This window comes from Streptomyces sp. NPDC059740, assembly GCF_042733155.1.
Classification (GTDB): domain Bacteria; phylum Actinomycetota; class Actinomycetes; order Streptomycetales; family Streptomycetaceae; genus Streptomyces.
Genome location: NZ_JBHWGP010000041.1, coordinates 1 through 51,076 on the forward strand (window position 1 = coordinate 1; position 51,076 = coordinate 51,076).

The window sequence follows — 51,076 nt, forward strand, 5'->3', positions numbered from 1 at the left end:
CCAGCGACGAGCATCGACCTCGGATATATCCCCACCCATGAACGGTCCAACGAGTGAACCCAACAACCGTCACGGTAAGCACCGTTGCAGTACTAAGGGGTCCTTGCCATATGCCCGCCCGGGCCGCGTGGTCTGGCACCGCACCTCGCGGCGTTGCCGAAAAGCCCTGGTAGCTCCGCTACGAGACCTCTCCGGCGCCTTGCGATGCACGGCACCAGACCACGCGACCTCATCGGACGCTCATATGGCAAGGACCCCTAAGGACGATCGGGGGAGCCGGCCCGGACGAGGACGGGCAGCGCGACCAGCCCGCGGACCAGGCGGGTCGGACGCCAGGCCAGTTGCTCCGGGGGCACCGCCAGCCGGAGCTCCGGGAAGCGGGTGAGGATTGCGCGCAGGGCGATCTCGGCCTCGGCGCGGGCCAGCGGGGCGCCGAGGCAGCGGTGGATGCCGTGGCCGAAGGCGAGGTGCCCGGCGGCGTTCCGCTCCAGGTCGAGTCGTCCGGGGCAGGGGGACCACCGGTCGGGATCATGGTCGGCGGCTTTGATGGCCACCTGGACCGGAGCACCGGCGGGAATTTCGGTGCCGCCGAGGGTGAAGGTCTCGGTGGCGTACCGGAAGGTGGCGGTGCTGACGGGAGAGCTGTGGCGGAGCAACTCCTCCAACGCGCCCGGCACCCGACCCGGATCGCGCCGCAATCCGGCCATTTCCGACGGCTGTTGGAGGAGCGCGAGGAGCGCGGAGCCGATGAAGTGGGTGGTGGTCTCGTGTCCGGCGACGAGGAGCAGGACGGCGAGGGAGACCAGTTCGTCCTCGCTGAGCCGGTCCTCACCGTCGCGGACCGACACGAGCCGGTCCAGGAGCGCGTCGCCCGGCCGGCTCCGCTTGTCGGCGATGAGGTCGGTCATGTACGCGGCCATCGCGTGGGAGGCGTCGTCGATCAGCTCGGGCCGGCCTGCTGCGAACAGCTCGGCGGACCAGCGTGCGACCTCGGGCCGGTCGGCCTCGGGCACTCCGAGCAGCCCGCAGATCACGGTGACGGGAAGGGGCAGGGCCAGGTCGGCCACCACGTCGACCTGGCCCTGCGCGGGCCACCGGTCCAGCAGCGTGTCGGTCACCTGACTGATGAACGGACGCATCGCGGTGACGGCGCCCGTGGTGAACGCCCTGGTCACCAGCGCGCGAAGGCGGGTGTGGTGCGGGGGGTCGCTGGCCAGCATGGTCCGCGTCACCGCCGGGTGCAGTCGGCGCCCTGAGTCCTTGCCGGCGAAGTAGGCAGCCGTGTCCTTCGACAGGCGGGGGTCGCCGAGCGCCTGCCTGGCCGCCGCGTAACCGGTGACGAGGTAGCCGGTCCGCCCGGACGAGCCGCTGCGGACGGCGCGTACCGGGCAGGCGGTGTCCCGGGCTTCGGCGGGCAGTTCGGGCGTCGGCTCCCGCTGAGTGTCGTCCTTCACGTGCTCGGTCTCCGTTCCGCTGGGACGTCCATCATCCGTGATGTGCCCGGCTGGTGGGTCAGGGCGCCGGGGCGAGGGATGCGGCGGGCCACCGGGCAGGGCACCGCAGCGGTGGCGGGGAGCGCGCCGTGTGCGGGTCGCCGCGGACCCAGGCGTGCGTCGCGGGGGGCGCGAGGGTCCCTTGGTACTTTCTCGCCAGGAGGGCGGACCGCGAGGCGGGGGGAAGCCCGCACCGGAGGGGGAGCTGGCACATGACGAACCGCTGGGTGGGGGTGACCGTCGACTGCGTCGACGTGGAACGGGTGGCGGACTTCTGGAGTGCGGTGCTGAACCGGTCCCGGGGGCCGTCCCGCCCGGGATGGGTCTACCTCGGCCACCCGGACGACCCGCAGCCGCGCCTGGTCTTCCAGCCGGTGGCCGAGCCACAGCACGGCAAGGTGCGCCTGCACCTCGACGTCCTGGTGGAGGACATCGACCAGGGCATGGCGCAGGTCGTCGCCCTCGGCGGCCGGCCCACCGGCGAGCGGCACGACTACGACGAGGGGGTCGTCATGGTGATGGCCGACCCCGAGGACCACGAGTTCTGCCTGGTCCAGTACTACTGACCCGGGCCCGCCCCGACCGGCGTTCTCGCGCCGCCCCCGGACGTCACCGCCGCCACGACGCGCGACGGTGGCCGCCCCGGCCGGCGGGACGGCCGGGGCGCACCCGGGCCCGTGCTGGTCAGGACCGGCAGAACCCGTACGCCGCGACCGCACCACCGGCGTTCTCGTCGTCGGTCCCGAGCAGGCCCTGGCGTGAGCCCGGTGCGCAGGCGAGAGCCTCGATCTTGTGCCCGGTGAAGGCGGCGAGCACCTGCGGGGCCGAGGTGACCGACAGGTGGACGGCGCCGTGCCGGCCGGTGGTGAGGTGCCCGGCCCGGTACAGCGCGGAGGTGAACGGACCGTCGTCGCCCGGGTCGGAGGCGGCGGAGACGGTCAGGGAACCGTCGGAGGAGACCGCGAGATCCGAGACGTGCCGGACGTCCTTCGTCGGGTAGGGCGCCCTGACCTCGCGGGAGACCGGACGGCCGAAGGATCCGGAGCCGAGGTCCAGGGTGGCGGCGTTCAGTGTGCCGGGGCGCTCGTCCTGGCCGCGGTCGGCCCACACCGCGACCAGTTCTCCGTCGTGCCCGCGGGTCAGCGCGAAGCCCTCGTAGTTGGCCTTCGTCGGGTGCGCGGGAAGCGCGAAGGTGCCCCGCAGGGAGACGGTGTTGCCGGCGAGTGAGAACCAGTAGGCGTGGCCGTCGCTGCTGAGTGCGACGTACTGTCCCCGGTGGCCGGGCACGGCGGAGACCGACTCCAGGTCCACCGGCTCGGTACCGGGCCAGGACAGCGGACGCACCGAGACCCTCGCGTCGTCACCCGTCCCCGTCCGGTGCAGGAGGGCGAGCCGGTTCTGGCCGGGCTCCTTGTTGTCCCGGACGAGGAGGGCGTCCACCGCGCCGTGCCGGAGCCTGACGACGGCCATGCCGCTGACACCCGAGGTGATGCCCTCACCCACCTGCTGCCAGTGGACGGCTGGCCGGGGCGGTGCGGGGGGTGCGGCGTCAGCGGGGGACACGGCGGCGCCGAGGAGAGCCGCGCCGGTGAGGCCGGTGAGACCGGTGAGAACCAAGCTTTTGAACATCGCTCGAATGTAGACCGGCTGGTCGACGCGTTGCCAGGGCCTCACGCATGGGTGATGGCATCAAATTCTGCGCGGCTTCGGAGATTTGTGACAGGAAGGCCATCACCGATCCGTTGGAGCAGAGTACGAAGCGAGGCGCGTGCTGCACCGGGGGATGCTCCGGTCGACGACGCCCCGGCCCGAGGACGCACCCCGTGACGTGTGCGCAGGACACCGTCTCCCGAACGCTCCCGCGTGAACCACCCGCACCGTGCGCAGTGGCAGCCCAAGGAGCCGGCGGCCGGTGCACAGGGGCCCGCCGCCCGTCCGTCGCGGAAGTCGTAGCATCGGGCGATGAGCACACCTGCGGGAACTGCCGCCATTTTCCGGCTGATCGCCGAGTACGCCGAACTGGTGGACACCGGGGACTTCGCCGGCGTCGGCGCGCTGTTCGCCGACGCGGTGTTCATCGGAAGCGGGGCGCCGGTAAGAGGCCGGGAAGTCGAGCAGATGCTGCGGGACACGGTGATCCTCCACGAGGACGGCACTCCGCGCACCCACCACGCCACGACCAACCTCCACGTCGACGTCGACGAGGAGGCGGGGACCGGCACCGCACGGTCCTACGTCACCGTGTTCCAGGCCCTCCCCGGCTTTCCGCTGCAACCCGTGGCCGCAGGGCGCTACCTCGACCGCTTCGCGTGCCGCGACGGCCGGTGGCGGTTCACCGAACGGCAGGTGCGCATCCACCTCGTGGGGGATGTCAGCCGCCACCTGCGTACCTGACGAGGAGCCCGCCCCGCGCGCCGGCCTCAGCCCGTGGTCACGTGGAGAGGCCGGTACCGGGTGTCGATCGGCAGGGTGCGCACCGCAGTGCGGCCGGCCTCGGTCGGTACTCCCGCAGGGCCGCCGGGTGCATCGGCGTGCCGGTGGCGGCAGTGCCGGGGACGTCCACCGCGAGGGCTGTCGCCGCCGAGCCGGTGCGGGGGCCGGTCAGCTGCCTCAGAGGTGGTCCGCGTCCACGACGGCCTGGGCGAAGTCCGTCGGCGCCTCCTGCGGCACGTTGTGGCCGACGCCGGGCAGGGTGCGGTGCTCGTAGGCGCCGACGAACCGGTCCCGGTAGGAGGAGCCGTCGCCCGGAGCGGTGAACGGGTCGCGCTCGGGGTCGAGGGTGAGGGTCGGTACCCGGATGGCGGGCCGGGCAGCGAGCAGCTTCTCGTACCGGTCGTAGTGGCGCTCACCGTCGGCGAGGCCCAGCCGCCAGCGGTAGTTGTGGACCACGATGTCGGCGTAGTCGGGGTTCTCGAAGGCCGTGGCCGTCCGCGCGAAGGTCGCGTCGTCGAAGTCCCAGGTGGGGGAGACGGTGTCCCAGACGAGCCGGCACAACTCGGGCCGCTTGGTGCTGTCCTGCATGGCGCGCCGGCCCCGCTCGGTGGCGAAGTAGTACTGGTACCACCAGGAGTACTCGGCCTGTGGTGACAGTGGCTCCTGTTGCGCAGCGACGTCGGTGATGAGGTAGCCGCTCACCGACACCAGTGCCTTGACGCGGTGCGGCCACAGGGCAGCGATGACGTCCGCGGTCCGCGTTCCCCAGTCGAAGCCGGCCAGTACGGCCGTCTCGATCCGGAGCGCGTCCATCAGGGCGACGATGTCCAGCGCGATGGCCGACTGCTGCGCGTTGCGGAACGTCCGGGAGGAAAGGAAGCGGGTCGTGCCGTGGCCGCGCAGGTAGGGGACGATCACGCGGTACCCCTCGGCGGCCAGCAGTGGGGCGACGTCGACGAAGCTGTGGATGTCGTAGGGCCAGCCGTGCAGGCAGAGGACCACCGGACCGTGAGCGGGGCCTGCTTCGGCGTAACCGACCTCCAGCAGGCCGGCCTTGACGCGCTTCAGTTCCCCCGGGGAGGTGTGGGTGCCGGGGGTGACGACCGCCGGCAGGGCCGGAGTCGTCGTGCCGTGGCCCGGGGTGCCGGCGGCGGCTGAGGAGACGTCGAGGCCGCCCAGCGAAGAGGCGGTGATGCCTGCGATGCCCACGGTCCTGGTGAAAGTGCGCCTGTCGATCATCGAAGCCTCCGGGAGGTTCTCGGTGTGCGGCTGCACGTGCGCGACGACGAAGACCCACCCAGGCGGTATTTCCCGGGAGTTGCTGGCCCATCGATCGTGCGGGGCCGGGGCGCGCAAGGTTGCGGTGTGTCTGCGCGGTGACTTTTCCACGCCGTGCGTCACCTGTCAAACAGGTGACGCACTCCGCCCGTTCGCGTCCGGTCGTTCTCGGCCGGGAGCTGCGGAAGCCGGTGCGGCGGGGGAGGGCCGGAAGCGGCCGAGGGGCGGGGCCTTGGCGGGCGGCGGAACGGGCGGCCCGGCGGTCGCTGGAGGACGGGCTCCGTCTCTCCTGCATGGCGCCGCCCGCTGCGGTGGGCGCCGGTGCGGAGCGCCGGGACCGTGAGGGGAGGTGCGAAGGGGCCGGGGGGAACGCCGTTGCAGGGCAGGGCTGTTCCTGCGGCCGTGGTGCGAGGCTGCGGACCGTTTCTGACGGCGAGGGGCGCGGGCCGGGGCGGCTGGCGGGGGGTGGATGTGGTCGTCAGCGGGCCGCTGCGGCCGGGGAGTTCTTCTTGCGGGCGCGGTAGGCCGCTGCCTTGATCTTGTTGCCGCAGGACTCCATGCCGCACCACTGCCGCCGCATGCCCCGGGAGCGGTCGATGTAGACCCGGGTGCACTCGGGATTGCCGCACTCCTTGAGCAGTGGCACGTCCGGGCCGCTCAGCAACTCGACCGCCGTGCGGGCCACGGTGGCCAGCGCCTCCTCGGGGGTCGCCTCGGTCCTCCGCCCCGCCGGTGTGAGCTGCGGGACCGCGGACGGCCTGCGCGCCGCGTCGTTCAGGTCCCTGAGGGCCGCCTCGGTGAACTCCTCGCCGAGGCGGCGGGCCGTGATCAGGTCGTACACCGCCTCCCGTGCGGCCACCGCGCGCTCCACGTCGGCAGGCCCTCCGGGGGTGACGGCATCGAACAGCCCGCACTCCAGGTACCAGGCGTCCAGTCGGTCCGGTGTCGTGAACATCTCGAAGCGCACCGTGCGACGCGCCCGGAGCGTGGCGGCGAAGTCGAGGGCCGGATTGCCGCACACGAAGACGTGATCGGTGTTCATTGTCACCATTCTGACGGGTGACTGGGGCAGGTGCAATCCTCGGCACCTGCCCCAGTCACCGGACGCCCGCCCCCCGTGGGGGGCACCGGCGCGCCGGACTCAGAAGAGGGCGAGCGGCTTGACGGGCACCCCGGTCAGTCCGTGTATCCGGGGCGGCGCAAGGGCGAGCAGGAAGGTGTGGCGGACCAACTCGACGCAAACGGAGGCGAGTTCGCCGACCTCCGCCACGTCGACCAGCGGCATCCCCAGCATGCCGAGGCCGGCCCGGTGCAGCGGCGAAGGGCAGGAGGGGGCCAACTCCGGGTGTGTACGGACCTCGGCGGCCGCCCTGGTCCGCACCTCCCCGGTGATCAGGTTGAGCGTGCCCAGCCGGTCCTCCGGGCCCCACCGGCCCCAGTTGCTCGGCAGGCCCTCGGCGTCGGCCCTGACGCCACCGACGTCCCCTCCCTCCGGGTCGGTCGCTGCGGGCAGCGGGGTGGGTGACTTCATCATGTGTCCGCCTGCCGTCCGACGGGGGTGGTCTGCCGTGTCCGGGCTGCCGCCGGGGCGCCTCAGCCGAGGGGGACGTCCACCGGACGGGAGGGGACGGCGTCCAGCGCGGCGAGCGTCGCGTCGTCGAGCGTGATCCCACCCGAGGCGATGTTCGCCTCCAGGTGCTCGAGGCCGGCGGTGCCCGGGATGAGGAGGACGTTGGGGGCGTGCCGGAGCAGCCAGGCCAGGCCCACCTGCGCGGGGGTGCAGCCGAGGGATTCGGCCGCGGCGCGGACCGCCGGTTCGTCGGTCGCCTTCGGGAAGCCGGGGAACGCGCTGCCGAGCGGGAAGTAGGGGACCCAGGCGATGCCCTCGGCGGCGCAGAGCGCGAGCATCTCCTCGTCGTCACGGGCCACCAGGCTGTAGGCGTTCTGGACGCAGACGATGCCCGCGGGGAGCGCCTGGCGCAGCGTGTCCGGGGTCACGCTGCTCAGCCCGATCGCGCCGATCTTGCCCTCGTCGCGCATCGCGGTCATCACCGCGAGCTGGTCGTCGAGGTCCACCACCTGGTCGCCTTCGGCGCGCAGTCCCGGTCCGGTGTCCATGCGCCGCAGGTTCACCACCGGGACCTGGTCCACGCCCAGGGACCGGAGGTTGTCCTCGACGCTCGCCCGCAGCTGCTCCGGGCGCTGCGCCGCGCGGAGCGGGTGGGGGCCGCCGGAGTCGGGGTCGGCGCCGACCTTGCTCACGACGAGGACGCCGTCCTCGGGGCGGAGTGCCTCGCGGATCAGGTCGTTGACGAGGCCGTCGCCGTAGAACTGGGCGGTGTCGACGTGGTCGACACCGAGCTCGACGGCGCGGCGCAGCAGCGCGACGGCGGTGCCGCGGTCCTCGCGCAGCCGCGGGAGCTGCATCGCTCCGTAGCCGATACGGGAGACGGTGTGGACGCCGAGACGGCCGGGGCCACCGGCGCGGGAGGCGCCGGTGGCGGTGGTGTCGAGGGCGGCGGTGGTGTGAGGAGAGGGAACGTCAGCGGACATCGCGGAACACCCGTCCTGTGAGAGGATGAGGAAAGCGGAGGGACCTCCGCTCTGACCTGACTGTAGCACTACCGGAGGAGCCTCCGTTTTGAGTTCCCCGAAACCGAAGCCCGCCGGCGCCCAGCCCGCCACGCCCGCTGCCGAACGCCCGCTGCGCAAGGACGCGCTGCGCAACCGCGAGAAGCTGGTCGCCGCGGCGCGGGCCGCGTTCGCCACGGCCGTCACCGTCCCGCTGGAGGACATCGCCCGCGAGGCCGGAGTCGGCATCGGTACGCTCTACCGTCACTTCCCCACCCGCGAGGCGCTGGTGGAGACCGTCTACGCCGCCGAGCTCGACGAGGTGACCTCGTGCTCCTCCGCACTGCTCGGCCAACTCCCTCCGGACGAGGCGCTGCGCGCGTGGATGGACCGTTACGCGCAGTTCAGCGCGGCGAAGCACGGGATGATCGACAGCCTCCGTGCCGGCTGGGCCTCGGGGCGGATCACGCCACCCACCCGCGAGCGCATCACCGCCGAGATCGGGGCGTACCTCGCCGCCGGGGCGGAGGCCGGTTCGCTCCGGTCGGACGTCGACCCCGAGGACGTCACCGCGATCCTGCTCGGGGTGTTCCTGTCCACGGCGAGCAGTGGCACCCCCGAGCAGACCGGGCGTCTCCTCGACCTGGTCGTCGACGCCCTGCGCCCGAAGGCGCAGCGGTAGTCCTCCCGCCGGCGGCCTCCGGTACGGAGGGGACCCGGCGGCCGGTGCGGTCCGCCGGTGCTGAGGGGAGAGGCCGCCCGGGCCCGTCGAGGGTGCCGGCTGAGTCCTGCCGCGTGTCGCGGCTGCTCCCAGGCGCGCTCGGCGAACCGGCTGTCAGGGGCGAACGGCTGGACGGCCCCCTACCACCACCCCGTACGGTGGCCCTGTGAACGAGTCGCACCCCCACGCCGGCAGCCCCGCGGACGCCCACGCGCACACCCCGTCGAGCCCCCACTTCGAGACCCCGCCCGTCGCCGTCCCCGAGGAGGCGGCCGTTCCCGCCTCGCCCGAGGTCAGGGCCTCGGAGCGGGCCGCGACCTCCCAGGGTCGCGGCAGGGCGGTCTCCGTGGCGCTGGTGGTGGGCGGCATCGTCTCGCTCCAGTTCGGGTCGGCGGTGGCGGCGACCCTCTTCGACCGGGCCGGTGCGGCCGGTGTCGTCACCCTGCGGCTGGTGGTCGCGTCGGTGGTGCTGCTGGTGGCCTGCCGCCCACGGTTCCGCGGGTACCGGCGGGTCGACTGGGCCACGGTGGTCGGTTTCGGCGTCGCACTCGGCGGCATGAACACGCTGTTCTACCAGGCCATCGACCGCATCCCGCTGGGCGCGGCGGTCACCCTGGAGTTCCTGGGCCCGCTGGCGCTGTCCGTGATCACCTCGCGCCGGCTGGTCAGCCTGGTCTGGGCGGCGCTCGCACTGGGCGGTGTGGTGCTGCTGGGGCGCGAGGGCTTCGACGGACTCAACCCGGTCGGCGCCGGTTTCGCGCTCGCCGCCGGCGCACTGTGGGCGGCCTACATCCTGCTCTCCGCGCGGACGGGCAGCCGCTTCCCGCAGGCCGACGGGCTGGCCTTCGCCATGACGGTCGCCGCGGTGCTCAGCCTGCCGCTGGGTGTCGCCACCGCCGGCTCCGCACTGCTGGACCCGGTGACCGTGGGGCTGGGCGCCGCCGTCGCGCTGATGTCCTCGGTGCTGCCCTACACCCTGGAGCTGCTGGCGCTGAAGAAGCTGCCCGCCGCGGGCTTCGCGATCATGATGAGCCTGGAGCCCGCTGCCGCGGCGACGGCCGGGTTCCTCGTACTGCACCAGGCGCTGGGCTGGGCGGAGGTGGTCGCCATCGCGCTGGTCGTCGCGGCCAGCGTGGGGGCGGTACGCAGCGCCGGGGCCAAGTGACCGCCCCTCCCGTCGCGCTCCCGGTGTTCCGCCGCCCGCAACGCCGGCCGGGGAACACCGGGAAGCCCCCTCACCTCACGAGCTGAAGACCTCCTGGGCAGGAAGAGCGGCATGGAGTTCTCCCACTGGCTGTCGGTCAGCATCTTCTTGTCGGACCCGTCGGCGTTCATGCTGAAGATCTGGCCGTAGGGCTGGAAGGTGTCGTCGTACAGGGCCGCCTCCTGCCGGAACCCGTACATCCCGCTGTTGTAGAGGATGCGTCCGTCCCTGTTCCACACGCGTGGCCGTCGTTCGCGCCACTGCTGGTCAGGGCACGCAGGCCGGTCCCGTCGGGCCGGATCGTGCAGACGTCGAAGTTGGTCGCACTCGTTTTGCGGGTGAACAGGATGAGTTCGCCGTCGGGCGACCAGTCGGGCAGGTTGTCGAACTCCTCGGTGAGTACCCGCATCGCCCCGGTCGTGAGGTCGAGGACGCGCGGCCCCTTGTCGTCCTGGCCCCACACGCGGTACACCAGCTCGTTGCCGTCGGCGGAGTAGCTGGGGAAGCCGGCGTTGGCGGTGTCGTCCGTGAGCGCCTCCCACTGCGAGCCGTCGCTGCGCACCCGCAGCACCGCGGCCTTGCTCACCGCGCGTTCCTGGAACCAGCCGCCCAGCCCGAACGCGATCCACTGGCCGTCCGGCGACCAGGAGGGGTGGAAGTGGCCGTCGGGGCTCTCGGGATCACCCGCGACGTCCTTTCCGCCGGTCAGGTTGGTGAGCTTCCTGGTGCGCAGGTCGAGCAGCCAGGTGTGGGCGCGGTGGTCCCCACGGGTGGAGACGAAGGCCAGTCGGGTCCCGTCCGGCGAAGGGGCGGCCGCGTCGTCCATCGCGGCGCCGGTCAGGCGGGGGCAGCGGGTCGCGGCGCGGGCCAGCATGGCGCGGACCTCCTGGATGACCTGGCCGCAGCGGTGGACCGGGCCGGCGCAGGGCAGCCGGGCGTCATAGGCGCTGCGGGCGTGTTCGAGGCGGAGCGCCAGACCGTACCGGTCCACGCGCACCGGGTGGATCCGCACCGCCCCGGACAGCAGCCGAGCCGGCAGAAGGGGGGCCAGCCGGGTGGCGATGTCGGTGCGCGCGGCGCCGAGGTGCGAGAGCAGGTCCGCCTCGTGGACGGCCAGCGGGTCGGGGCGCGCGGCGGAGAGCTCGTCGAGCCCCACGGCACGGGTGAGGCCGTCCCCGGTCAGCGCGGCCCGGGTGCAACTGGTGAAGCTGCCCCGGGAGGCCGTCTCCGTGAGGTACCCCGCCAGGGTGAGGCGGGCCCGGACCCGGTCGCGGACCGGGGTGGGGGCAACGTCGGTGAACTCCAGGACGGTGGCGAGGTCTCCGCGCGCGGGGCCTCGGCGAACTCCGGGCGGTGCGCGTCCGGCAGGCCGGTGAGGGTCAGCCGGCCCGCGTGGTCGACGGTGTGCGCGTCGTGGACGGTGGTGCGCGACCCAGCCGTGGTGAGGGTGAGGGAGCCGGCGACCACCAGGATGGAGCGGGCGCGTTCGGCGGGGGTGGGCTCCGAGCGAGGAGTGTCCGTCACTGTCTCTTCCTGTCCGGGTGGGTGGTGGGGGCGGGTGTGGTCCCGGCGCTAGACATGACGGCTGACACGTCACCGAGGCGTCGGAGCGCACACCCTGCCACACGGTTACTTAGGTAAGGCGAACCTTACTAGCCGTGGAAGGGGGTGTGTCCGGGTGGCCGGGGAGCGAGGGGCGCGGGGGCCGGGCGGCGGCGTCCTGCCTCCCGGGTGGACCGTGCGGCGGCATAGGATCCCGCTGTGACGAGTACCCTCGCCGGCTTCGCGCTCTTCGCCCTCCTGGTGACGATGGCCCCCGGCCCGGACACCCTCCTCGTGGTCCGCAACTGCACGCGGGGCGGCCGTCTCCCGGGTGTCGCGACCGCCCTCGGGGCGGCGGCGGGCTCCCTCGCCTGGGCGGCCGCAGCCGCGATCGGCCTGGCAGCGGTCCTGCAGCGGTGGGACGCGGCCTACACCGCGGTACGTCTGGCCGGCGCCGTCTACCTGGTCGTCCTCGGGGTGCAGAGCCTGTGGGCGTACCGCGGCGGCTCCGCGGGCGGTCCGCCGTCGCCCGCGCAGCCGTCCGAGGCGGCCCTGCCCGGCGGGCCGGCCTTCCGCCAGGGCCTGTTGAGCTGCCTGCTCAACCCGAAGGTGGGCACCTTCTTCGTGGCCGTCGTCCCCCAGTTCCTGCCGCACGACCACTCCACGCTCCCGGTGATCCTGGCCTTCGGCGCGATCGACGCTGTGATCGCCGCCGGGTGGCTGACGCTCGTCACGGTGTTCGCGAGCCGCATGATGACCTGGCTGCGCCGGCCGCGGGTCAACCGGGCGTTGGAGTGGGCCTCCGCCGGGGTGCTGGTCGCCCTCGGCCTCGGCTCGGCCGTCGAGACCGTCTGAGGACGGGGTCCCACCGCCGGCGGCGTACTCCGCCCCGCCCCGCCGCAGCCGCGCCGGTGCCGCGATGCGGCACCGCGAGGCCGCGCCCGGGCCGGGGCTGCGGAAGGCCCCGGCCCGCGCGCGTTCCTCAGGGGGCGGACAACTCGCCGCGGACGGAGGGGGCCGCCGCGACCAGGTTGGCCAGGGAGGCTCACGTCTCGGGCCGGCCACGGGTCTTCAGGCCGCGGTCGGGGTTGACCCGGAGCCGCTCCGCCGGGATGGCCTCGAGCCCGGCACGGAGCAGGGTGGCGGCCTCCTCGGTGCCCGGTACCCGCGGGGAGTGGATGTCGTACACGTTCGGGCTCGCCGTGCACCAGGACGTCCAGACCGGCCTCCTCCTGGAAGGAGAGCACCTCCTGGACCGCCGCCTTGATGCGGTCCTCGTAGCCGGTGGTGCTGATCCGTCCGGCGCGCAGGTCGGCGCGGGCACTGCGCAGGTCACCGGTCTGCGGGAGGGAACCGATGGTGGTGGTCGGCAGCAACGGCAGGGCGAGGCGGCACGTTGGGCGACGGTCCGCTCGGTGTAGGGCTGGGGCCGGCGGGTGTCGGCCTCGGTCACGGCCGCGGCGCGGGCGCGGACGGCCGGGTCGTTGGCCAGGGCGGAGTGTGCCCGTGAGGCGAGATCGGCGCGGTTGGCGGCCAGTTCGGCGGCGATGGCCCCGGCGCCGCGGGTCAGGCCCCTGGCGAGGGTGACGACCTCCGCGGTCTTCTGACGGGTGAAGGCGAGCCGGCGCAGGATCTGCGGCTCGACGTCGCGTTCGGCGGCGGCGTCGAGCGGGACGTGCAGCAGGGAGCAGGAGGCGCTGACGTCGACGTGCTCGACCGCCGCCAACGACGCGGTGGTGGCTGCCGGACAGGATGCAGGCGTCCTGGCCGGACGGCTCCTGAACGGGCGTGGCGGCGGCTCGCGCACCCTCGCGCAGGGCGGTGGCCTGCCGGCCGGCGAACTCCGGGCGAAGCTGGGGGGTGTTCGCGACACTGGTGGCCGACTGGACCGGGTGGGGCTGCGGGAGGAAGAGCCGTGCGAATCCGGTGCGGACCGGGCCGGCCCCGGCTGAATCTGCTCGTCGGGGCCTGCCGGGTGCGTCCCGTGCGGCACACTCTTCCTACCCGGCGTGTTCCGTGCGCCGGCAGACCTCGGGGGAGGGGAGCGGTGCACCGGTTGACCGCAGCGTCACTCGCGTTCTACAACGCCCTGGCGCAGGCCGTGGTCCTCTTCTCCTTCCACTCCCTCTGCCCCCGCCTCCTGGACGCGACGCGCTGCCTGCGGGTGACCCCCGGGTCGGACGAATTCGTGCCCGGCGGCTTCCTCGCGACCGGGGCCCCGGACCCTGCCGGGTACCTTCCCCAGGCCGTCTTCGTGGCCGCGAGCAGCGTGCTGTTCTACCTCGTGCTGCGCTCCGTCCCCGGTGGACGGCCGGGTGTGCGGGCGCTGGTCATGCTGTGGGGGACGGTCCTGCTGGCGAGCGGCCTGGCGGAACTGGTGGCGCGGGCCCTCGACGTCGACCCGTCACCGAGCGAGGTGGGATGGCCGCGGCGGTACCTGCAGTACGCGCTCAACCGGGCGCTGCCCGCTCCGGTCGGGTACGCCCTGTGGTGCGGCTGGGAGGTCTCGGTGGGCCTGTGGGTGTGCCTGTGGAGCGCCCGGCGGTGGAAGCCGTTCCGGGTGCTGCTGCCGCAGACCGAGGAGCGCGGAGCCGAGGCCGCAGGACTCGCCCGGTCCGGCCGCCGGAACGTCACGGCCGCCGGGCTGCTCCCCGTGCTGCTGCTGTCGATCGCCGGCGGGCTGGTGATGAGGCACACCCTGGTGCGCACCCTCGGGAGGCAGGTCACCTTCGCCCCGGAGCTCTGGCAGCCCTACCAGCCGCCGGACCTGGTCGAGGTGTGGAAGGGCGTCCTCCACCCGGCACTGCGGCTGCGTCCGCTGCCGACGGAGGAGACCGGTGGGTGGCTCCTCACTCTCGCCTCCTGTCTGCTCTTCCTCCTGCTCCTGGCGGTGCTGCTCCACCGGGTGGCGGCAAGAGCGCAGGACGCGTCACATCTCCCCGTGCTGCTGGAGTGCTGGTCGGCGACGGCCGTCGCCGCCGCACTGGCCGCTGCGGCGAAGGGGATCGGCCTCGCGTGGGTCGCCGGCCAGGACTACCAGGCCGCGCGAGACACCCTGGGCGAACAGCTCGCGGGTGCCGTACGTTTCGGGACCGTCTGGGGGTGGGCGGTGGGGCTGGCCGTGCTGTGGGCGCTGAGGGCGGCCCGGCGCGGCGTGGTGCGGGAAGAGTTCGCGGAACCGGAGGGGGAGTCGGCGCATGCCGGACAGGCGACCTAGGAGACGGGGCGCAGGAGCGCTCGCCCGCAGCAGCCTGCGCAGGGGAGCGCGTCCGCCGCGCACCGCACCACCGGTCCCCGGTGGGCGCCTGCGCCACCTCAGGAGCCCGGTGACCTGGCTGGCCACCATCGTCCTGGGCGTCGCGACCGTCACCTTCCAGGACGCCCTGACGACGGCGGTGAAGGCGGTTCTCCCGCTCGACGGGCTCCACGACAGCCTCTCGCCGCAGGACGCCCTCCAGACGGTGGAGGTGCGCGACGTCAAGGACAACGGCCGGTACCTGTACCGGGGCAGGGACGGCGCGGGTTTCCTCAAGGGGCTGAACGCCGCCTCGCTGGTGGACCGTACCGACCTGATGGACGTGGGGGACGCCGCGTGGCTGGTCACCCTGCGCGGCAACGCCACCCAGCAGGTACGCGTCACCGACATCGTCCCCGTCGTCGAGGGGGGAGGCTGTGACGCGCCCACGGGCGGCAGCCTCGTCTACTCCCCCTCCCAGGGCGGGGAGGACGTCCTCGCGCTGGACGCGGCGATCGACGCGCCGGTCCCGCGGCTGCACGAGGACGGCGCCAAAGGTCCCTTCTTCACCGGCCCCAAGGCGCGGGAGTTCACCTTCGACCAAGGCGAGAGCTGGTCCTTCCTGTTGCGGGCGAGCGCGACGACGGGCCACTGCCGCTGGCACTACCGCATCCACTACCAGGTGGGGGGCCGTACCGCGGAGGAGAACCTGACCGCCCCGCACGGCAGACCCTTCGAGCTCACCGCGGAACTGCCGGACCCGGGTGACTACCGGGTCGTCTACCTGCCCCGCTTCATCTGCCCGAACTCCGCGGAGCTGGGCAGCCGCGGGTGGACGACGGCGGACGGCCGCTGGTACGCGCGAGGGCCGGCGAAGAACAAGGCACCGGACTGCCCACGGAACTGACCGGGCGCCGGCTCCCGGCCACCGGCCCCCCGCCTCCCGGGGGCCGGGCAGTGCCGCCCCCTTGGCCATACCGACTGGTCGGTCTACGCTGGTCCCCGCGTGACCGGCCGGCCTCGGTGAGCCGGTGAGGGCGGTCCGCGGACCCCCGGGACCCCAGGAGGAGCCGGCGTGACCGAACTCCACGAACTGACCGCACTCGAACAGGCCGAGGCGGTGCGGCGCGGGGAGACCGACCCCGTGGAGATCGTCCGGCACCACCTGGAGCGCGCCGGACGTCTGGGCCCGCGCTACGGAGCCTTCGTGACCGTCACGGCGGAGCGGGCCCTGCGGCAGGCAGCCGATGCCCGCCGCCGCCTCGCCACCGGAACGCCGGCCTCACCGCTCCTCGGGTCCGTCACCGCCATCAAGGACCTCACCCCGACCGCGGACGCACCCACCTCCTTCGGCTCCCGCGTCTTCGCGCACCACCTGCCCGCCGAGGACGCCCACACCGTCACCCTGCTGCGTCGAGCCGGAACCGTCAGCATAGGCAAGACCAACACCCCGGAGTTCGGGCTCTGTTGCTACACCGACAACGACCTGGTCGGCCCTGCCCGCAACCCCTGGAACCCGGAGCTGACCGCCGGGGGCTCCAGCGGTGGCGCGGCCGTCGCGGTCGCCCTGGGACTCGTGGCCTTCGCCCACGCCAGCGACGGCGGAGGCTCCATCCGCATCCCCGCGAGCGCCTGCGGCCTCTTCGGCATCAAGCCCTCCCGCGGACGGGTCAGCGGCGGCCCGACCGCCCACGACATCACCGGCCTGGCCGTGCAGGGGCCCCTCGCCCGGACCGTACGGGATGCCGCAGCCGCTCTCGACGTGCTCGCCCGACCGATGCCCGGCGAGCTCCCCTGCGTCCCGCCGCTCCCGCCGGGCGAGACCTACCTGGCAAGCACCGCGCGCACCCCCGGCCGCCTTCGAGTGGCCCGCTACGCGCGTCCCGCCGCCGGCACGGAGGTCGCCCCCGAGTGCCTTGCGGCGTGGGAGCACGCCGGCGAAGTGCTGCTCGGGCTCGGTCACGAGGTGGAGGACGTACCCTGCCCGTTCGGGCCCGAGGTCACCGACCTCTTCACCACCGTCTGGGGGGTGAAGTCCCTCAGCCACGCGGTGGCCCCGGCCGACGAGGAGAAGCTCCGGCCGGTCACCCGGGCCTGGCGCGAGCACGGCCGGACCATCACCGCCGAGCAGTTCGCTGCCGCCCTCGCCGGGATGGAGCGAGCAGCCCGGCAGGCGGTGCAGGCGACCGCCGCTTACGACGCCGTGCTCGTCCCGACCCTCGCCACCCTGCCCCGACCACTGCACCACTTCGACGAGTCGGGGGACCCCCTGACCAACCTCCACCGCCAGAGCGCCTTTTCGGCCTTCACCAGCGTCTCCAACATGACCGGCCAGCCGGCGGTCAACCTCCCCCTGTACTGGGACGAAAGCGGCCTCCCGGTAGGAGTGAGCCTGGTCGGACGCCCCGCGGACGAGGCCACCCTGCTCGCGCTGAGCGCGCAGTTGGAGGCCGCCTGCCCCTGGCGGGACCGCCACCCCGCCGACTGGTGACGTCGGGCTCCACCACTCGCGCCCACGCCCCGAAGCAGCCGGCGCACCGGTTCGGGCGCGTCTTCAGGCAGCCGGGTCGGTGGGGCCGAAGAGGACGTGCGCCGAGGCCGCGAGGGTGTGGGGGCTTCGCGCGCGGGAACGCGTCTGCCGAGCCCGGGCTTGCCCGTCCGCGCGGACGGGAGGCCGGGTACGGATCGCCGTACACAGCGAGGAGGAAGTCGATGACCACGGCCCGAGAGATCATGAGCGGCGGCGCGGAATGCGTCGGCGCACACGACTCCGCGCTGGAGGCCGCCCGCAAACTGAAGGAACTCGGCGTCGGCGCGCTGCCGATCTGCGGGGAGAACAACCGCCTCACGGGAGTGATCACCGACCGCGACATCGTGGTCAAGGTCCTCGGTACGGGGCTGAACCCCGCTGAGGTGGAGGCCGGTTCGCTGGCCCAGGGCGAGGCGGTGACCATCGGCGCCGACGACGACGTGGACGAGGTCTTCGCCACCATGACCTCCCACAAGGTCCGCCGGCTGCCGGTCATCGACGGCAAACAGCTCGTCGGCATGGTGGCCCTTGCCGACGCGGCCCGTGCCCTGAAGTCACCGGACGCCGGAAAACTCGTCGAGGCCCTCTCCACGGACTGACGGCCGCGGACGCCCGGGCGAGCCGAACCCGACTCGTCCGGCCGCTGCCCGCGAACCGCGCTCCGGGGGAGACAGTCACCGCCCGCCGGCGCCCGAGGCGCCTCGGGGGACGTTTTCGGCGGCGGCGCTCTCCGGCCGGTACCACACACAAGCAGACGGTCCCTCGACTGAAGTCGAGGGACCGTCTGTGTGAGTAGCGGGGACAGGATTTGAACCTGCGACCTCTGGGTTATGAGCCCAGCGAGCTACCGAGCTGCTCCACCCCGCGTCGGTTCCGCCACTGTACATGCCGTTGACCCCGCAAAGCGACTTCTGCCGCCGTTCCTGCCGACATGCCTGCCGGACGGCGTGGCAACGGGCGTGCGGCCGTTCGGAGCCGTCTACGAGCCGGGTGCCGACAACGCCGACACTTCCGCCCGCCCCTGCCGGGGCGGGAGCCGGGGCCCGACCTCGGGACACCGGGCCCGGCTGCGAGAATGGGCCCATGAGCACGGAGCAGCGCCGGGTCCTCGTCATCGGCATCGGAGCCGGTGACCCGGACCACCTGACCCTCGGGGCGGTGAAGGCCCTGCGCCGGGCCGACGTCTTCTTCGTCGTGGGCAAGGGGCCGGACAAGGCCTCACTGACGGACCTGCGGCACCGCATGATCGAGGACCACGCGCAGGCCCCGTACCGCGTCGTGGAGGTCGAGGACCCGAGCCGCGACCGCCGGCCGATGGACCGCTCGGACTACACCTCCGCCGTCCAGGACTGGCGCGCCCGTCGCGGGGACGTCTTCGAGCGGCTGCTGCGGGAGGAGATGACGGACGGCGAGACCGGTGCCTTCCTGGTGTGGGGGGACCCGTCGCTCTACGACAGCACCCTCGGCATCCTCGCCGACATCGAGGACCGCGGCACCGTCTCCACCGCCGTCGAGGTCGTCCCGGGCATCAGCAGTGTCTCCTCCCTCGCCGCCCGGCACCGCATCCCGCTCAACCAGGTCAGCCGGCCGGTGCACATCACACCGGCCCGCCGGGTCGGCGAGGTGGGGCGGAACGACGACGGGGACATCGTCGTCATGCTCGACGCGCACGAGTCCTTCAGCCACTTCGAGGGCGAGGACGTCTGGATCTACTGGGGCGCCTACCTCGGCACCCCGGACGAGCTGCTGGTCGCCGGCCCCCTGGGCGAGGTCGCCGACCGCATCCGGCAGCTCCGGGCCGAGGCCCGCGCCCGGCACGGCTGGATCATGGACACCTACCTGCTGCGGAGGGGCGAGCAGCCGGCGACCGGACCGAACGTCTGAGGGCCTCGCCTGGCCCTGGCAGGCCCGAGGTGTGCACGGTCCCTCGCCGCTCGCCGCTCGCCGCTCGCCGCTCGCCGCTCGCCGGCCCGGACGGAGCGACCCCGCGGTCCGGCGCCCTGAGCGACATCGCCGGCACCGCTGGCGCGCCTCCCGACCCTGGCGTCGGGTACCTGCCAGACGTCGTTTCACTTGGTGAGTCGGCGGTAGTTGATGAGGCTGGTGGCTATGGCGGTGAGGCGAGGAAGTGCTCAGGCCTGCGCTCGTGGCTTCGGTGCAACCGCCGGCAGCCGGAGAGTCAGGAATCGTCCGGGCGATGTCGCGCACTCCCGGGCGATGTCATCCGCTTCTGAGGGTTTCGGCACGTCGCCGGTGTGGGCCGGTTTGCAGACCGTCGAGAAGAACGGCCAGTACGGAGCGGTGACCGCGGGTGAGACCAGGTTCAAGCCCCAGCACGCATCCCTGTGTCGCTGGGGCGCCGGTCAGCCGCAGTACGTCCTGCCAGGCCAGATCCCGGCGGAGACGTCCCTGGTCCTGGGCGCGTTCGATGACCCTCCGGGCGAGGCCGAGGAGTTCGTGGCGCTGCTCGGCGACAGCGGGCCCGCCATACTGGTCCAGGGAGCCGGACAGCCCTGCGTTCTGCGTGGTGCGCAGGGCCAGGTCCGTGAACAGCAACGAGAACCCCTCCCAGGTGTCATCGCAGTCCAGAGCCCGGCGTGCGGTGTCGATCAGTTCGGCGAGGATGTCGCTCAATACCGCCGCCATGAGTTGGTCCCGTTCGGGATAACGCCGGTAGACGGTGCCCACGCCGACGCCGGCCTCCCGCGCGATCTCGTGATAACTCACGTCCAGCCCGGCAGAGGCGACGGCGCGACGCGCCGCCGCGAGGACCCGCTCGGCATTGCGCTGGGCGTCGGCGCGCACGGGCTTCGCCGTGCCCTGCGTCGCCGCAGGCCGCTCCGATTTCATCAGTTCACCCTAGCCATAAGTGGACAACCTCTGTCCGCCTACTCTAGCCTACAGAAACGGACAGCAATGGTCCGTTTGCTTGACTGGGAAGGTGCAACGCATGGGATCCCGCGTGTGGCTGGTCACCGGCGTGTCCGGCGCGTCCGGCGGGTTGGGCCAGGCCCTGCTCAGTGGGGTTCTGAATGCAGGTGAGCGAGTGATCGCTATCACGCGTGACGGCAAGCCGCTGCAACCGCTGACCGCCGCTTTTCCCGGGCGTCTGCGCACCGTGGGCGTGGACATCACCGACGCCGGTACGCTGCGTCCGGTACTGGATGACGCGATCACCGGGTTCGGCCGCCTCGACATCGTCGTCAACGACGCCGGCTACGCGCAGGCGGGCCCCTTCGAGGAACTGGACGACACGGAGTTACGCGCCCAGTTCGACGTGAACTTCTTCGCCGCCGCCAATGCCCTGCGTGCCGCTCTGCCCCACCTGCGCGTGGCGAAAGCGGGCCGTGTGCTGCAGATCAGCTCGCTGGCAGGGCAGATCGGTGCCCCGGGATGAGTGCCTACACGGCCGGCAAGCACGCCCTCGAAGGTCTGAGCGTCTCACTGGCCGCCGAACTCCCCCCGCTGGGCATCCGGACGACGATCGTGGTGCCCGGAGCGATCCGCACCGGCTTCCGCGCCAACTGGGCGAGCCGGCTTTCCCGTAGCGCTGCCCTCCCCGAGAACCTCCCCGTGCACGGAGCGCTGGCGCGCTCCGCCGGCGCCGTGGGCCGCCAGGCCGGCGACTCCGCCCGTGTGGCCGAGGCCCTCGTCATCCTCGCCGATATGCCGAGCCCACCGCTGCGCCTTCCTCTCGGCAGCGACGCCCTCGCCGGCATCGAGAACGCCCGCAGCGACCAACTCGAAGAGCTAGGCCGCTTCGCGACCCTGAGTGCTTCCTCCGACCACGCAAAGGCGATCTGACATGTCCGAGCACCGCACCACCAGCCGTTTCGCCGTCATCACCGGCGGCAGCGAGGGCCTGGGCCTGGCCATCGCCGATGCCCTGGCCCGGGACGGAGTGGACCTGATTCTCGTCGCCCGCAAGCGCGACAAGCTCGAGACCGCCGCCAAGGAACTCGGCCGGCACGGCACCGTCGTGCACACCGTCCCCGCGGATCTCTCCGCGCCTGATGCCCTCGCCCGGATCGCGGCGCACGTCGGAAACCTGACCGACCGGGTCGACACCCTCGTCAACAACGTCGGCACCGCACACTTCGCCTCCCTTGCCGACACCACGGTCGACGAGATGAACACCATGTGGCACCTCAACGTCCAGGTGCCACTGCTGCTGAGCCAGCAACTCCTGCCCGCCCTCGTGAACGCTCGGGGAAGCATCGTTAACATCAGCAGCTACTGGGCCCGCAAAATGGTCGCCGGCCGTCATTCAGCCGCCTATTCCGCCACCCGCGGAGCGCTCAACTCCATGACCCGGGCGCTGGCCAGTGAACTCGGCCCCCAAGGAGTTCGTGTCAATGCCATCGCGCCGGGCGCCGTCCGCACTCCCCAGTACGAACGCTCCTATCTCGCCCCCATGACCCCAGAGGAACGCACCGCACACGACGAGCAGATCGAGCACTCCTACCCTCTGGGACGCCTGGGCACTGCCCAAGACATCGCCACCGCGGCCGCCTACTTGGCCTCGGCCCAGTGGACCACCGGCACCATCCTCACCGTCGACGGCGGGCTCACCATCCGCTGACTGCTGCAAGCCGGACGGGTTGTGGGAGATCGCGGAGCCGCTGATCCCTCCATCGAGGGTGCGGTCGCAGGGCGGCGGGACGCAGGACACGCCTGATGCAACGCTGTTCGCCGCGATCACCTACGTTCTGGTCAGCGGATGCGCCTGGCGGGCCTTGCCACCGTGTTTCGGGATGTCGAAGTCAACGGCCCACCGCAGGCTCCTGATCTGGTGCAGGGCCGGCGTCTGGGGCCGGCTGCACGAGGAGATCCTGCACCGCCCGGACGACGCCGACCTCCTCGACCTCTCCCGGGGGCCCTCCTCGACTCCGCCCACGGCAGGGCTGAAAAAGGGGCGAACTCACAGGTCCGAGCCCCGTGGACCGGGGCAAGCCGGGCTCCAGGATGCACGTCCTGTAGGACGCGAACGGGGCTGCCCCTCGTCGTCGGCCTCTCCGCGGCCAACACCCACGACAGCCTCGCGCTGAAGCCGATGGTCGAGGGTCACCAAAAAGACGCGCCCCCCACCGCGACCGCTGCTTCAAACCCCAACGCCTGCATGCGGACAAGGCGTACGGCGTTCCTCACCTGCGGGAATGGCTCTGGGGAAAGCACATCGGCGTGCGCATCGCCCGTAAGGGAGTCGAGTCCAGCGAACGGTTAGGACGTCGCAGATGGGTCATCGAGCGCACCATGCCCTGGCTGACCGGCTACCGCAGACTCAACCACCGCTACGAACGCCATCCCCGCAACTACCTGGCTTTTCTCGGCCTCGCTGCCGCCCTCTGCTGCTACAAACGGCACGCTCGACTCACCACGTAGGACACGGTCCTATTGCAGCCGAAGGGCCCGCCCGGTCCGCCGGGCCCGCGCCTGCGAGGCCTGCGGGAGCCCCGCGCCGCACCGGCATGGACATGAAAGCTCCGGGCAAGCGGTGGTTCATGCGGCGCGGCAACCGGCCGCGGCCGAGAATCGGGAGGGGACCACCGTGGCAACACCCGGCAGACACCAAGAGCAGCCGCAGTACCCCGGGTACCCGCAGGCCCAGGGGCACGAGCCGTACCCGCAGGGCGCGAACACGCCGTCACCGGCCGCCGGCAACGGGCTGGCGGTGGCCTCCCTGGTGCTGGGCATCCTCGCCCTGATCAGCTTCTGGACCGTGTTCGGCGGGCTCGTCCTGGGACTGGTCGGGCTTGTCCTCGGCATCGTCGGCATCCGTAAGGCGAGGGCCGGGCGGGCGCCGCACCGTGGCATGGCGATCGCAGGAACGGTGCTCAGCGCACTGGGACTCGTCGGCAGCGCCGTCATCCTGGCCGCCGGCGTCTCGCTGCTGAACTCCGACGAGTTCCACAGCTACCAGGACTGCGTGCAGCACGCCCAGTCCCAGGCGGACCGCAAACAGTGCGCCGAGGACTTCTCGGACCAGGTGAACCACTGACGAGAGGCCACACCCGCCCAAGCCCCGCACGCACCGCGACGGTGAGCGGGCGGCGCCCCGGCACGCGACCGCGTGCCGGGGCGCCGCAAACGGGTCTCCCCAGTGGTGCGGGCGCCCGCCCGGTGGCCTCCCCGCGCCCAGGACGGCGACCGTGCGGTCCGGCGGGACGCCGCTCGGGACATCGCCGTGACCGTGAAGCCACCCGAGCCGCCCGGTGTCGAGCACCTCATCGTTGCCGCAGGTCCTCCACCCTGTGCGACTTGCCGAGGGAACGCTCCAGGGTGGCCGGCTCCACGATCTCCACCTCCACGCTCACCCCGACGCCGTCCTTCACCCCCCGGGCGATGGTCCGCGCGGCAGCCTCGCGCTGTTCGGGGCCGGCACCCGCCCTGGCCTCCACGCGGACGGTCATGTGGTCCAGTCTGCCGCGCGTGCCGAGTTCGATCCTAAAGTGCGGGGCGACGCCCGGGGTGCGGAGCACCACCTCCTCGATCTGGGTCGGGAAGACGTTCACCCCGCGGAGGTTGATCATGTCGTCGCAACGCCCCGTGATCTTCTCGATGCGCCGGAACCCGGCCCGGGCGGTGCCCGGCAGCAGGCGCGTCAGGTCCCGTGTGCGGTAGCGGATGACGGGCAGCGCCTCCTTGGTCAGGGAGGTCAGGACGAGTTCACCGAGCTCACCGTCGGGCAGTACCTCGCCGGTGACCGGGTCCACCACCTCCGGGTAGAAGTGGTCCTCCCACACGTGCGCGCCGTCCTTGGTCTCCACGCACTCCTGCGCGACGCCCGGACCCATCACCTCGGAGAGCCCGTAGATGTCGACCGCATGGATGTCCATGCGCTCCTCGATCTCGCGGCGCATCTCCTCGGTCCAGGGTTCCGCGCCGAAGATGCCGGTCCGCAGCGAGGTCGAACGGGGGTCGACGCCCTGTCGTTCGAACTCGTCGAGGAGGGTGAGCATGTAGGACGGGGTGACCATGATGACCTCGGGTTCGAAGTCCCGGATGACCTGGACCTGGCGTGCGGTCATGCCTCCCGAGGCGGGGATCACCGTGCACCCGGCCCGCTCAGCCCCGTAGTGGGCGCCCAGCCCGCCGGTGAACAGGCCGTAGCCGTAACTGATGTGCACCCTGTGCCCCGGACGCCCGCCCGCGGCCCGTAGCGAACGGGCGACGAGGTCCGCCCAGGTCGACAGGTCCTTCTCGGTGTACCCGACCACGGTGGGGCGCCCGGTGGTGCCACTGGAGGCGTGCAGGCGCCGGACGTCGGCCATGGGAACGGCGAACATGCCGAAGGGGTAGGTCTCGCGCAGGTCGGCCTTGGTGGTGAAGGGGAACCGCGCCAGGTCCGCGAGGGAACGGCAGTCCTCCGGCCTGAGCCCGGCCCGGTCGAACCTCCTGCGGTGCACCTCGACGTTGTCGTAGGCGTGGCGCAAGGTCGCCCGCAGGCGGGTGAGTTGCAGGGCGCGCACCTCGTCACGGGTGAGCCGCTCGGCCTCGTCGAGCAGATCCGGCGGCGGCGCCTCACCGCGCCGACGGGCGGCGGTGGACGGGGACTTCGGCTCACTGATCACGGCGACTCCTCGGACATCGCTACGGCCACGGAAGCCCTCGGCCCCGGTGTCGCTCCGGTGGGCCGCCACCGCTTCCGCGCGGCGCCGGTTCCGGCGACGCCCCCGAGGCGTCCGCGGTCCACCCTCTGCCTGATCTGTGGCATCTCATCCACCTCGGGCACCGACCGACCATTCGTTCAGCATGCGGCAGGCCAAGTAATCCAGCAAGGGCCAGGGGGTGTCAAGGGGGGCGTTGCAGCCGGTGAGCGGGGCGGAGGGCGCCGGTTCCGTGACCTCACAGGGGTGCACTCCTATCGACGCTTCACCCCCTCCTGTCCTGCCGCATCACGTGGTGGTCGAGGCGTTGGAGCAGGCCCTGGGGGCGGGCGCCCGAGCGCGAGGCGTCGAACGTCCTGGTCGGAAGCGCCCTCCGCGACGACGACCGGGAGTTCGTCGAGCTCCGGTGTGTGCAGGTCGGGACGCGGGCCGGGCCCGGCAGCCTCCTGCTCGGGCTCGCGGGTCTGTGTCTGGGGCACCCCGCGCGACGGTTCGGGCTTCTCGGCGGTGAGGCCCTCGCGCCGGCACGGTCCTCCGGCGGCGCGTGCTGAGGCCGGCCCTTCGGAGGTGGACACCCGGGCGGCCGACGGTCTCGATGAAGGAGTGGAGCCGCGCCGGTGACACGACGCGCCGCATCGGACCTCGCTCCGGTCGACCGGGCGGCGCCCGGGGGAGGGGGTGACGTGCCGATCGCTCGCGTGTGAACCTACTTCAACTATGCTTCCTTGTCAGCGGCTTGGCGCCGGCAACCGGACGGTCGACGAAGCCGTGTGGCACCGAGAGTGAGAGGGCTCACCCGTTGACAGGCTCCCCGTCCCCGTGGCTAGCTTTGACCTGACTTCAATTTTGTTCAACTTCGGGTGAAGCGATACCGGGGCGAGCGCAACTCCCGTCCCTACGACCTCGGTTCGCTGTTGCTGTCACCGCGGGTCGAGGCACCCGGGCCGACAGCGCTTCGTCCTTGCAGCCGTCCGTCGGCCGTCCAGCACCTGACCGCGGGGCCGGTGCGGCGAGGCGACTGCTCCGTTCCGCACGTACCGCTCCGGCCCCGGCAGGTACCGGGGCGCCGCCCAAGGCCTCCGAACAGGAGAAGACGTGATGTACCTCCCTGTCGTTCTGCGGGCCCCCGCCCGTGAACCGAGTGTGGGAAGAGGGCCCGCTTCCGTTCCCACACGGCCGGGGTCCGGCACGCCCGTTGCCGCCGCCGACCGGCTCACCACTGCGAGCGCGGTGGCTGCGGCAGGCGCCAACGCGGCCCGGCCGAAGACGCGTCGGGGCCACCACCGGACCGGTTGCTCCGGCGTCGGCGTGGCCTTCCTGTTGCCGCCTCGCACCACGCCACCCCTCCGGGCCCTGCCGAGCCGCTCCAGGCCGGAGGGGCCGGGCGACCGAACGGTGCGTTCCGCAGGGAGGAGAACCGGATCATGAGTGCCACGCAACAATCCGCCGGACCGGAGGCGGAGGCGGACCAGGAACCGCGGTCGGTGCGCCGCGCGATGCTGGCCGGCAGCCTGGGAACACTGATCGAGTACTACGACTTCAGCATCTACGGCTACCTCGCCGTGGCGATCGCCCCGCAGTTCTTTCCGGGCGGGGACCCGGCGGCCTCGTTGCTGGCGGCACTCGGGGTGTTCGCCACCGGGTTGGTGGTCCGCCCGGTCGGTGGCCTCTTCTTCGGCTGGCTCGGCGACCGGTGGGGCCGCCGCAGGGCGCTGGTGTCCTCGGTGTTGTGCATGGGCGTCGCCAGCAGCGTCACAGGGCTGCTGCCGACCTACGGCCGGATCGGGGTGACGGCCGCGGTACTGCTGTTCCTCACCCGGCTGGTGCAGGGCGTCTCCTCGGGTGGCGAGTCCGTCGGTGCCTACACCTACATCTACGAGTCGGCACCTGAAAGGCGCAGAGCCCTCCTCGGCGCTGTCACGCCCGTCGGCTCCAACATCGGGTTCATGCTCGCCGCCGCGACGGCCGGGACGATCTCCGCTCTCACCACCGACGCCCAGATGGCCTCCTGGGGGTGGCGGCTGCCCTTCCTGATGGCTGTGCCGCTCACCCTGTTCTGCCTCTGGGCGCGGTTGCGGATAGCGGACACCCCGGAGTTCGCGGAGGCCGTGCGCAGCGCCGACATCCCCAGAGCGCCCGTCCGAGAGGCGCTGTCGACACACCGTGCGGCGCTGTTGCAGTCCGTCGGTCTGGCCATGGCGCAGGGCGGTGCCATCTTCCTCGGCCTGACCTACATCGGCATCCACCTGTCCACCGACCTCGGTTACGACTCGACGCAGGTGTTCTGGCTGTCCGCGGCGGTCGTGGGCGCCACCGTAGTGCTCATGGTGCCGGCCGGCCGGCTCTCGGCACGGTTCGGGTGCCGTCGCGTCCTGCTCGCCGGGCTGCTGGGGTTCCTGGTCACCGCCTACCCCGCGATGGTGCTGATGGGCCGGGGCAGTCTGGCCCTGGCCGGCGTGGCCTACCTGCTGTTCATGCTGAGCAGCGCCTTCGTCCAGGTTCCCGCAGCAAGCCTGTGGCCGCGCCTCTTCGAACGGAGGGTCCGCTACACGGGCATGGCCATCGGCTACAACGTCGGTACCGTCCTCGCCGGTGGAACGGCGCCGTACATCGCGGCCTTCCTGGTGCAGCGCACGGGGAACCCGCTCTCCCCGGCCTTCTTCGTCATGGCGGTCTGTGTGATCGGGATCGGCGCCCTCCTCACCGTCCGCAAGGACGTGTAGCGGGGCGGCAGGCGGGGCCGCCGTGGCGAACGGCGGCCCTCGCCGGTGTCGTACTCCGCTCAGGGTCGGGCGTGGCCGAGGTGGCCGACGGTCTGGCCGCCGTCGATGAGGAACTCGCCACCGGTGGTGTAGGAGGCGTCGTCACCGGCCAGGAAGAGCACCATGCGGGTGACCTCCTCCGGCTCCCCGATGCGCGGCACGGGCTGACGGGCGAAGAGACCGGGTGAGGCGTTCTCGCCCATGGCGGTGCGGATGACGCCAGGGTGCACGGAGTTGACGCGGACACCGGTGCCCGCCATGTCCAGTGCCGCAGCCTTGGTCATGCCCCGTACACCCCACTTGCTCGCGACATAGCCGATGCCGTCGGCAAAGCCGATGAGTCCGGCGGCGGAGGAGATGTTGACGACGCTCCCGTGGCCGCGGGCACGCATGCCGGGCAGGACGGTGTGCATCCCGAGGAAGGTGCCGACCAGGTTCACCTCGAGGACGCGGCGGAAGTGCTCGGGCGACTGCTCCTCGACACCGCCGAAGTGGACGATCCCCGCGTTGTTGACCAGGACGTCCACCGGACCGAAGGCCTCCTCGGCAGTGCGCACGGCGGACTTCCACGCCTCCTCCTCGGTGACGTCGAGCCGGCAGTACGTCGCACGGGGGAGTTCTGCGGCCAGCGACCTGCCCTCGTCGTCGCGTACGTCCCCGATGACGATCCGGGCGCCTTCCGCGGCCAGCCCGCGCACGTGCGAGGCACCCATGCCGCCGGCGCCGCCGGTGACGAGTGCGACCTTTCCGTCGAAGCGCATCCTGCACTTCCCTTCTGTGACGCAGACGGTGAGCGGTGGTTGACGGGGCGCGGGGGCGACGCTGCCCACCCCCTGCGGATCGGGTGGGCGGAGCGCGGCAGCTGCCACCGGTGACAGCACCTCGTCGCCCCGGGAGACGGGTTGTTCAGCCGCGGCCTGCCCCGGCGGGCAGCCCCGCCCGGTCAGCCGCAGGGGGTGCTCGTCTCCACGGTCCCGAAACCCACGGACCCCCGGGCGGTCACCATAACAGAGGTGAAGTGAGTTCAATATAGTCTCCTGGGGTCGTTCCGCCCCCAAGTCATACCCTGTTGCCATGCGGGCGTTGTCGACCCTCCCGAATCCGCCTATGGTCTCGAATCGAGTTCAGTTTTCTGTCGACTACTTGCTTCCGGTTCCGCCACTCCGTGCCCCGACCTCCGCTCCCGCTCACGAGCACGATGGAGACCCCATGCAGCGTCACCACCCCGTCATCGACCCCCAGCTGCTGTCCGAGACCGACGAACGGCGGGAGTTGCGCAACGTCTTGCGGGACTTCTTCACCGAGGTCGGCGGCGCCGAGGACGTCCGCGCGCAGGCGGCCGCGCCACGCGGCCACGACGAGGCGCTCTGGGTGCGCCTCGCCGGCGAGATCGGAGTGCACGGGATGGCGATCCCCGAGGAGTACGGCGGGTCGGGCTTCACGTTCGCCGAACTCGCGGTGGTCCTGGAGGAGGCCGGGCGTGCGCTGTACTGCGGGCCGCTGCTGCCCACCGTGGTCCTTGCCGGGCACGCTCTGCAGTGCAGCGGCGACCGCAGGGCCGGTGAGCGCTATCTGCCGCGGATCGCCGACGGCACGCTCACCGCGACCGTGGCCGGCTTCTCCGCGGTCGAACCCGGACTCGCCGGCGAGCTCGGGGTCACGGCGGAACGGGAGGGTGCGGGCTGGGTGCTGCGCGGCCGGGTGGACTTCGTGCTCGACGGTGCCGACGCGGACCTGCTCCTGGTCAGGGCGGGGACCGCTGACGGCCCCCGGCTGTTCGCCTGCGAACCGGCTGGGGACGCCACCTGCCAGCGGACACCGCGCCGCGTTCTCGACGAGACGCGCCGCCAGGCCCTGGTGGAGTTCCGCGGTGCACCGGCCACTGCCGTGGGCGCTGCGGAAGGCGCCGAGGGGGTGGTCGAGATGACGCTGGACGCCGGGCGGGCCGCCCTGGCGGCCGAGCAGGTCGGCGGTGGCGGCCATGCGCTGGACGCGACCGTCGACTTCGTCAGCCGGCGCCACCAGTTCGGACGCCCCATCGGTTCCTTCCAGGCCGTCAAGCACCGGCTGGCCGAGGTGCTGGTCGCGCTGGAAGCGGCCCGTTCGGCGTCCGCCTACGCCACCGCCTGCACGGCCGCCGCGTCCCCGCAGCTGCCGGTCGCCGCGTGCGCCGCCGCCCTGGTCTGCTCCGAGACCTTCCGCCTGGCCACGGCTGAATACGTGCAGCTGCACGGCGGTATCGGCTTCACCTGGGAGCATCCGGCGCATCTGTACGTACGCCGGGCGCGCAGCGGTGAGGCGCTGTTCGGCACCCCGGACCGGTATCGGGCCCGACTCGCGGGACTCGTCGTGCGCCCGGGGCCCGGTCCCGCCCTGCCCGCAGTCAAAAAGTGAACTCGATTCAAACAGAGTAGCCCCCGACAGAGTAGCCCCCGGTTGTTGTGAGTGCCGTGGGCTGGGGGCGCGCGAGGGATGACGGGAGGCCCCCGTGTCCATCTGCCCTGCTGATAGGCCGATTCGGGCTCGCTTCGGGAGTGCCGTCCGGGTGATGCCGGACCGGGGGTTGACAGTGGATCGGGCGAAGTCCAAACTCGTAGTGAATTCAGTTCAGTTACAGCAATGCGGCGCAACTGGGAGGCCGGACAATGGCAGTGGACGACGAGATCCAGTTCGAGCGCGACGGCCATGTGGCGCGGGTCTGGCTCAACCGCCCGTGGAAGAAGAACTGCGTCACCGTCCCGATCCTGGACAGGCTCGACGAGATCGTCACCGAGGTCGACGAGGACCCCGAACTCCGGGTGCTGGTGGTCCGGGGCCGGGGCGGCACCTTCTGCTCCGGCTTCGACCTCGACAGCCTCAAGGAGGAGTACGTAGGGAAGTCCAACGCCATCGACGTGGCGGTGAAGTCGGCCAAGGTGTGCGACCGGCTCTACTCGATGAAGACGCCGTCCGTCGCGGTCCTGGAGGGCCACGTCACCGCCGGCGGCTTCGAAATCATGATCTCGTGCGACTTCGCCGTCGCGGCCGACGACGCCAGGATCGGCGACTTCCACATCCGCCGGGCGCTGTTCGGCGGGGCCGGCCCCATCTACCGGGTGCCGCGCATGATCGGCATCCGCAAGACCAAGGAGCTGATGCTCACCGGCAAGCTCCTCTCCGGCACGGAGGCCGCCGAGTTCGGCCTCGTCAACAAGTCGGCCCCCGGCGAGGAACTCGACGCCACGGTCGAGGACTTCATCGGCGACCTCGTCGACAAGAGCCCGTTCACGATGTGGCTCACCAAGATGACGATCGACCGGAGCCTGGACGCCGACACCCAGTCCCTGATGGTCATGGAGCACCTCGCCGTCGGCGTCGCGCTCAACTCCGAGGACGCGAACGAGGGCGTCTCGGCGTTCCTGGAGAAGCGCGAGCCCAAGTGGCAGGGGTGCTGATCCGGATGACGTCCGTTCCGCGGAGTCCGGGCCCCGGGCTCCAGGGCTCACGCTGCACCGGGTGCGCGGTGACGGCCTACCCCGCGGAGGACACCTGCCCGCGCTGCGGGGGGACGGCCGAGCCGGCGGTCCTGCGCGGCACGGGCACGCTGTGGACCTGGACGGTGCAGCGCCACGCCCCCAAGTCCCCGCCCTACCAGGCCCCGCCCGGGGGCTTCGTGCCCTTCGCAGTCGGCTACGTCGAACTGCCGGAGGGCGTGCGGGTGGCTGCCGTGCTGGACGTCGACGACCTGGCGGACGTGCACATCGGCATGCCGCTCCGGGTGACCGGCGGAGGAGGAGTCCCCCGGGCCAGGCCCGCCGGACCAGGAGAGGAGGGGCCTTGAGCACCGAGGTCGTCGTCTGCGGAGCGGGGCGTACCGCCTTCGGCCGGAGTGAGGCGAGCGGACGGCAGCTTGCCGTCACCGCGGTGCACGCCGCGCTCGCGGACGCCGGAATCGCGTGGCCGCGGGTACGCGCCGCGTTCGGCGGCAGCGACAGCGCCGGGCTCGCCGACACCCTGGTCTCCCGACTCGGCCTGACCGGGCTGCCGTTCGTCAACGTCAGGAACGGCTGCGCCACCGGCGGCAGCGCGCTGGTCTCCGCCGTGAACGCGATCCGCTCCGGCACGGCCGACGTCGTCCTCGCCGTCGGCTTCGACAAACACCCCCGCGGCGCCTTCGACCCCAGGCCCGAGGACTGGGGGCTGGGAACGGAGTACGGAACCGACGGCCTGATGGTGACGACCCAGTTCTTCGGCATGAAGACCCAGCGCTACCTGCACGACCACGGGATCACCCCGCACACCCTGGCACGGGTCGCCGAGAAGGCCTACCGCAACGGGGCCCTGACGCCCGGGGCGTGGCGCCGCACACCGCTGTCCGCCGCGCAGATCCTGGATTCCGGCATGGTCAGCGATCCGCTGACCCGCTACATGTTCTGCTCGCCCGGCGCGGGCGCCGTCGCGCTCGTCCTGTGCTCGCCGCAGGTCGCCCGCATCCTGGACCGGCCCCGGGTCACGCTGCGCGCAGCCGCCGTACGGACCCGGCGCTTCGGCTCGTTCGAGGTGTTCAGCCCGTGGATTCCCGCAGGCCCGCTGACCAGCGTCAGCCGGGACGCCTCGGCCGCCGCCTTCGAGGAGGCGGGAATCGCCCCCGGCGAGGTCGACGTCTGCCAGCTCCAGGACACCGAGTGCGGTGCCGAGGTCATGCACATGGCCGAGTGCGGCTTCTGCGAGGACGGCGAACAGCAACACCTGCTCGCCGCCGGGGCCACGGAGATCGGTGGTGCGCTACCGGTCAACACGGACGGCGGCTGCATCGCCAACGGAGAACCCGTCGGAGCGTCCGGCCTGCGACAGGTCTACGAAGTGGTCCAGCAGCTGCGCGGCCGGGCAGGCGACCGCCAGGTGCCAGGCGAGCCCAGAGTCGGCTTCACCCATGTGTACGGCGCCCCGGGCGTCAGCGCGTGCACGGTGCTGTCCCGCTGACCGTCCGGCTGCCCTGGGCCGACTGTCCCGCTGTCCCCGAGACGGAGGAAGAGATGAACGGCATCCCGCAACCGTCGGCGTTCCGCGCCGAGGCCCGGCAGTGGCTCGCCACGGTCGCCCGGCCGCGCGCCGCCGGCGGGGAGTGGGGCAGCGGCTCCGACTCCGTCGCCGTGTTCGAGAACCGGACCGAGCAGGAGGAGCAGGAACACACCGCCCGCACCCGGGAGTGGGAACGCACCCGCTACGACCAGGGGTGGGGCGCACTCGCCTGGCAGGAGGCGTACGGCGGACGCGGCCTGCCGGCCTACTACGAGCAGCTCTACCGCGCCGAGGAAGCGGCCTTCGAGGTGCCGCAGCGCGGCGAGATCTTCCCGGTGACACAGCAGCTCGTCGCTCCCGCCGTCGACATCTGGGGCACCGAGGAGCAGAAGCAGCGCTGGCTGCGTCCCATGCTGCGCACGGACGAGCTCGCCTGCCAGCTCTTCTCGGAGACCGAGGCCGGCTCCGACCTCGCCGCGGTGCGGACCAGGGCCGTGCGCCAGGGCGAGGGCTGGGTGCTGCAGGGGCACAAGGTGTGGACCTCCGGCGCCCGGGTGGCGACCTGGGGCGTCGCCGTGTGCCGCACCGACCCGGAGGTGCGCAAGCACGCCGGCCTCACCGTCTTCCTGGTGCGCATGGACGCACCCGGGGTGACCGTCCGCCCCATCCGGCAGATGACCGGGGGCTCCAGTTTCAACGAGGTCTATCTCGACGGAGTGGCAGTGCCCGACACCGACCGGCTCGGGCCGGTCGGCGAGGGCTGGCGGGTCACTCTCAGCGTGCTGGCCGCCGAACGGCTCGACTCCGGCAGTCTCGGCCTGGACAACGCCGACCGGGCGCTGGACCTCGCACGGCACCTGGGCCGCCCGCTCACCGGCGCCGAACAGCAACGCGCCGCCGACCTCGCCGTCCGCGTCCTGGTCCAGCGGCTCATCGGACTGAGGGTGACCGCGGCTCTGGTCGCCGGCCGGGAGCCCGGAGCCGAAGCCTCGGTGGGCAAGCTGTACGCCACCGCGACCATGAGGCACACCAGCGAGCTGGTCTCCGAACTGCTCGGACCACGCCTGGCCGCGGACACGGGGGAGTGGGGCACCTACGCCTGGACGGAGCACCTGCTCGGCGCACCCGGCTACAGCATCGCGGGCGGCACCGACGAGATCCAGCGCAACATCCTCGCCGAGCGCGTGCTCGGCCTGCCCAAGGAGCCCGTCCGATGAGCACGGCCGCACAGGACCGGGAACTGACCGAACGGGTCCGCGACCGGTTGGGCCGCCTCCGCCCCGGCGCGCCCGTCGGCGAGTTGCGCACCCTGCCGGGCGGCCACTCCGGACTGACGTACGCGGTCACCGCGGGCGAGGGAAGGTACGTGGTCAAGGCGGTGCCGCCGGGACAGCGACCCGTCGGACGCAACGACGTGCTCCGCCAGGCCAGGGTGCTGCGCTCACTCGCCGGGTCGACGGTACCGGTACCAGGTGTCGTCTGCGTGGAGGAGGAGCAACCGGCCTGGTTCGCCATGGAGTTCGTCACCGGAGAGGCGCTCGAGCCCGTTCTCGACGACCACCGGGTGCCCGGCGTGACGGCACGGGCCCGGATGGTGGCGGCCGCCCGCCTGCTGCGCCGGCTGCACGACACCGATGTCCGCTCACCCGTCCTCGACGCCCCCGAGCCCCTCGACGCGGCGGGCGAACTGGAGCGGTGGAGCCGCACCCTGCACGCCGTCCCCGAGGAACTGCGCCCGGGAGGCGAGGCCCTGCTCGCCCGGCTGGCAGCAGGCATCCCGGAGACGGGGCAGCCGGTACTGCTGCACGGTGACTTCCGGCTCGGCAACGTGCTGTGCACCGGTGAGCGCCCGGTGGCCGTCGTCGACTGGGAGATCTGGAGCGTCGGCGACCCGCGCATCGACCTCGGCTGGTTCCTGCTCTTCGCCGACCATCGCAACTTCCCCCGGCTCGGGCACGCCGTGCCGGGCCTGCCCACCGAGGCCGAGCTGCTGGACGCCTACCTCGACGGTTGCCCGGCGCCGCCCGCGATGGAGTGGTTCCGGGCGCTCGGCCGCATGAAGATGGCCGCGATCATGGGCCACAACCTGCGCCGGCACCGCGAGGGCAGGCACCACGACCCGGACCAGGAGCGGCTGCCACCGACCATCGCCGCGATGATCCGCACGGCACGCGACATCCTTGGCTGAACAGGAGCAATCGTGGATTTCGGATTCTCGCCACGGGCGAGTGAACTCCAGGACCGCATGCGGTCGTTCATGGAAGAGCACGTCCTGCCCGCGGAGGCCGTCCACGACCGGCAGCTGGCCGAGGCCGACGACCCGCACGCGCTGCCGCCGGTGATGGCCGGACTCAAGGAGAAGGCACGCGCCGAAGGCCTGTGGAACCTCTTCCTGGCCCACGGGGAGTGGGGCGCGGGACTGACCCACCTCGACTACGCCCCGCTCGCCGAACTGGCAGGCCGTTCCGTCATCGGCCCCGAGGTGTTCAACTGCTCGGCGCCGGACACCGGCAACATGGAGCTGCTGGCGCTGTTCGGCACGCCCCGGCAGCAGGAGCAGTGGCTGCGGCCCCTCCTGAGGGCGGAGATCCGCTCCTGCTTCGCCATGACCGAGCCCGAGGTCGCCAGCTCCGACGCCCGCAACATCCGCACCCGCATCACCCGCGACGGCGCCGGCTACGTCGTCAACGGCCGCAAGTGGTACACCTCCGGCATCCTCGACCCCGACTGCAAACTGATCATCGTCATGGGCAGGACCGACCCGGACGCACCCGCCTACCGGCAGCAGAGCATGCTGCTCGTCCCCCGCGACACCCCCGGCGTCACCGTCCTGCGCGACCTGCCGATGTTCGGCTACACCGACCGGCTCGGCCACGGCGACGTGCTCTTCGAGGACGTCCGCGTACCGGTGGAGAACATCCTGGGCGGGGAAGGGGAGGGATTCGCGCTCGCCCAGGGGCGGCTCGGGCCCGGCCGCATGCACTACGCGATGCGTGCCGTCGGCTTCGCCGAACGCGCCCTGCAGATGATGTGCGAACGCGTCACCGCACGCACCGCCTTCGGCGGGCCGCTCGCCGACCAGGGCGTGGTGCGCGAGTGGATCGCCCGCAGCCGCATCGAGATCGAGCAGGTGCGCCTCCTGGTGCTGAAGTCTGCCTGGCTGATGGACACCGTCGGCAACGCCGCCGCCCGGACGGAGGTCGCGGCCATCAAGGTGGCGGCGCTCGAAGTCGCCCACAAGGTCGTCGACCGCGCGGTCCAGGCGCACGGGGCTGCCGGCGTCAGTGACGACACCGTGCTGGCCCGGCTGTTCTCCATCACGCGGGCACTGCGCATCGCCGACGGCCCCGACGAAGTGCACCTGCGGACGGTGGCCCGCCAGGAACTCGCCCGGTACGGGAAGCACGACAGGAAGGCAGGGGCAGCGTGAGTACCGACACCCTCCAGGACAAGGTGGCCGTCATCACGGGTGGCTCCCGTGGCATAGGCCTCGGCATCGCCACCGCCTACCGGGCCGCCGGCGCCCACGTGGTGATCGCCGCCCGCAAGGCGGCCGGGCTCGCGGCGGCCCGCGAGGAGCTGCTGGGCGGCAAGGGCGACGGCGAGGTGCACACGGTCCTCGCCAACGCCGGTGAACCGGATCAGGCACAGAGCTGCGTCGACGACACCATGGCCCGCTTCGGACGCCTCGACGTCCTCGTCAACAACGCGGCGACCAACCCGTACCACGGGGACCTCCTGGACCTGGATCTGCCGCGCGCCGAGAAGACCGTACGCGTCAACCAGTACGGCATGATCGCCTGGACCCGCTGCGCATGGCGGGCCTGGATGGCCGAACACGGGGGAGCGGTCGTCAACATCGCTTCCGTCGGCGGCCTGGTCGTCGACCCGCACATCGGCTACTACAACGCCACCAAGGCCGCCATGCTGCACATGACCCGGCAGCTCGCCTACGAGCTCGGCCCCCGCGTCCGCGTCAACGCCGTGGCCCCCGGCCTGATCAAGACCGAGCTGGCGCGTGCGGTGTGGGAGGTCCGCGAGCCGGTTCTCACCGCCCGACTGCCGCTGCGGCGCCTGGGCACCGTGGAGGACGTGGCCCAGGCTGCGCTGTTCCTCGCCTCGGAGGCGTCCTCCTGGATGACCGGCCAGGCGCTGGTGCTCGACGGCGGGGCCACCGCCCTGCCGATCGGGGTGGCGGAGTGAACGCACCACGAGCCGCCACCGACCTGTTCTCGCTCCAGGGCCGCACAGCGATCGTCACCGGTGCGTCCGCGGGGCTCGGCGCCCGCTTCGCCGCCGTCCTGGCGCAGGCCGGCGCCACCGTGTTCGCCGCCGCCCGCCGCATCGACCGGCTGCGGGAACTCGCGGACAGCGACGCGCGCATCCACCCGGTGGCCTGCGACGTCGTGCAGGAGAGGGAGCGCGCCGGCCTGGTCGGCACGGCACTTGCCACCACCGGCCGCATCGACATCCTGGTCAACAACGCCGCCACCTCCGGTGAGACCCGCGCCGCGGACGAGTCCCCGGAAGCCTTCGCCGGCGTCCTGGACGTGAACCTCACCACGCCGTTCCACCTGGCCAGGCTGACCGCCGAGGCGCCGGCTCCCGCCGGCCCCCCGACCGCCGGCCGGAGCATCGTGAACGTCTCCTCCATCCTCGGCCTGGTCAGCGCCACGCCTCTGGGCGGGGCGAGCTACTCGGCCTCCAAGGCCGGACTGATCGGCCTGACCCGCGAGCTCGCCGGACAGTGGGGCGGTACGGGCACCCGGGTCAACGCACTCGCCCCCGGCTGGTTCCGCACCGAGATGACCGCGGAGCTCTTCAGCGACGAACGCTCCAGCCGCTGGGTCGACCGCAACACACTTCTGGGCCGCGGCGGCCACGACCACGAACTGGACGGGGCGCTCCTCTTCCTCGCCTCGGACGCCTCCTCGTACTGCACCGGGCAGGTCATGACGGTCGACGGCGGCTGGACCGCGCGATGAGCGTCGGCTGCGCACTCGGCGACGAGGGCCTGGCCCGGGTCACGCTGTGCCGGCCCGAGGCGGGCAACGCCATCGACCTGGCAACGGCACGCGGCCTGCTGGACGCGGCACGCGCCTGCGCGGCAGGGAAGGCGCGGGCCGTGCTGCTCACCGCCCAGGGACGGTCCTTCTGCGTAGGCGGCGACCTCCGTGAGTTCTCAGCGCTCTCGGGCCGGGCACTGGAGCGACACCTCCTCGCGGTGACGGGCGCGCTGCACGAGGCCCTGCGCACGTTCGCCGCGATCGACGCGCCCATGGTGGCCGCGGTCCAGGGACCCGTCGCGGGCGCCGGAACAGGCCTCGCTGCGGCGGCCGACGTAACCCTCGCGGCCGACGACGCCTCGTTCACCGCCGCGTACACCGGCATCGGGTACTCGCCCGACGCCGGGGTGAGCTGGTTCCTGCCCCGCCTCATCGGACCCAAGCGGGCGCTGGACCTGCTGCTGACCAACCGGCGGGTACCTGCGGCGGAGGCCGAGAGGATCGGGCTGGTGAGCCGGGTGGTCGCCGCCGACCGGCTGCCCGTCGAGGCCGTCCGCACGGCCGAGTCGCTGCTCCGGGGACCCACCGCGGCCTTCGGCGCCACGCGCCGGCTCGTCCGCTCCGGGCTGACCGGCGAGCTCGGCCCGCACCTGGACCGCGAGGCGGGCGCGCTCGCCACCGCGGCGGCATCCGAGGAAGGCCGCGAGGGCGTCGCGGCCTTCCTCGCCAAGCGGGCACCCGACTTCACGGGCGTCCCGCTCCCGCCTGCGCCCGCCCCCTGACCCGCAACCCGAACCCGTGGAGCCCACCGTGCCGGAAGCATTCGTCGTCGGAGCCGTCCGTACCCCCGTCGGACGCCGCAGGGGCGCACTCAGCGCGGTGCACCCGGCTGACCTGGGCGCCCATGTGCTGCGTGCCCTCCTGGACCGTACGGGCGCGGACCCGGACGCCGTCGACGACGTGTACTTCGGGTGCGTGAGCCAGATCGGCGCACAGACCGGGAACCTCGCACGGACCTCCTGGCTCTCGGCGGGACTGCCGCAGCACGTGCCCGGTACCACCGTCGACCGGCAGTGCGGCTCCTCCCAGCAGGCCGTGCACTTCGCCGCCCAGGCCGTCGGGTCCGGCGCCGCCGACCTGGTGGTCGCCGGCGGGGTGGAGGTCATGAGCCTGGTGCCCCTCGCCAGTCCCGCGACGCTCGGGCAACAGGCCGGCCTGGGCAGCCCCTACGGGGGCGAGGGATGGCGCGGGAACTTCGGCGACCAGGAGGTCTCGCAGTTCCGCGGTGCCGAGCTGATCGCCGAGAAGTGGGACGTCTCCCGAGCGGACATGGAGCGGTTCGCGCTCAGCAGCCATCAGCGGGCCCTGGCCGCCCAGGCCGAAGGCGCCTTCGACGACGAGATCGTGCCGTCCTTCGGACTCACCGCCGACGAGGGCCCCCGAGCCGACACCACGCTGCAGAAGATGGCGGCCCTCAAGCCCCTGACGGAGGACGGCAGGCTGACCGCCGCAGTGTCGAGCCAGATCTCCGACGGTGCCGCCGCGCTGCTCATCGCCTCCGGTGAGGCGGTGCACCGGCACGCGCTGACGCCGCTGGCCCGGGTGCACACCATGACCGTGGTCGGCTCGGACCCCGTGCACATGCTGACCGGACCGATCCCGGCCACGCAGAGAGTCCTGGACAGGGCCCGCCTCTCGCTCGACGACATCGACCTGATCGAGATCAACGAGGCCTTCGTCTCGGTGGTCCTGGCCTGGCAGAAGGAGACCGGCGCGGTCGGGGAACGCGTCAACGCCTTCGGCGGTGCCATCGCGCTCGGCCATCCGCTCGGCGCCACGGGCGCCCGGCTGATGACCACTCTCGTCCACCAGCTGCGCAGGACCGGCGGGCGCTACGGCCTGCAGACCATGTGCGAGGGCGGGGGCATGGCCAACGCGACCGTGCTCGAGCGCCAGTGACCGAGGCCCGGCTGGCAACTGAGTTCAGGTTGGGGCTAGTCTCGGATGCCGACAGGGTCGGTGACAGCCGGGAGAGCGGAACATGGCCACCAGGAACGTTGAACCGGAAGCGGGACCGAGGTCCAAGCGCGCGGCCATCCTGACCGCCGCCGTCGACTGCTTCGGTGAGACGAGCTTCGAATCCACCAAGTGGGCCGCCGTCTCGGAGCGGGTGGGCATCGGGCAGACCGCGCTGTACCACTACTTCGAGTCCAAGACCCACTGCCTGCTCACCATCATGCGGCTCGAACTCCAGCGCTCGCACGAGAAGTTCACCGAGGCGACCGAGGGCGTGGCCGACCCCGTCGAGGCGCTGCGGGCCGCGGTGCGCGCGGCGTACGACGTCTCCGACCGTGAGGTGCTGCAGATGCGCATCCTCCACAACCACATGGACCTGCTCTCCGGGCCCCGCAAGTCCAAGCGGGAGGAGGCTGAGCGCGTGGCCGCCCGGCAGCTCGTCCAACTGGTCGAGCGGGACTGGACGAACCTCCTGGTGCGCGGCATGTCGCAGGGTGCTTTCCCGCTGCGGGACGCGCAACTGCTCGGTGCCGGTGTGCTGGGGCTCATCGTCAGCGTGTGGCGGTGGTACCGGCCGTCGGGGCCCACGCCGCTTTCGGAGATCAGCGACCTGATCGAAGGTGCCTGCGTGCGGATGGCCGCCATGTGACGCCCGGCATCCGCCAGGCCCCGCCCGCCGGCGCTCCCAGCCCCTGACGCTCCCAGCCCCCTGACGCCCCGTGCCAGGGGGCTGGTTGCTGTCCCGCACCTCCACGGTGCCGTCGCGACCCCCTCGCGCGGCCGGCCCGTGCGGTGGACGCAGCAGTGGGCAACGCCCCCTTGCCAGCCCTGTTTCACCGGCATTACGATCCCCACTGAATTGAACTGAACTCAGGTTGATTGACAACGGCCTGTCGGGCAGCCGTCGGCCGAAGGGGCACCCATGACCTTGCGCGCATACCTGACCAGCATGGACAGTCCGCACCCCGAGCGGACACTGGACCTCCTCGAACCCGGCTTCCGGTTCCTCCTCGCACTCCCCGGAAAGGAGGTCAGCGGCAGCTCCCGGGAGGACTTCGCCGCGTACATCGCCGGCCGCAACCCGGTCGACCGGGCACACGAGGTGCTGCGTCACAGCCAGGACGGCGATGTCGAGACCGTCTACGGAGTGGTGACGGAGAACGGGCGGTACTCCGGCTCCTTCCTCTCGGCGGCAGTGGTCTCGCCGGACGGCCTCCTGGCGCGCTACCAGTCCTTCTTCACCACCTCCTTCGCACTGGTCGACCGGCCCGGGGAGGAACGGCCCGAGCCGGGGGACGGCCCCGTGGCGGCTGCCCGGCCGAGCACAGCCGACGGGAGCCGCGCATGAGTGACACCGCCACTGCCCCCTTCCTCACCGCCTGGTTCGAGATCCTCGACGGTGAGGAGCCGGCCAGGGTCCTCGACCTGATCAGCGACGACTTCTTCCTCTCCATCCTCTTCTCCACCGGCGACGGGGAGGCCACCGACTTCTCCGGAGACCGCGCCGCCCTCGTGGGCTACCTGGACCAACGGGAGAAGGGCACCCGCACCCACCACCTTCTCTCCGCGGCCACCCTCGGCCGGGACGAGGTCTTCCTCGGAGAGGTGCGGCGCACCGGCGTCCCCGAGGCCAGCTTCGTCGCCGCCGGCCGGCTGAACGGTGAAGGCCGCCTGGAGCGCCTGCTGATCGGCCGGTCCTCGCAGGTCCGCTTCACCTGATCCCGGACGCAGCCGGCCCCCGGCACCACCGATCCCGTGCACCACCGACCGTTGCGAAAGGCCCCCATGTACAACCTCGTCCTGCTCGCCGCCCGCCCCCCGGAGTGGACCCACGAGCGGTTCATCGACTGGTGGCGCGGCGACCACGCGGAGCTCACCTGCCGCCTGCCCGGACTGCGTGCCTGGCGGCACACGGAGATCGACGCCGCTCTGGAGCGGCGCTCCGAGGGCTGGGACGGCATCTCCGTGCTCGGCTTCGACTCCCCCGAGGACCTGCAGAAGGCCCTCGCGAGCACCGAGTGGGCGGCTGCCGTGGCCCAGGTCGGCGACATGAGGGGCCGCCGGATCGCGGTGATGGGCCACGAGGCCGAGTTGTTCAGCGGCTGAGCCGGTACGGCGCGGCGGGCAGAACAAGGTGCAGCAGACGGAGTTCGGCACAGCGCAGCGAGGGACGGTATGCGACAGGTAGTGCGGGAGTTCCACCGGAGTGCGGCCGAAGCCGACTTCGTCGCCGTCATCGACGACACGGGTGAGCACACGGCCCGGGAACTGTGCAAGAAGGCGGCAGGTTCGGCCGTGACGCTGTCCTCCGGTGCGCAGGACGGTGCGGGCCGCACGGTCCTGCTCCAGGCGGACAACTCCTGGCGCACCGTCGCCGCCACCCTCGCCGTGGGTCTGGACGGCGGCACTCTCGCGGTCGTCAACAGGCACACCACGCGTGCCGAGTTCGCCGCGGCCTGGGAGGACATCCGCCCGGACGCCGTCGTCGCCGAGCCCTCCGCCATGGACGAATGGGGCGTGCACGACCTGCTGCCGGGTCTCGCCGGCTCGGTGCTCGACGGGTGGCAGTGCCTGGTGGGCCCGTGGCGGCCGGACGTCAGGAGGTGGTCGGGCGGCGCACTGATCGGCCTCACCTCAGGCTCCACCGGGCGGCCCAAGGGCGTCGTCCAGTCGGAAGAGGCCCTGCGTTACGCGGCGAGGCACACCATCACCCTCAACGGCCTCTCGGCGGGTGACGCCGTCGCCGCACTTGTGCCGCTGTCCTCGACCGCGGCGTACTGCTTCGGGGTCTACCTCTCCCTCCTGCTGCGCGGGCCGCTGGTGATGACGGCGAAGTGGGACCGTGCCGTCGCGCTGCGGCGGATGGCCGAGGCAGGTGTCCGGTGGACCATGTGCGTGCCGACGATGGCACTCCAGATGTCCACCGAGGCAGCGGGCTCCGGCATTCTCGGCTCGGTACGCTCGATCACCGTCGGCGGCGGCCCCATGGACCGTGGCGCCCTCGCGCGCGCAGAGCGGTCGCTGGGCACGAAGATCCTTCGGGTCTTCGGCATGTCCGAGTGCCTCGGCCACACCTCACCGAGCCCCGAGGACCCCGAGGAGATCCGGCTCGGCCGCGACGGGCGGCCCTTCCCCGGCACCGACCTGCGCGCCCTCACCCCCGACGGCCGCCCGGCCGGCCCCGGCGTGACCGGGCGGGCCCAGGTGCGCGGCCCGTCCCTCTTCCTGGGTTACGCCCACGACGGCAGCCTCGCACGGCCGGCACTGACGCCGGACGGCTACCTCGTCACCGGGGACCTGCTGATGGTCCACCAGGACGGCACCGTCAGCATCATGGGGCGTGAGAAGGACGTCGTCATCCGGGGCGGCCGGAACATCGACATCACCGAGATAGAGCGCGCGGTCGCCGGCTGTCCGCGCGTGTCCCGGGCCTGCGTCGCCGCGGTACCCGACGAGGTGCTCGGCGAACGGGTGGCGCTCCTCGTCGTCACCGAGGACGGCGGTGACATCGGCCTGGACGAGGTCACCGGACACCTGGAGCGCCTGGGCCTGTCCAAGACCAAGTGGCCCGAGTTCGTGTTCAGGGTCGAGGAGCTGCCGCAGACCAAAGTGGGCAAGACCGACCGCCGTACCGCCCGCGAACTGGCCGGCAGGCTGCGCGAACGCAGCCCGGGGCCGGCCTGACCCGGACCACCGGGCAGACCTCGTCGCCCCTGACGGTCCACAGCACCACACGCGCACACGCACCGCTCCACAGCGGGGTACCAGCAAGGGAGTGCCATGACGCAGCGGTTCGACCAGGGGCCCTGGGCGGCAGCCGGAGTCCAGACCGTACAACCCGGGGTGCACCGCGTCCCCCTGCCGCTGCCGAACGACGGGCTGCACGCCGTCAACGTCTACCTCCTGGAGGACCTGGCAGCGGACGGCCTGGTCATGATCGACGGCGGATGGGCCGTCCCCGAGGCGCGCAAGGCGCTGGAGGCGGCGCTGGCGGTCATCGGCCGGGACCTCGGCGAGATCAGCCACATCCTGGTCACCCACATCCACCGCGACCACTACACCAACGCCGTCGAGCTGCGCCGCCTGCTCGGTTGCCGCGTGTACCTCGGCGCCGGCGAGCGCCCGGGACTGGAGATGCTCGGCCTGCTCCGCAGCGACGAGCCGGCCGGCTCATTGGAGACCCTGCGCAGGGCCGGCGCGGCGGAACTGGCCGACGAGGTGGCGAGGATGGACCACGGGGGGTACGACCCGAGCGTGTGGGAGGCTCCCGACCGGTGGCTGGGCGCCGGGACGCTGCGTTTCGGCGACCGCGGGCTGCGGGTCGTCCCGACCCCCGGACACACCAGGGGACATGTGGTCTACCTGGACGAGCAGCGCGGCCTGCTCTTCTCCGGGGACCACGTCCTGCCGCACATCACCCCGTCCATCGGCTTCGAACTGGCCGAGCCCGGCGGCCGGCCGCTCGCCGACTACCTGGACTCGCTCCACCTCATGACGCGGTATGCCGATGCCCGGCTGCTGCCCGCGCACGGGCCCGTCACGGACAGCGCCCACACCCGGGTCGCCGAGTTGCTCGCCCACCACGACGACCGGCTGGCCAAGAGCCTGTCGGCACTGGACCAGGGCACGCTCGACGCCCACGGAGTGGCACGCAGGCTCGGCTGGACGCGCCGGGAGGTGCCGTTCGAGGAACTCAGCGCCTTCAACCGGATGCTCGCGGTCAACGAGACGGCCGCTCACCTGGACGTCCTCGTCCTGCGCGGACGGGCCGAGGTGGCCTTCGCGAACGGTGTGAACCAGTACACACGGACCCGCTGAAACGGGCGCGGCGAAGGTCGCCCCCGGTGCAGACGGAGCAGGCGACGAGCAGGGCCGGGCCGCCGGCCGGAGGAGGAGGAACCGTGCATGACCGACTGCGGGGGCGGACCGCTCTGATCACCGGGGCGACCGGTGGGATAGGGGACGCAGTGGCACGGCGGCTGGCGGCCGAAGGAGCCGCGGTGGTGGTGACCGACGTGGACGCCACCCGCTGTGCGGAACTGGCGAAGGAACTGTCGGACCACGGCGCGAGAGCCCTCGGACTCGCGCTGGACGTGACCGACGAGCAGGCCTGGCGCACCGCGGTGCAACGGGTGCTCGACACGTACGGTGGGCTGACCGTGCTCGTCAACAACGCGGGCATCGCGGAGACGCGGACCGTGGAGACGGAGACGCAGGAGTCCTGGGACAAGGTCATCGCGGTAACCCAGACCGGCGTCTGGCTGGGCATGAAGTACGGCGGCCCGGCCATCGAGGACTCCGGCGGCGGCTCGGTCGTCAACATCGCCTCGATCTTCGGCACGGTGGGCGGTTTCGGCAGTCAGTTCTCCTACCACGCGGCGAAGGGCGCGGTACGGCTGATGACGAAGAACGCGGCTCTGCACTGGGCCACGCGCGGAGTGCGCGTCAACTCCCTCCACCCCGGCTTCATCGAGACCCCGCGCTCCCGCCACCTGTGGCGGGGCACACCCCGCCACAGGGCGATGGTCGAGGGCACCCCCATGCAGCGACTGGGCCGGCCGGCTGAGGTCGCCGGCGCGGTGGCCTTCCTCGCCTCCGAGGACGCGAGCTTCGTCACCGGCTCCGAGATGTACGTCGACGGGGGCTGGACGGCGCGCTGAACGCAGGGCGGCACCCGTGGCTCCGCCGCTCCGCACCGAAGCCACGGGTGCGGGCACGCGCTCCGCAGGCCGGCGCCGGGAGGTGGCCGGCGAACGTGGCGCCGCCGCTCGGCGTACAGACTGTCCAGTCAGTGCGGTCAGGGCTCAGCGTGATCCGGCATCCAGGGCGCCCGGCGCGTCGGACGGGGTCAATCCCGAGGCCCACACGCGTCCGTACACCGACAGATCGCGCAGATGGCCTGTGACCTCGGCGGCGCTGTAGCCGGTGTCGTTCTCCACCCACCACGTCAGCACGCCGACCAGTTCGCCCGTCCAGGCCCGTGCGATCACGTCGAAGGGGACGCGCGGGGTGACCCCGAGCTGTTCGGCACGCTCCCGGAAGAGGAGCTCGACCCGCTCGCAGATGAGCTCGGTGAACTCCCGCAGCGCCCGGCCGTCGCCCTCGCCCCGGAGGATGACCTGGTAGACGGGCTTCTCCTGCGCGGCGTGCTGGAAGATGTAGAGGACCGGAAGGCCGGTGAAACCCTCTGCCCGGGCCTGCTCCACGGCGGGGAGCAGCCGCTCGCGGTCCACCGCCAGCTCCCGGACGACATCGACGAGCAGGTCCTCCTTGTCGCGGTAGTGCGCGTAGAACGTGGCACGCGCGACGTCCGCGCCCTCGGTGATCTCCTCCACCGTGACGGCGTGGAACCCCTTGTTCAGGACGAGTTCGACCAGGGTCGACCGCAACGCTGAGCGGGTGCGCCGAACACGGCGGTCCTCGGCGGGTCTGGCGGTCTCCCGGGGGCCGGCCGGGCCTCCTGCGGACTTGGTCACGAGATCGTTCCCTCTTTCGTTCGGGCCGTTGACCTGACACTAACGCTGCCCTTACGTTCCTGGACGTCAAGATTGGTAACGGACACAGTGTTCAGAAACTCCAGGGAGTCGTTGTGAACCTCGGACGGTACGTACGCCGGACCAGTAGCCATCAGCCCGAGGCCGAAGCAGTGGTCTGCGGCCCGACCCGGCTGACGTACGGCGAGCTGGACGAGGACAGCGACCGGCTCGCGACCGCCCTGCTCGACCTGGGGCTGCGCCGGGGAGACTGCGTGGCCACCCTTGCCGCCAACCGGGCCGAACTCGTGGTGACGGAAGTGGCGCTCTACAAGGCGGGGTTGGTGCGCGCCCCCGTCAACGCCCGGCTCGGTGAGCACGAGGTGGCCCACCTGCTGCGTGAGTCCTCCGCCCGCATCCTGCTCACCGACGCCTCCCACCTCGACGCGGCCCGGCAGGCGGTACCCGGCAGCGAGGTGAAAACGGTGATCGGCTACGACGGCCCGAGCGACCTGGGTCCCGGCTACACCGAGACCCTCGCGGCCACCGCCCCCGAGGCCGTCGACGTCGACTGCGCGCAGGACGACATCGCGGTGCTGCACTTCACGTCCGGCTCGACGGGAAAACTCAAGGCGGCGATCCAGACCCACGGCAACCGCGCCGCCGTTCTGCGCAAGATGGTGATGGGCCCGGAGACCCGCATCGGCCCCGGCGACAGGCAGATCCTGGCCGGGCCCGTCACCCACGCCTCCGGCATGCCGCTGATGGGCATCTTCTTCGCCGGCGGGTGCGCGATCGTCCTGCCGCGCTGGGACGCCGAGGAGTTCCTCGCCACCGTCCAACGAGAGCGCGCCACCCACGCGTTCCTCGTCCCGACGATGGTCAACACGGTCCTTGCCCTGCCCCACGCCCACGAGTACGACCTCTCCAGCCTGCGCCGGCTCATCTACGGGGCGGCCCCCATGTCCCCGGCCCGCATCCGCGAGGCGTGGCGGTTCTTCGGCCCGGTGCTGTCCCAGGGGTACGGCTGCGGGGAGACCACCTCGGGCGTGCTGTTCCTCTCGACCGAGGACCACCGCCGGGCCATCGAGGACGGCGACGAGGAACTGCTCCTGTCCTGCGGGCGCCCGCGCGCCGAGGCCGAGGTCGCCGTCGTCGACGAGGACGGGGTTCCGGTACCCGACGGGGAGGTCGGCGAGATCGCCGTGCGCGGCCCGGACGTCGTCCCCGGCTACCACAACGAGCCCGAGCTGACCGGCCAGGTCTTCCGCGACGGGTGGTTCCTCACCGGCGACCTCGCGCGCCGCCGCGCCGACGGCTACGTCTTCATCGTCGACCGCAAGAAGGACATGATCATCTCCGGCGGCTTCAACATCTACGCCGTCGAGGTCGAGGCGGCCCTGCACCAGCACCCGCAGGTGTACGAGGCAGCCGTCGTCGGCGTCCCGGACGCGCAGTGGGGCGAGGCCGTCAAGGCCGTCGTCGTGCCGCGTGCCGGGGCCAGGCTCGGCGAGGCGGAGCTCATCGCCTTCTGCGCCGAGCGCCTGGCCCGCATGAAGAAGCCCCGCTCGGTCGACTTCGTGACCGCGCTGCCGCACAACGCCAACGGCAAGATCGACCGCCGCGCCATCCGGGAGCCCTACTGGGCCGCCGCCTCACGCCGCGTCAACTGAGACCGCAGAACCCGCCCGCACCGCACCGCACAGGGAGCCACCGCCATGCCCTTCACCCTCGAACCCTCCTACGACGACAACCCGCGCCTGCAGGAACTGGTCACCGACCTGCGCCGCTACCTCCACGAGGAACTCATCCCCTACGAGCACGAGCGCGGCATCACCGCCGAGAGCAAACTGGACCGGCCGACGCTCGAACACGTCTGGAAGCGCAGCCACGAACTCGGCTTCTACGGCATCAGCCTTCCGGCGGAGCTGGGCGGACAGGGCCTGAACCTGGTCGAGCTCTGCGCGCTGAAAGAGGAGCTGACCGCATCCGGCGCGGCACTGTCGCACTCCGTGCTCGGCGACATGGGTGGCCCCCTGCGGGCCGGCTCCATCGTGAAGTACGCGACGGAGTACCAGTTGGAGCGGTACCTGCTCCCCGTCATCCGGGGTGAGCGCGCCTGCTGCTTCTCCATCACGGAGGAGGACGCGGGCTCCGACGTACGCCGCATGACCACCACGGCCACGCCGGACGGCGACTCCTACGTGCTCACCGGCAAGAAGGTCTTCAGTTCGGCCGCGCCCTTCGCCGACTTCGCCATCGTCGTCGCCCGCACGGCCCCGGCCCCCGAGGCCACCGACGAGGAGGTGTACAGCGCGTTCCTCGTCGACCTCGACAGCCCGGGCTGTTCCGTACTCGACGGTGAAGTCCCCATGTCGGGCCAGCAGATGGAGGGCGACCTGGTCTTCGACGGCTGCCGGGTCCCCGCCGCGAACCTCCTAGGCGAGATCGGTCAGGGCCTGCGCATCGGCATCGGACGCATCACCCTCAACCGCCTGCTGCACTGCCCGTCCCTCATCGGCGCCGCCCGGCGCGCCTGGGACCTGTCCGTGGCCTACTCCAGGAACCGCGTCGCCTTCGGCCGGCCGCTGCTCGCCCTCCAGGCCATCCAGCACAAACTCGCCGAGATGGCGACCGACGTCTACGCCGCCCGCTCCACGGTGCTGGCCACGGCGGCCCGGGCCGACCGGGGCGTGAACATCGCCGTCGAGGCCAACATGTGCAAACTGCTCACCGCGGAGTCCTGCTTCCGGGTCGCCGACCAGGCCGTGCAGATCCACGGCAAGGCCGGCCTGACCCGCGGCAACGAGGTCGAGCAGATCTTCCGCACACTGCGGATGTTCCGGGTCGTCACCGGCACCAGCGAGATCCACAAGAACGCGATCGCCAAGTCCCTGAGCTGACCGGCACGTCGTCGAGGACGGGCGACGGCGGCGCGCCCCGTAGCGCGGACCCCGAGGCCGTGGGGGTCGCGCACCCGCTCACCGGGGCTCCGCCCCGCCCCGACGCCCTGCCTGCCCCCTCGAATCCGCAGGAGTCACCCTTGGCACCCGTGTCACCACCGCGTTCCCAGCCCGCTGCGGCCCCGTGCGGCGGCCCTCCGGGGCCTCCCGCCGACAGGCGCCGACGAGCCTGGCTGATCACTGCCATGATCGTGGCGTTCATGGTCGTCAACTTCGCCGACAAGTCCGTCCTCGGGCTCGCCGCTCTCCCGATCATGGACGAGCTGCACCTCAGCCACAGCACCTACGGACTGATCTCCAGCTGCTTCTTCCTGCTGTTCAGTCTCTCCGGCCTGGTGGTCGGCTTCCTCTCCGCGCGCTTCTCCACCCGCCTGCTGCTGTTCGCGATGACCCTGCTGTGGGCGGTGGCCCAGCTCCCGGTGCTGATCGTCGCCACGGTGCCCGCCCTCGTGGTGGGCCGCCTGCTCCTGGGCGCTGCCGAGGGGCCGGCCGCCGCCATGTCCATGCACGCCCTTTACACCTGGTTCCCGCCCGGGCGACGCGGTCTGCCCTCGGCCCTGCACATCGGGGGCGCAGCCCTCGGCACCCTCATCGCCGCACCCGTGGTGACCTGGCTCATCACTGCCCACGGCTGGCGGTCGGCCTTCGCCGCGCTCGCGGTCGCCAGCGCACTGTGGTCCCTGCTGTGGTGGAGGGTCGGTCACGACGGCCCCTACGGCCAGGCGCAGCCGCCCCCGGCACAGGGCGAGCCAACACGGGGCGGGACCCGGCTGCCGTACCGCAGGATCCTGCGTACCGGCACCGTCCTGGGCAGCATCTCCAGTGCGTTCGGCGCCCAGTGGGCGCTGTCCCTCAGCAGCACCTGGCTGCCCGCCTACCTGCGCACCCAACTCCCCATGACCGCCGAGCGGGCGGCGACCACCATCAGCGCGGTCTCCGCATGCGGCTTCGTCCTGCTGCTGACCGTCTCGCCGCTCGTCGACGCGCTCAGGAGGCGTGGCGTCTCCCACCGCTGGTCCAGCGGAGCCCTCCAGGGGGGTGCGGTCTGCCTGGCCGGTGCAGCCATGGCCGCCTTTCCCTTCGTCCACCCCACCGGCCCGCGGCTCGTGCTGCTCGCTGCGGCTTTCGGCTGCGCCTCCGTCGCCATTCCGCTGCACTACATCACCACGGCCGAGGTGGTCCCGACCACCCAGCGCGGCGCCGTCTTCGGCATCGTCGCCGCCACCGGTACCCTTCCCGGCCTCCTCGCGCCGGCCCTCACCGGCCACTTCATCGACACCTCGCGGACCGCGGCGACGGGCTACACCACGTCCTTCCTGGTCACGGCGGTCGTCATGCTGCTCGCCGGCGCCTTCGCGGTTGCCGCCATCCGTCCGGAGCACGACGCCCGGCGCCTGAACCCCGCCGGGGGCGACTGAACCCCTACCGGCAAAGGGCCGCGACGAGCCCCACCCCGCCACCGGGCCGTCCGCCTCGTGGCCGCAGACCCACGGGCGTCGTCCCGGTCACCGGCCCGGGACGACGAGCAGCCCGGCCTCCTCCGGCCCGATGAGGCGTGGCGGCGGTCGCGGTGCCGACGGCTGGGTGGACGCGGGTCACTGCGCCGGCCCGGCCGGCCGGTACCCGTCGCCGGCGGGCAGCCGTGGTGCCCGGCGGCTCTCAGAACAGCGGCTGCCCGATGCCCAGCAGGTTGCCCTCGCTGTCCCGGAACCAGCTCGCGCGCTCCCCCCTGGAGCCCTTGCTCGGATAGTTCCCCGCCACCTCCGCGACGCCGTCCTCGGTGCGGAGACCGGGTGTGTCCACCGACTCGAACACCACGCCGCGGGAGAGGAGTTCGGAGCGGACCTCGGCGAGGTCGTCGACCTCCCAGCCCATCTGTGTGAACGTGCCCTGAGAGGAGCCGGTCGATTGGAAGAGCACGAAGTCGGTCCCGCCGCACCGGTACAGCAGCCCCCCGGGCCGCTCGTCGAAGGGTTCGAGACCGAGCTTCTCGGAGTAGAAGCGCCGTGCCCGGGCCAGATCCTGGGCAGGCAGCCGGGTCGCCACCCGGCCTCGCGAGAGCGCCCCAGCGTCTGTTCGTGCCATGCCTGGACCCTGCACCCCCGACGCCCTCACCCGGCGCTCCGACAGGGCGGCGCCAGCCTAAAGGGCAAGGCCGTGAAGTTAAGGCTCGGGAAGGCAAACGCGTGGGGACTGATCTGGTGTGATCCGGGACGTGAGAAGCGGAGCCCCGGTAGAACT

The 51,076-nt window shown here is 72.2% G+C and carries 47 protein-coding genes, 1 tRNA gene and 4 pseudogenes; 36 read left to right on the forward strand and 16 right to left on the reverse strand.

The features are described from left to right. Nucleotides 1-257 precede the first annotated feature (257 nt). Nucleotides 258-1,454, reverse strand: coding sequence for a cytochrome P450 (locus tag ACFV3R_RS29955; RefSeq protein WP_385589676.1), 1,197 nt, complete (start codon nucleotides 1,452-1,454; stop codon nucleotides 258-260). 251 nt (nucleotides 1,455-1,705) lie between these two features. Between ACFV3R_RS29955 and ACFV3R_RS29960 the strand changes: the two genes are divergently transcribed. Next, complete coding sequence (locus tag ACFV3R_RS29960; protein WP_385589678.1) at nucleotides 1,706-2,059, forward strand: VOC family protein; 354 nt, start codon at nucleotides 1,706-1,708, stop codon at nucleotides 2,057-2,059. Nucleotides 2,060-2,177: 118 nt separating this feature from the next. Here the strand turns inward: ACFV3R_RS29960 and ACFV3R_RS29965 are convergent, their stop codons facing one another. Beyond that, nucleotides 2,178-3,122 carry a hypothetical protein gene (locus ACFV3R_RS29965; protein ID WP_385589680.1) on the reverse strand — a complete coding sequence of 315 codons (945 nt, stop codon included), beginning with the start codon at nucleotides 3,120-3,122 and terminating at the stop codon, nucleotides 2,178-2,180. Nucleotides 3,123-3,455: 333 nt separating this feature from the next. Between ACFV3R_RS29965 and ACFV3R_RS29970 the strand changes: the two genes are divergently transcribed. Continuing rightward, on the forward strand, nucleotides 3,456-3,887 hold the full coding sequence (locus ACFV3R_RS29970) for a nuclear transport factor 2 family protein (RefSeq protein WP_385589682.1): 432 nt from the start codon (nucleotides 3,456-3,458) through the stop codon (nucleotides 3,885-3,887). Between the two features lie 216 nt (nucleotides 3,888-4,103). On the opposite strand, the gene ACFV3R_RS29975 is transcribed toward ACFV3R_RS29970, so the two are convergent. The 4 genes from ACFV3R_RS29975 to ACFV3R_RS29990 form a co-directional block, all read right to left on the reverse strand. Beyond that, nucleotides 4,104-5,165 (reverse strand): alpha/beta fold hydrolase, encoded by a 1,062-nt coding sequence (locus tag ACFV3R_RS29975; protein WP_385589684.1) that lies wholly within the window; start codon nucleotides 5,163-5,165, stop codon nucleotides 4,104-4,106. Between the two features lie 517 nt (nucleotides 5,166-5,682). Continuing rightward, on the reverse strand, nucleotides 5,683-6,246 hold the full coding sequence (locus ACFV3R_RS29980) for a CGNR zinc finger domain-containing protein (RefSeq protein WP_385589686.1): 564 nt from the start codon (nucleotides 6,244-6,246) through the stop codon (nucleotides 5,683-5,685). A 99-nt stretch (nucleotides 6,247-6,345) separates the two neighbouring features. Further along, complete coding sequence (locus ACFV3R_RS29985; RefSeq protein ID WP_385589688.1) at nucleotides 6,346-6,738, reverse strand: hypothetical protein; 393 nt, start codon at nucleotides 6,736-6,738, stop codon at nucleotides 6,346-6,348. A gap of 59 nt (nucleotides 6,739-6,797) precedes the next feature. Continuing rightward, nucleotides 6,798-7,757, reverse strand: coding sequence for an aldo/keto reductase (locus ACFV3R_RS29990; protein WP_385589690.1), 960 nt, complete (start codon nucleotides 7,755-7,757; stop codon nucleotides 6,798-6,800). A gap of 88 nt (nucleotides 7,758-7,845) precedes the next feature. On the opposite strand from ACFV3R_RS29990, the gene ACFV3R_RS29995 reads away from it, so the two are divergent. Together ACFV3R_RS29995 and ACFV3R_RS30000 are read left to right on the forward strand one after the other, a co-directional pair. Next, on the forward strand, nucleotides 7,846-8,457 hold the full coding sequence (locus tag ACFV3R_RS29995; protein ID WP_385589692.1) for a TetR/AcrR family transcriptional regulator: 612 nt from the start codon (nucleotides 7,846-7,848) through the stop codon (nucleotides 8,455-8,457). A gap of 205 nt (nucleotides 8,458-8,662) precedes the next feature. Further along, nucleotides 8,663-9,661 (forward strand): DMT family transporter, encoded by a 999-nt coding sequence (locus ACFV3R_RS30000; RefSeq protein ID WP_385589694.1) that lies wholly within the window; start codon nucleotides 8,663-8,665, stop codon nucleotides 9,659-9,661. A gap of 166 nt (nucleotides 9,662-9,827) precedes the next feature. Here ACFV3R_RS30000 and ACFV3R_RS30005 read toward each other — a convergent pair whose 3' ends face one another. Continuing rightward, complete coding sequence (locus ACFV3R_RS30005; protein ID WP_385589696.1) at nucleotides 9,828-10,856, reverse strand: TolB family protein; 1,029 nt, start codon at nucleotides 10,854-10,856, stop codon at nucleotides 9,828-9,830. Nucleotides 10,857-11,461: 605 nt separating this feature from the next. Here ACFV3R_RS30005 and ACFV3R_RS30010 point away from each other — a divergent pair. Next, nucleotides 11,462-12,097 carry a LysE family translocator gene (locus ACFV3R_RS30010; RefSeq protein ID WP_385589698.1) on the forward strand — a complete coding sequence of 212 codons (636 nt, stop codon included), beginning with the start codon at nucleotides 11,462-11,464 and terminating at the stop codon, nucleotides 12,095-12,097. A gap of 190 nt (nucleotides 12,098-12,287) precedes the next feature. Here ACFV3R_RS30010 and ACFV3R_RS30015 read toward each other — a convergent pair whose 3' ends face one another. After that, nucleotides 12,288-12,431, reverse strand: coding sequence for a hypothetical protein (locus ACFV3R_RS30015; RefSeq protein ID WP_385589700.1), 144 nt, complete (start codon nucleotides 12,429-12,431; stop codon nucleotides 12,288-12,290). After that, nucleotides 12,430-12,968, reverse strand: a pseudogene (locus ACFV3R_RS30020) (5-methyltetrahydropteroyltriglutamate--homocysteine S-methyltransferase); the annotation flags it as partial. The gene ACFV3R_RS30015 and the pseudogene ACFV3R_RS30020, both read right to left, overlap by 2 nt. A gap of 330 nt (nucleotides 12,969-13,298) precedes the next feature. Between ACFV3R_RS30020 and ACFV3R_RS30025 the strand changes: the two are divergent. From ACFV3R_RS30025 to ACFV3R_RS30040, 4 genes are all read left to right on the forward strand, one after another. After that, nucleotides 13,299-14,459, forward strand: a complete 1,161-nt coding sequence (locus ACFV3R_RS30025; protein ID WP_385589702.1) for a hypothetical protein — start codon at nucleotides 13,299-13,301, stop codon at nucleotides 14,457-14,459. 109 nt (nucleotides 14,460-14,568) lie between these two features. After that, complete coding sequence (locus tag ACFV3R_RS30030; RefSeq protein WP_385589704.1) at nucleotides 14,569-15,384, forward strand: hypothetical protein; 816 nt, start codon at nucleotides 14,569-14,571, stop codon at nucleotides 15,382-15,384. 168 nt (nucleotides 15,385-15,552) lie between these two features. Beyond that, nucleotides 15,553-16,968, forward strand: coding sequence for an amidase (locus ACFV3R_RS30035; RefSeq protein WP_385589706.1), 1,416 nt, complete (start codon nucleotides 15,553-15,555; stop codon nucleotides 16,966-16,968). Between the two features lie 221 nt (nucleotides 16,969-17,189). Then, nucleotides 17,190-17,606: a CBS domain-containing protein gene (locus tag ACFV3R_RS30040; RefSeq protein WP_385589708.1), complete on the forward strand. Its 417-nt coding sequence runs from the start codon at nucleotides 17,190-17,192 to the stop codon at nucleotides 17,604-17,606. 194 nt (nucleotides 17,607-17,800) lie between these two features. On the opposite strand, the gene ACFV3R_RS30045 is transcribed toward ACFV3R_RS30040, so the two are convergent. After that, nucleotides 17,801-17,874 (reverse strand) — tRNA-Met (locus ACFV3R_RS30045). 216 nt (nucleotides 17,875-18,090) lie between these two features. Between ACFV3R_RS30045 and cobF the strand changes: the two genes are divergently transcribed. Beyond that, complete coding sequence (gene cobF / locus ACFV3R_RS30050) at nucleotides 18,091-18,891, forward strand: precorrin-6A synthase (deacetylating) (protein WP_385589710.1); 801 nt, start codon at nucleotides 18,091-18,093, stop codon at nucleotides 18,889-18,891. A gap of 185 nt (nucleotides 18,892-19,076) precedes the next feature. Here cobF and ACFV3R_RS30055 read toward each other — a convergent pair. Beyond that, nucleotides 19,077-19,186 (reverse strand): annotated as a pseudogene (locus tag ACFV3R_RS30055) (IS5/IS1182 family transposase); the annotation flags it as partial. 41 nt (nucleotides 19,187-19,227) lie between these two features. Then, nucleotides 19,228-19,857 (reverse strand): TetR/AcrR family transcriptional regulator, encoded by a 630-nt coding sequence (locus ACFV3R_RS30060; protein WP_385589712.1) that lies wholly within the window; start codon nucleotides 19,855-19,857, stop codon nucleotides 19,228-19,230. A 100-nt stretch (nucleotides 19,858-19,957) separates the two neighbouring features. Here ACFV3R_RS30060 and ACFV3R_RS30065 point away from each other — a divergent pair. The 4 genes and pseudogenes from ACFV3R_RS30065 (at nucleotide 19,958) to ACFV3R_RS30080 (ending at nucleotide 23,005) form a co-directional block, all read left to right on the forward strand. Further along, a pseudogene (locus tag ACFV3R_RS30065) lies at nucleotides 19,958-20,811 on the forward strand (SDR family oxidoreductase). A gap of 1 nt (nucleotide 20,812) precedes the next feature. After that, the gene (locus tag ACFV3R_RS30070; protein ID WP_385589714.1) at nucleotides 20,813-21,589 is read left to right on the forward strand and encodes an SDR family NAD(P)-dependent oxidoreductase; all 777 of its coding nucleotides are present in this window, start codon (nucleotides 20,813-20,815) and stop codon (nucleotides 21,587-21,589) included. 19 nt (nucleotides 21,590-21,608) lie between these two features. Continuing rightward, a pseudogene (locus ACFV3R_RS30075) lies at nucleotides 21,609-22,389 on the forward strand (IS5 family transposase). Nucleotides 22,390-22,555: 166 nt separating this feature from the next. After that, nucleotides 22,556-23,005 (forward strand): DUF4190 domain-containing protein, encoded by a 450-nt coding sequence (locus tag ACFV3R_RS30080; RefSeq protein WP_385589716.1) that lies wholly within the window; start codon nucleotides 22,556-22,558, stop codon nucleotides 23,003-23,005. 226 nt (nucleotides 23,006-23,231) lie between these two features. Here the strand turns inward: ACFV3R_RS30080 and paaK are convergent, their stop codons facing one another. Further along, nucleotides 23,232-24,578, reverse strand: coding sequence for a phenylacetate--CoA ligase PaaK (gene paaK, locus ACFV3R_RS30085; protein ID WP_385589718.1), 1,347 nt, complete (start codon nucleotides 24,576-24,578; stop codon nucleotides 23,232-23,234). 1,460 nt (nucleotides 24,579-26,038) lie between these two features. Here paaK and ACFV3R_RS30090 point away from each other — a divergent pair. Further along, a complete protein-coding gene (locus tag ACFV3R_RS30090) occupies nucleotides 26,039-27,337 on the forward strand; it encodes an MFS transporter (protein WP_385589720.1) in 1,299 nt (432 codons plus the stop codon). Nucleotides 27,338-27,396: 59 nt separating this feature from the next. Here the strand turns inward: ACFV3R_RS30090 and ACFV3R_RS30095 are convergent, their stop codons facing one another. Next, nucleotides 27,397-28,137 carry an SDR family oxidoreductase gene (locus ACFV3R_RS30095; protein ID WP_385589722.1) on the reverse strand — a complete coding sequence of 247 codons (741 nt, stop codon included), beginning with the start codon at nucleotides 28,135-28,137 and terminating at the stop codon, nucleotides 27,397-27,399. A gap of 448 nt (nucleotides 28,138-28,585) precedes the next feature. Between ACFV3R_RS30095 and ACFV3R_RS30100 the strand changes: the two genes are divergently transcribed. The 18 genes from ACFV3R_RS30100 (at nucleotide 28,586) to ACFV3R_RS30185 (ending at nucleotide 45,059) form a co-directional block, all read left to right on the forward strand. Beyond that, nucleotides 28,586-29,770: an acyl-CoA dehydrogenase family protein gene (locus ACFV3R_RS30100; RefSeq protein ID WP_385589724.1), complete on the forward strand. Its 1,185-nt coding sequence runs from the start codon at nucleotides 28,586-28,588 to the stop codon at nucleotides 29,768-29,770. Nucleotides 29,771-30,021: 251 nt separating this feature from the next. Then, entirely contained in the window at nucleotides 30,022-30,810 is a 789-nt protein-coding gene (locus ACFV3R_RS30105) for an enoyl-CoA hydratase/isomerase family protein (RefSeq protein ID WP_385589726.1), read from the forward strand. A gap of 68 nt (nucleotides 30,811-30,878) precedes the next feature. Beyond that, nucleotides 30,879-31,196: a Zn-ribbon domain-containing OB-fold protein gene (locus ACFV3R_RS30110; RefSeq protein ID WP_385589728.1), complete on the forward strand. Its 318-nt coding sequence runs from the start codon at nucleotides 30,879-30,881 to the stop codon at nucleotides 31,194-31,196. Beyond that, the gene (locus ACFV3R_RS30115) at nucleotides 31,193-32,338 is read left to right on the forward strand and encodes a thiolase family protein (protein ID WP_385589730.1); all 1,146 of its coding nucleotides are present in this window, start codon (nucleotides 31,193-31,195) and stop codon (nucleotides 32,336-32,338) included. Before ACFV3R_RS30110 ends, ACFV3R_RS30115 begins: the two co-directional genes overlap by 4 nt. 53 nt (nucleotides 32,339-32,391) lie before the next feature. Continuing rightward, the gene (locus ACFV3R_RS30120) at nucleotides 32,392-33,594 is read left to right on the forward strand and encodes an acyl-CoA dehydrogenase family protein (RefSeq protein ID WP_385589732.1); all 1,203 of its coding nucleotides are present in this window, start codon (nucleotides 32,392-32,394) and stop codon (nucleotides 33,592-33,594) included. Continuing rightward, nucleotides 33,591-34,565, forward strand: a complete 975-nt coding sequence (locus ACFV3R_RS30125; protein ID WP_385589734.1) for a phosphotransferase family protein — start codon at nucleotides 33,591-33,593, stop codon at nucleotides 34,563-34,565. Before ACFV3R_RS30120 ends, ACFV3R_RS30125 begins: the two co-directional genes overlap by 4 nt. A 12-nt stretch (nucleotides 34,566-34,577) precedes the next feature. Beyond that, entirely contained in the window at nucleotides 34,578-35,807 is a 1,230-nt protein-coding gene (locus ACFV3R_RS30130) for an acyl-CoA dehydrogenase family protein (RefSeq protein ID WP_385589736.1), read from the forward strand. Further along, nucleotides 35,804-36,580, forward strand: a complete 777-nt coding sequence (locus ACFV3R_RS30135; protein WP_385589738.1) for an SDR family oxidoreductase — start codon at nucleotides 35,804-35,806, stop codon at nucleotides 36,578-36,580. The genes ACFV3R_RS30130 and ACFV3R_RS30135 overlap by 4 nt, the downstream gene beginning before the upstream one ends. Further along, on the forward strand, nucleotides 36,577-37,362 hold the full coding sequence (locus ACFV3R_RS30140; protein ID WP_385589740.1) for an SDR family NAD(P)-dependent oxidoreductase: 786 nt from the start codon (nucleotides 36,577-36,579) through the stop codon (nucleotides 37,360-37,362). Before ACFV3R_RS30135 ends, ACFV3R_RS30140 begins: the two co-directional genes overlap by 4 nt. Next, nucleotides 37,359-38,165: an enoyl-CoA hydratase/isomerase family protein gene (locus ACFV3R_RS30145; RefSeq protein ID WP_385589742.1), complete on the forward strand. Its 807-nt coding sequence runs from the start codon at nucleotides 37,359-37,361 to the stop codon at nucleotides 38,163-38,165. Before ACFV3R_RS30140 ends, ACFV3R_RS30145 begins: the two co-directional genes overlap by 4 nt. A gap of 28 nt (nucleotides 38,166-38,193) precedes the next feature. After that, nucleotides 38,194-39,342 (forward strand): acetyl-CoA C-acetyltransferase, encoded by a 1,149-nt coding sequence (locus tag ACFV3R_RS30150; protein WP_385589744.1) that lies wholly within the window; start codon nucleotides 38,194-38,196, stop codon nucleotides 39,340-39,342. A gap of 82 nt (nucleotides 39,343-39,424) precedes the next feature. After that, complete coding sequence (locus tag ACFV3R_RS30155; RefSeq protein WP_385589746.1) at nucleotides 39,425-40,048, forward strand: TetR/AcrR family transcriptional regulator; 624 nt, start codon at nucleotides 39,425-39,427, stop codon at nucleotides 40,046-40,048. A gap of 273 nt (nucleotides 40,049-40,321) precedes the next feature. Next, nucleotides 40,322-40,747 (forward strand): nuclear transport factor 2 family protein, encoded by a 426-nt coding sequence (locus ACFV3R_RS30160; protein WP_385589748.1) that lies wholly within the window; start codon nucleotides 40,322-40,324, stop codon nucleotides 40,745-40,747. Then, nucleotides 40,744-41,118, forward strand: a complete 375-nt coding sequence (locus ACFV3R_RS30165) for a hypothetical protein (RefSeq protein ID WP_385589750.1) — start codon at nucleotides 40,744-40,746, stop codon at nucleotides 41,116-41,118. Before ACFV3R_RS30160 ends, ACFV3R_RS30165 begins: the two co-directional genes overlap by 4 nt. Nucleotides 41,119-41,184: 66 nt before the next feature. Beyond that, nucleotides 41,185-41,505 (forward strand): EthD family reductase, encoded by a 321-nt coding sequence (locus ACFV3R_RS30170; RefSeq protein ID WP_385589769.1) that lies wholly within the window; start codon nucleotides 41,185-41,187, stop codon nucleotides 41,503-41,505. Between the two features lie 69 nt (nucleotides 41,506-41,574). Next, the gene (locus ACFV3R_RS30175; RefSeq protein WP_385589752.1) at nucleotides 41,575-43,083 is read left to right on the forward strand and encodes a class I adenylate-forming enzyme family protein; all 1,509 of its coding nucleotides are present in this window, start codon (nucleotides 41,575-41,577) and stop codon (nucleotides 43,081-43,083) included. 96 nt (nucleotides 43,084-43,179) lie between these two features. Further along, nucleotides 43,180-44,217, forward strand: a complete 1,038-nt coding sequence (locus ACFV3R_RS30180) for an MBL fold metallo-hydrolase (protein WP_385589754.1) — start codon at nucleotides 43,180-43,182, stop codon at nucleotides 44,215-44,217. 83 nt (nucleotides 44,218-44,300) lie between these two features. Continuing rightward, nucleotides 44,301-45,059, forward strand: a complete 759-nt coding sequence (locus ACFV3R_RS30185; RefSeq protein WP_385589756.1) for an SDR family NAD(P)-dependent oxidoreductase — start codon at nucleotides 44,301-44,303, stop codon at nucleotides 45,057-45,059. A 144-nt stretch (nucleotides 45,060-45,203) separates the two neighbouring features. Here the strand turns inward: ACFV3R_RS30185 and ACFV3R_RS30190 are convergent, their stop codons facing one another. Then, entirely contained in the window at nucleotides 45,204-45,875 is a 672-nt protein-coding gene (locus ACFV3R_RS30190; RefSeq protein ID WP_385589758.1) for a TetR/AcrR family transcriptional regulator, read from the reverse strand. Nucleotides 45,876-45,988: 113 nt separating this feature from the next. On the opposite strand from ACFV3R_RS30190, the gene ACFV3R_RS30195 reads away from it, so the two are divergent. The 3 genes from ACFV3R_RS30195 (at nucleotide 45,989) to ACFV3R_RS30205 (ending at nucleotide 50,253) form a co-directional block, all read left to right on the forward strand. After that, complete coding sequence (locus tag ACFV3R_RS30195) at nucleotides 45,989-47,545, forward strand: long-chain fatty acid--CoA ligase (protein ID WP_385589760.1); 1,557 nt, start codon at nucleotides 45,989-45,991, stop codon at nucleotides 47,543-47,545. Nucleotides 47,546-47,590: 45 nt separating this feature from the next. Further along, nucleotides 47,591-48,775 (forward strand): acyl-CoA dehydrogenase family protein, encoded by a 1,185-nt coding sequence (locus ACFV3R_RS30200; protein WP_385589762.1) that lies wholly within the window; start codon nucleotides 47,591-47,593, stop codon nucleotides 48,773-48,775. A gap of 245 nt (nucleotides 48,776-49,020) precedes the next feature. Then, a complete protein-coding gene (locus ACFV3R_RS30205) occupies nucleotides 49,021-50,253 on the forward strand; it encodes an MFS transporter (protein ID WP_385589764.1) in 1,233 nt (410 codons plus the stop codon). Nucleotides 50,254-50,494: 241 nt separating this feature from the next. Here the strand turns inward: ACFV3R_RS30205 and ACFV3R_RS30210 are convergent, their stop codons facing one another. Continuing rightward, nucleotides 50,495-50,920 carry a VOC family protein gene (locus ACFV3R_RS30210; RefSeq protein WP_385589766.1) on the reverse strand — a complete coding sequence of 142 codons (426 nt, stop codon included), beginning with the start codon at nucleotides 50,918-50,920 and terminating at the stop codon, nucleotides 50,495-50,497. Between the last annotated feature and the right edge of the window lie 156 nt (nucleotides 50,921-51,076).

Bases quoted from the DNA above. Each gene is read 5' to 3' on its own strand.
- ACFV3R_RS29985 (WP_385589688.1), bottom strand. From the start codon at position 6,738: ATGATGAAGTCACCCACCCCGCTGCCCGCAGCGACCGACCCGGAGGGA.
- ACFV3R_RS30125 (WP_385589734.1), top strand. From the start codon at position 33,591: ATGAGCACGGCCGCACAGGACCGGGAACTGACCGAACGGGTCCGCGAC.
- ACFV3R_RS30175 (WP_385589752.1), top strand. From the start codon at position 41,575: ATGCGACAGGTAGTGCGGGAGTTCCACCGGAGTGCGGCCGAAGCCGAC.
- ACFV3R_RS30160 (WP_385589748.1), top strand. From the start codon at position 40,322: ATGACCTTGCGCGCATACCTGACCAGCATGGACAGTCCGCACCCCGAG.
- ACFV3R_RS29975 (WP_385589684.1), bottom strand. From the start codon at position 5,165: ATGATCGACAGGCGCACTTTCACCAGGACCGTGGGCATCGCAGGCATC.
- ACFV3R_RS29990 (WP_385589690.1), bottom strand. From the start codon at position 7,757: ATGTCCGCTGACGTTCCCTCTCCTCACACCACCGCCGCCCTCGACACC.
- ACFV3R_RS30145 (WP_385589742.1), top strand. From the start codon at position 37,359: ATGAGCGTCGGCTGCGCACTCGGCGACGAGGGCCTGGCCCGGGTCACG.
- ACFV3R_RS30165 (WP_385589750.1), top strand. From the start codon at position 40,744: ATGAGTGACACCGCCACTGCCCCCTTCCTCACCGCCTGGTTCGAGATC.
- ACFV3R_RS30155 (WP_385589746.1), top strand. From the start codon at position 39,425: ATGGCCACCAGGAACGTTGAACCGGAAGCGGGACCGAGGTCCAAGCGC.
- ACFV3R_RS30200 (WP_385589762.1), top strand. From the start codon at position 47,591: ATGCCCTTCACCCTCGAACCCTCCTACGACGACAACCCGCGCCTGCAG.
- ACFV3R_RS30060 (WP_385589712.1), bottom strand. From the start codon at position 19,857: ATGAAATCGGAGCGGCCTGCGGCGACGCAGGGCACGGCGAAGCCCGTG.
- ACFV3R_RS30095 (WP_385589722.1), bottom strand. From the start codon at position 28,137: ATGCGCTTCGACGGAAAGGTCGCACTCGTCACCGGCGGCGCCGGCGGC.
- ACFV3R_RS30170 (WP_385589769.1), top strand. From the start codon at position 41,185: ATGTACAACCTCGTCCTGCTCGCCGCCCGCCCCCCGGAGTGGACCCAC.
- cobF (WP_385589710.1), top strand. From the start codon at position 18,091: ATGAGCACGGAGCAGCGCCGGGTCCTCGTCATCGGCATCGGAGCCGGT.
- ACFV3R_RS29970 (WP_385589682.1), top strand. From the start codon at position 3,456: ATGAGCACACCTGCGGGAACTGCCGCCATTTTCCGGCTGATCGCCGAG.
- ACFV3R_RS30105 (WP_385589726.1), top strand. From the start codon at position 30,022: ATGGCAGTGGACGACGAGATCCAGTTCGAGCGCGACGGCCATGTGGCG.
- ACFV3R_RS30180 (WP_385589754.1), top strand. From the start codon at position 43,180: ATGACGCAGCGGTTCGACCAGGGGCCCTGGGCGGCAGCCGGAGTCCAG.
- ACFV3R_RS29960 (WP_385589678.1), top strand. From the start codon at position 1,706: ATGACGAACCGCTGGGTGGGGGTGACCGTCGACTGCGTCGACGTGGAA.
- ACFV3R_RS30205 (WP_385589764.1), top strand. From the start codon at position 49,021: ATGATCGTGGCGTTCATGGTCGTCAACTTCGCCGACAAGTCCGTCCTC.
- ACFV3R_RS30210 (WP_385589766.1), bottom strand. From the start codon at position 50,920: ATGGCACGAACAGACGCTGGGGCGCTCTCGCGAGGCCGGGTGGCGACC.
- ACFV3R_RS30100 (WP_385589724.1), top strand. From the start codon at position 28,586: ATGCAGCGTCACCACCCCGTCATCGACCCCCAGCTGCTGTCCGAGACC.
- ACFV3R_RS30090 (WP_385589720.1), top strand. From the start codon at position 26,039: ATGAGTGCCACGCAACAATCCGCCGGACCGGAGGCGGAGGCGGACCAG.
- ACFV3R_RS29965 (WP_385589680.1), bottom strand. From the start codon at position 3,122: ATGTTCAAAAGCTTGGTTCTCACCGGTCTCACCGGCCTCACCGGCGCG.
- ACFV3R_RS30070 (WP_385589714.1), top strand. From the start codon at position 20,813: ATGTCCGAGCACCGCACCACCAGCCGTTTCGCCGTCATCACCGGCGGC.
- ACFV3R_RS30120 (WP_385589732.1), top strand. From the start codon at position 32,392: ATGAACGGCATCCCGCAACCGTCGGCGTTCCGCGCCGAGGCCCGGCAG.
- ACFV3R_RS29980 (WP_385589686.1), bottom strand. From the start codon at position 6,246: ATGAACACCGATCACGTCTTCGTGTGCGGCAATCCGGCCCTCGACTTC.
- ACFV3R_RS30040 (WP_385589708.1), top strand. From the start codon at position 17,190: ATGACCACGGCCCGAGAGATCATGAGCGGCGGCGCGGAATGCGTCGGC.